Source organism: Rhodohalobacter sp. 8-1 (assembly GCF_038150125.1).
Taxonomy (GTDB): Bacteria; Bacteroidota; Rhodothermia; order Balneolales; family Balneolaceae; genus SW132.
This window is the reverse complement of the sequence record NZ_JBBVMF010000009.1, coordinates 115,344-173,014: the sequence shown is the minus strand read 5'-3', so window position 1 is coordinate 173,014 and position 57,671 is coordinate 115,344. Positions and strand designations below refer to the sequence as shown.

49 protein-coding genes and 1 pseudogene (2 of these 50 cut by a window edge) are annotated in these 57,671 nt (G+C 45.7%); 23 read left to right on the top strand and 27 right to left on the bottom strand.

Going from position 1 to position 57,671, the window contains the following annotated elements; genetic code table 11:
* Positions 1-390, top strand: the end of a protein-coding gene (locus AABW11_RS11415) for a S9 family peptidase (RefSeq protein ID WP_340105224.1). 1,920 nt of this gene lie to the left of the window's left edge; only the last 390 of its 2,310 coding nucleotides appear in the window; its start codon lies beyond the left edge, outside the window; it ends in the stop codon at positions 388-390.
* A 356-nt stretch (positions 391-746) separates the two neighbouring features.
* On the opposite strand, the gene carB is transcribed toward AABW11_RS11415, so the two are convergent.
* Together carB and carA are read right to left on the bottom strand one after the other, a co-directional pair.
* Complete coding sequence (gene carB, locus AABW11_RS11410; protein WP_340105223.1) at positions 747-3,575, bottom strand: carbamoyl-phosphate synthase large subunit; 2,829 nt, start codon at positions 3,573-3,575, stop codon at positions 747-749.
* 69 nt (positions 3,576-3,644) lie between these two features.
* A complete protein-coding gene (carA, locus tag AABW11_RS11405; RefSeq protein ID WP_340105222.1) occupies positions 3,645-4,850 on the bottom strand; it encodes a glutamine-hydrolyzing carbamoyl-phosphate synthase small subunit in 1,206 nt (401 codons plus the stop codon).
* A 649-nt stretch (positions 4,851-5,499) separates the two neighbouring features.
* Between carA and AABW11_RS11400 the strand changes: the two genes are divergently transcribed.
* Complete coding sequence (locus AABW11_RS11400; protein ID WP_340105221.1) at positions 5,500-8,094, top strand: M14 family metallopeptidase; 2,595 nt, start codon at positions 5,500-5,502, stop codon at positions 8,092-8,094.
* Between the two features lie 364 nt (positions 8,095-8,458).
* On the top strand, positions 8,459-8,695 hold the full coding sequence (locus AABW11_RS11395; RefSeq protein WP_340105220.1) for an SEC-C metal-binding domain-containing protein: 237 nt from the start codon (positions 8,459-8,461) through the stop codon (positions 8,693-8,695).
* 104 nt (positions 8,696-8,799) lie between these two features.
* On the opposite strand, the gene AABW11_RS11390 is transcribed toward AABW11_RS11395, so the two are convergent.
* The gene (locus AABW11_RS11390) at positions 8,800-9,795 is read right to left on the bottom strand and encodes a sugar phosphate nucleotidyltransferase (protein ID WP_340105219.1); all 996 of its coding nucleotides are present in this window, start codon (positions 9,793-9,795) and stop codon (positions 8,800-8,802) included.
* 110 nt (positions 9,796-9,905) lie between these two features.
* On the opposite strand from AABW11_RS11390, the gene AABW11_RS11385 reads away from it, so the two are divergent.
* Positions 9,906-11,603 carry a UDP-N-acetylmuramoyl-tripeptide--D-alanyl-D-alanine ligase gene (locus AABW11_RS11385; RefSeq protein ID WP_340105218.1) on the top strand — a complete coding sequence of 566 codons (1,698 nt, stop codon included), beginning with the start codon at positions 9,906-9,908 and terminating at the stop codon, positions 11,601-11,603.
* 101 nt (positions 11,604-11,704) lie between these two features.
* On the opposite strand, the gene AABW11_RS11380 is transcribed toward AABW11_RS11385, so the two are convergent.
* Both AABW11_RS11380 and AABW11_RS11375 read right to left on the bottom strand, forming a co-directional pair.
* Positions 11,705-13,027 (bottom strand): pyridoxal phosphate-dependent aminotransferase, encoded by a 1,323-nt coding sequence (locus AABW11_RS11380; RefSeq protein WP_340105217.1) that lies wholly within the window; start codon positions 13,025-13,027, stop codon positions 11,705-11,707.
* A gap of 612 nt (positions 13,028-13,639) precedes the next feature.
* Positions 13,640-14,878: a hypothetical protein gene (locus tag AABW11_RS11375; protein WP_340105216.1), complete on the bottom strand. Its 1,239-nt coding sequence runs from the start codon at positions 14,876-14,878 to the stop codon at positions 13,640-13,642.
* 527 nt (positions 14,879-15,405) lie between these two features.
* On the opposite strand from AABW11_RS11375, the gene hutH reads away from it, so the two are divergent.
* The 3 genes from hutH (at position 15,406) to AABW11_RS11360 (ending at position 19,173) form a co-directional block, all read left to right on the top strand.
* The gene (hutH, locus tag AABW11_RS11370) at positions 15,406-16,908 is read left to right on the top strand and encodes a histidine ammonia-lyase (protein WP_340105215.1); all 1,503 of its coding nucleotides are present in this window, start codon (positions 15,406-15,408) and stop codon (positions 16,906-16,908) included.
* A gap of 111 nt (positions 16,909-17,019) precedes the next feature.
* Positions 17,020-17,499 (top strand): DUF456 domain-containing protein, encoded by a 480-nt coding sequence (locus AABW11_RS11365; RefSeq protein ID WP_340105214.1) that lies wholly within the window; start codon positions 17,020-17,022, stop codon positions 17,497-17,499.
* Positions 17,500-18,111: 612 nt separating this feature from the next.
* Entirely contained in the window at positions 18,112-19,173 is a 1,062-nt protein-coding gene (locus tag AABW11_RS11360) for a calcium/sodium antiporter (RefSeq protein ID WP_340105213.1), read from the top strand.
* Positions 19,174-19,240: 67 nt separating this feature from the next.
* On the opposite strand, the gene secA is transcribed toward AABW11_RS11360, so the two are convergent.
* The gene (gene secA / locus AABW11_RS11355) at positions 19,241-22,636 is read right to left on the bottom strand and encodes a preprotein translocase subunit SecA (protein ID WP_445263766.1); all 3,396 of its coding nucleotides are present in this window, start codon (positions 22,634-22,636) and stop codon (positions 19,241-19,243) included.
* A gap of 267 nt (positions 22,637-22,903) precedes the next feature.
* On the opposite strand from secA, the gene rpmH reads away from it, so the two are divergent.
* From rpmH to AABW11_RS11315, 8 genes are all read left to right on the top strand, one after another.
* Positions 22,904-23,062 carry a 50S ribosomal protein L34 gene (gene rpmH, locus AABW11_RS11350; RefSeq protein WP_340105211.1) on the top strand — a complete coding sequence of 53 codons (159 nt, stop codon included), beginning with the start codon at positions 22,904-22,906 and terminating at the stop codon, positions 23,060-23,062.
* Positions 22,989-23,501 (top strand): ribonuclease P protein component, encoded by a 513-nt coding sequence (rnpA, locus tag AABW11_RS11345; protein WP_340105210.1) that lies wholly within the window; start codon positions 22,989-22,991, stop codon positions 23,499-23,501. The genes rpmH and rnpA overlap by 74 nt, the downstream gene beginning before the upstream one ends.
* A gap of 3 nt (positions 23,502-23,504) precedes the next feature.
* Positions 23,505-25,349, top strand: a complete 1,845-nt coding sequence (gene yidC, locus AABW11_RS11340; RefSeq protein ID WP_340105209.1) for a membrane protein insertase YidC — start codon at positions 23,505-23,507, stop codon at positions 25,347-25,349.
* Positions 25,350-25,427: 78 nt separating this feature from the next.
* Entirely contained in the window at positions 25,428-26,351 is a 924-nt protein-coding gene (locus tag AABW11_RS11335) for a type I restriction enzyme HsdR N-terminal domain-containing protein (RefSeq protein ID WP_340105208.1), read from the top strand.
* A 49-nt stretch (positions 26,352-26,400) separates the two neighbouring features.
* Positions 26,401-27,738, top strand: a complete 1,338-nt coding sequence (locus AABW11_RS11330; RefSeq protein ID WP_340105207.1) for an aminopeptidase P family protein — start codon at positions 26,401-26,403, stop codon at positions 27,736-27,738.
* Positions 27,739-28,420: 682 nt separating this feature from the next.
* Positions 28,421-29,113 (top strand): hypothetical protein, encoded by a 693-nt coding sequence (locus AABW11_RS11325; RefSeq protein ID WP_340105206.1) that lies wholly within the window; start codon positions 28,421-28,423, stop codon positions 29,111-29,113.
* A complete protein-coding gene (locus AABW11_RS11320) occupies positions 29,103-30,128 on the top strand; it encodes a sensor histidine kinase (protein WP_340105205.1) in 1,026 nt (341 codons plus the stop codon). The genes AABW11_RS11325 and AABW11_RS11320 overlap by 11 nt, the downstream gene beginning before the upstream one ends.
* Complete coding sequence (locus tag AABW11_RS11315) at positions 30,129-30,797, top strand: LytR/AlgR family response regulator transcription factor (RefSeq protein WP_340105204.1); 669 nt, start codon at positions 30,129-30,131, stop codon at positions 30,795-30,797. It abuts the gene before it with no gap.
* A gap of 43 nt (positions 30,798-30,840) precedes the next feature.
* Here AABW11_RS11315 and AABW11_RS11310 read toward each other — a convergent pair whose 3' ends face one another.
* From AABW11_RS11310 to AABW11_RS11250, 13 genes are all read right to left on the bottom strand, one after another.
* Positions 30,841-31,269, bottom strand: a complete 429-nt coding sequence (locus tag AABW11_RS11310; RefSeq protein ID WP_340105203.1) for a DUF4385 domain-containing protein — start codon at positions 31,267-31,269, stop codon at positions 30,841-30,843.
* A gap of 184 nt (positions 31,270-31,453) precedes the next feature.
* Positions 31,454-31,663 carry a YgaP family membrane protein gene (locus tag AABW11_RS11305; RefSeq protein ID WP_445263760.1) on the bottom strand — a complete coding sequence of 70 codons (210 nt, stop codon included), beginning with the start codon at positions 31,661-31,663 and terminating at the stop codon, positions 31,454-31,456.
* Between the two features lie 148 nt (positions 31,664-31,811).
* Positions 31,812-32,435, bottom strand: coding sequence for a Crp/Fnr family transcriptional regulator (locus AABW11_RS11300; RefSeq protein WP_340105202.1), 624 nt, complete (start codon positions 32,433-32,435; stop codon positions 31,812-31,814).
* 288 nt (positions 32,436-32,723) lie between these two features.
* Entirely contained in the window at positions 32,724-33,494 is a 771-nt protein-coding gene (locus AABW11_RS11295; protein ID WP_445263765.1) for a glycoside hydrolase family 16 protein, read from the bottom strand.
* A gap of 216 nt (positions 33,495-33,710) precedes the next feature.
* Positions 33,711-34,502 (bottom strand): tetratricopeptide repeat protein, encoded by a 792-nt coding sequence (locus AABW11_RS11290; RefSeq protein ID WP_340105200.1) that lies wholly within the window; start codon positions 34,500-34,502, stop codon positions 33,711-33,713.
* Positions 34,503-34,575: 73 nt separating this feature from the next.
* Positions 34,576-35,955, bottom strand: a complete 1,380-nt coding sequence (hemN, locus tag AABW11_RS11285) for an oxygen-independent coproporphyrinogen III oxidase (RefSeq protein ID WP_340105199.1) — start codon at positions 35,953-35,955, stop codon at positions 34,576-34,578.
* 15 nt (positions 35,956-35,970) lie between these two features.
* A complete protein-coding gene (locus AABW11_RS11280) occupies positions 35,971-36,432 on the bottom strand; it encodes an RrF2 family transcriptional regulator (protein WP_340105198.1) in 462 nt (153 codons plus the stop codon).
* A gap of 1,091 nt (positions 36,433-37,523) precedes the next feature.
* Complete coding sequence (locus tag AABW11_RS11275; protein ID WP_340105197.1) at positions 37,524-37,991, bottom strand: plastocyanin/azurin family copper-binding protein; 468 nt, start codon at positions 37,989-37,991, stop codon at positions 37,524-37,526.
* A 12-nt stretch (positions 37,992-38,003) separates the two neighbouring features.
* Positions 38,004-38,444, bottom strand: coding sequence for a cupredoxin domain-containing protein (locus AABW11_RS11270; RefSeq protein WP_340105196.1), 441 nt, complete (start codon positions 38,442-38,444; stop codon positions 38,004-38,006).
* The gene (locus AABW11_RS11265) at positions 38,441-39,103 is read right to left on the bottom strand and encodes an SCO family protein (protein WP_340105195.1); all 663 of its coding nucleotides are present in this window, start codon (positions 39,101-39,103) and stop codon (positions 38,441-38,443) included. The genes AABW11_RS11270 and AABW11_RS11265 overlap by 4 nt, the downstream gene beginning before the upstream one ends.
* Positions 39,081-39,887, bottom strand: a complete 807-nt coding sequence (locus AABW11_RS11260) for a formylglycine-generating enzyme family protein (RefSeq protein ID WP_340105194.1) — start codon at positions 39,885-39,887, stop codon at positions 39,081-39,083. The genes AABW11_RS11265 and AABW11_RS11260 overlap by 23 nt, the downstream gene beginning before the upstream one ends.
* 82 nt (positions 39,888-39,969) lie before the next feature.
* Entirely contained in the window at positions 39,970-41,103 is a 1,134-nt protein-coding gene (locus AABW11_RS11255) for a multicopper oxidase domain-containing protein (protein WP_340105193.1), read from the bottom strand.
* Between the two features lie 171 nt (positions 41,104-41,274).
* Entirely contained in the window at positions 41,275-42,537 is a 1,263-nt protein-coding gene (locus AABW11_RS11250) for an MgtC/SapB family protein (RefSeq protein ID WP_340105192.1), read from the bottom strand.
* A gap of 190 nt (positions 42,538-42,727) precedes the next feature.
* On the opposite strand from AABW11_RS11250, the gene AABW11_RS11245 reads away from it, so the two are divergent.
* The 3 genes from AABW11_RS11245 to AABW11_RS11235 all read left to right on the top strand — a co-directional run bounded on the left by AABW11_RS11245 (position 42,728) and on the right by AABW11_RS11235 (position 45,336).
* The gene (locus AABW11_RS11245; protein ID WP_340105191.1) at positions 42,728-43,585 is read left to right on the top strand and encodes an SDR family oxidoreductase; all 858 of its coding nucleotides are present in this window, start codon (positions 42,728-42,730) and stop codon (positions 43,583-43,585) included.
* A 106-nt stretch (positions 43,586-43,691) separates the two neighbouring features.
* Entirely contained in the window at positions 43,692-44,180 is a 489-nt protein-coding gene (locus AABW11_RS11240) for a VOC family protein (protein WP_340105190.1), read from the top strand.
* A gap of 169 nt (positions 44,181-44,349) precedes the next feature.
* On the top strand, positions 44,350-45,336 hold the full coding sequence (locus AABW11_RS11235) for an LLM class flavin-dependent oxidoreductase (protein WP_340105189.1): 987 nt from the start codon (positions 44,350-44,352) through the stop codon (positions 45,334-45,336).
* Positions 45,337-45,448: 112 nt separating this feature from the next.
* Here the strand turns inward: AABW11_RS11235 and AABW11_RS11230 are convergent, their stop codons facing one another.
* The 5 genes from AABW11_RS11230 to AABW11_RS11210 all read right to left on the bottom strand — a co-directional run bounded on the left by AABW11_RS11230 (position 45,449) and on the right by AABW11_RS11210 (position 47,309).
* Positions 45,449-45,682, bottom strand: coding sequence for a putative signal transducing protein (locus tag AABW11_RS11230; protein ID WP_340105188.1), 234 nt, complete (start codon positions 45,680-45,682; stop codon positions 45,449-45,451).
* A 126-nt stretch (positions 45,683-45,808) separates the two neighbouring features.
* Positions 45,809-46,225: a PIN domain-containing protein gene (locus tag AABW11_RS11225; protein ID WP_340105187.1), complete on the bottom strand. Its 417-nt coding sequence runs from the start codon at positions 46,223-46,225 to the stop codon at positions 45,809-45,811.
* Positions 46,222-46,467, bottom strand: coding sequence for a DUF6364 family protein (locus AABW11_RS11220; RefSeq protein ID WP_340105186.1), 246 nt, complete (start codon positions 46,465-46,467; stop codon positions 46,222-46,224). Before AABW11_RS11220 ends, AABW11_RS11225 begins: the two co-directional genes overlap by 4 nt.
* Positions 46,468-46,688: 221 nt before the next feature.
* A complete protein-coding gene (locus tag AABW11_RS11215; protein ID WP_340105185.1) occupies positions 46,689-47,000 on the bottom strand; it encodes a hypothetical protein in 312 nt (103 codons plus the stop codon).
* 30 nt (positions 47,001-47,030) lie between these two features.
* Positions 47,031-47,309 carry a hypothetical protein gene (locus AABW11_RS11210; protein ID WP_340105184.1) on the bottom strand — a complete coding sequence of 93 codons (279 nt, stop codon included), beginning with the start codon at positions 47,307-47,309 and terminating at the stop codon, positions 47,031-47,033.
* A 350-nt stretch (positions 47,310-47,659) separates the two neighbouring features.
* Between AABW11_RS11210 and AABW11_RS11205 the strand changes: the two genes are divergently transcribed.
* Positions 47,660-48,298, top strand: a complete 639-nt coding sequence (locus AABW11_RS11205) for a hypothetical protein (protein ID WP_340105183.1) — start codon at positions 47,660-47,662, stop codon at positions 48,296-48,298.
* A 649-nt stretch (positions 48,299-48,947) separates the two neighbouring features.
* On the top strand, positions 48,948-51,026 hold the full coding sequence (gene ftsH / locus AABW11_RS11200; RefSeq protein ID WP_340105182.1) for an ATP-dependent zinc metalloprotease FtsH: 2,079 nt from the start codon (positions 48,948-48,950) through the stop codon (positions 51,024-51,026).
* An 870-nt stretch (positions 51,027-51,896) separates the two neighbouring features.
* On the opposite strand, the pseudogene AABW11_RS11195 reads toward ftsH, so the two are convergent.
* Positions 51,897-53,081 (bottom strand): annotated as a pseudogene (locus tag AABW11_RS11195) (DUF2264 domain-containing protein).
* A gap of 191 nt (positions 53,082-53,272) precedes the next feature.
* On the opposite strand from AABW11_RS11195, the gene AABW11_RS11190 reads away from it, so the two are divergent.
* Positions 53,273-53,758 (top strand): hypothetical protein, encoded by a 486-nt coding sequence (locus AABW11_RS11190; protein ID WP_340105181.1) that lies wholly within the window; start codon positions 53,273-53,275, stop codon positions 53,756-53,758.
* 56 nt (positions 53,759-53,814) lie between these two features.
* Here AABW11_RS11190 and AABW11_RS11185 read toward each other — a convergent pair whose 3' ends face one another.
* Positions 53,815-54,456: a 2OG-Fe(II) oxygenase gene (locus AABW11_RS11185; protein WP_340105180.1), complete on the bottom strand. Its 642-nt coding sequence runs from the start codon at positions 54,454-54,456 to the stop codon at positions 53,815-53,817.
* Positions 54,457-54,740: 284 nt separating this feature from the next.
* A complete protein-coding gene (locus AABW11_RS11180) occupies positions 54,741-55,136 on the bottom strand; it encodes a (2Fe-2S) ferredoxin domain-containing protein (protein ID WP_445263764.1) in 396 nt (131 codons plus the stop codon).
* Positions 55,137-55,345: 209 nt separating this feature from the next.
* Here AABW11_RS11180 and AABW11_RS11175 point away from each other — a divergent pair, with 209 nt between their 5' ends.
* Together AABW11_RS11175 and AABW11_RS11170 are read left to right on the top strand one after the other, a co-directional pair.
* Positions 55,346-55,840 (top strand): hypothetical protein, encoded by a 495-nt coding sequence (locus tag AABW11_RS11175; RefSeq protein ID WP_340105176.1) that lies wholly within the window; start codon positions 55,346-55,348, stop codon positions 55,838-55,840.
* A gap of 240 nt (positions 55,841-56,080) precedes the next feature.
* On the top strand, positions 56,081-57,671 hold the 5' portion of the coding sequence (locus tag AABW11_RS11170) for a carbon starvation CstA family protein (RefSeq protein ID WP_340105175.1). The gene runs 137 nt beyond the window's last position; 1,591 of the gene's 1,728 nt are visible here — the first part of the coding sequence; its start codon is at positions 56,081-56,083; its stop codon lies off the right edge, out of view.

Below are 57,671 nucleotides of genomic sequence, written 5' to 3'. Positions count from 1 at the left end.
TGGTGGGGTGAAATTCACCATGGCGTTACAGCTGAAACCGACTCGGTGACCGTTGAAAACGAGGAAGGCGAAGAGGTAAAAAAGGAGAAAACGACATTTCGCTCCGAGATTCCCACAAACCAGGAACTGGCCGAAAACCTGCGTGGCCGGCTTCTGCTCGTGCATGGCGAGATGGATAACAACGTTCATCCTGCCAACACCTACCGTATGGCTGATGCCTTGGTCAGGGCCGGCAAACGGTTTGATATGATGATCTTTCCGGGTGCACGGCACGGATTCGGCCGCTACAGCGACTATTTTGAGCGCATGCTCTGGGACTACTTTGCCGAACATCTTCTTGATTATGAGATCGAAGATGTGAACTACGACATTCCAGACCACGTGGATTAGGATCCAGGGGCCAAACATGGCATGTCTGGAAAAGGCATTGAACTCAAATTCCCTGACTGAGTATCATGAGGATTGAAAGTTAATTACCAGTAAGAGACATGCCATGTTTTTTCTTTGCTCTGTCCCCGTCTGAAGATTGTCCCGAAGGGATCACTTTGTGGCTTTTTTCGTCTGACGGGTTGGTTATAAGCCGTTGGTTGATTAAGGTTATTCCCTAAACAGGGTTTCGAGACACATCCACTCGTCTGACGATTGGTTTTTCGTCTGATGGGTTGGTTATAAGCCGCATAACCAGAGATCTGTTCTCAGAACTCGTTTAAAACCATGTATCGCGGGTCAGCGACACCGCGGTACATTTACTTCGACAAATACAGATTCTTGAACTCATAGGGTTTTCTAAACCGCTCATCATCGAAGTTTTCCATGAAGTAGATGCTCTCGCCGGTGGATTTCATTTCGGGACCCAGCTCTTTCTTCACTTCCGGAAATTTATCAAACGGAAAGACCGGCTCTTTAATCGCCCAGTTCTTGAGTTTTGACTCCAGGTCAAATTCACTCAGCTTGGCACCGAGCATCACTTTTACTCCAATTTTTGCTTCGGGACGCTGTGTGGCTTTAGCCAGAAATGGAATCGTTCGGGTTGATCGCGGATTTGCCTCAAGCACGTACACTTTTTCTTCTTTTACCGCATACTGCACATTCAGGAATCCAACGATTCCCATCTCTTTTGCAATTTTAAGCTGGTATTCCTCTATCGTTTTGATGACCTCATCACTCAGCGAGTACGGTGGAAGAACGGCCGTGGAATCCCCGGAATGTACACCTGCAGGTTCAATATGCTGCATGATACCTGCTATGTGCAGCTGCTCACCATCATAAACCGAGTCTACATCCACCTCAATAGCTTTATCCAGATATTTATCGATCAGGAAATCGTTTTCGGGGTGGGTTTTCAGAATGTTGGCCACATATTGGCCAAGTTCATTTTCCCTCACAGCGATCCGCATGCCTTGTCCTCCAAGCACGTAACTTGGACGAATTAGTACCGGGTAGCCGATACGGCGCGCAATTTCGAGGGCGTCGGAATCATTCCTGGCGGTTCCATATTCCGGAAATGGAATATCAAGCCGCTTGAGGAATTCTGAAAACTCACCACGGTCTTCCGCAAAATCGATCATCTCAAATTCGGTTCCGAAGATCTTAATTCCCTTCTCCACAAATCGTTTTCCAAGCTTGAGTGCTGTTTGTCCGCCCACCTGAAGTATAACGCCTTCGGGCTGTTCATGCTCGAAAATATCAAGCACACGCTCCCAGAATACCGGTTCAAAGTAGAGTTTATCGGCGATGTCGAAGTCGGTGGAAACTGTTTCAGGGTTACAGTTTACCATGATCGCTTCGTACCCCATCTCCTGGGCAGCTTTCACAGCATGTACACAAGAGTAGTCGAATTCGATTCCCTGACCGATCCGGTTTGGGCCGCTTCCCAGGATCATCACTTTTTTACGGTCACTCACCTCGCTTTCGTTCTCCTGCTCGTAAGTGGAATAGTAATAAGGCGTTTCTGCCGGAAATTCCCCGGCGCAGGTATCCACCATTTTGAAAACGGGCTTCAGATCCAGTTCTATGCGTTTTTGCCTTACGTCATCTTCGGTCACTTTTTCACCGCTTTTACTCAAAAGCCAGGCAATTTGAGCATCCGAAAACCCAGCCCGTTTCACTTCAAAAAGCTCTTCGCGACTAATGCTCGAAAGCGACTGCCCTTCGACCCTGTTCTCGAGCGATACCATAAAGCGGATTTGCTGCAGAAACCAAGGATCTACTTTTGTGATGTCAGCAATTTCTTCTACCGATGCGCCCATTTTAAAAGCATTTCGAATCTGAAGGGTACGGTCCCAGTACGGTTTCAGCAGACGTTCCCGCACGTATTTTCGATCGGGTTCATCGTATCCATCAGCCCCGAGCCCTGATCGCCCGATTTCCAGCGACTGCCACGCTTTATTCAACGCCTCGGGGAATGTTCGCCCGATCGACATCACCTCGCCAACAGCCTTCATTTGCGTGGTGAGCTCCTCATCCACCGCAGAGAATTTGTCAAAATTGAATCTCGGAATCTTCACAACCACGTAATCAATGGATGGTTCAAAACAGGCGGATGACACCTGTGTGATTGGGTTCGGAAGCTCATCAAGCGAATATCCTACCGCAAGTTTCGTTGCTATCTTGGCAATAGGATAACCCGTCGCTTTCGATGCCAGCGCCGATGACCGGCTGACTCTCGGGTTGATTTCAATGGCCACCAGGCGATCGCTTCCCGGCTCCATGGCAAACTGTACATTACACCCGCCTGCAAAATCACCGATCGACCGCATCATTTTTATAGCAGAATCGCGCATTGTTTGATACTGCTTGTCCGTAAGGGTCTGCGTTGGCGCTACCGTTACGGAGTCGCCTGTATGAACGCCCATTGGATCGAGGTTTTCGATGGAGCAGATGATAACCACATTGTCATTTTTGTCGCGCAGGAGTTCAAGCTCGTACTCTTTCCAGCCAAAAATACTCTCTTCAATCAGCACCTGGTGAACGGGGCTCAGCTCCAGGCCGCGCAACACTTTTCGCTCAAGCTGATCTTCACTCCACACAATTCCGCCGCCGGACCCTCCCATTGTAAATGACGGGCGGATGACGATTGGCAGACCGCCCAGCTCTTCCACAATCTCTTTGGCGTCCAGAAGAGATTTGGCCGTCCGGCTTTTACACTGATCGATCCCAATCTTGTCCATCAGATCTTTAAACTGCTGGCGGTCTTCGGTGATATCAACCGCATCCATATTAACTCCAATAATCTGCACGCCATTGGCTTCCCAATATCCTTCATGCTGCAAATCCCCGGCAAGGTTAAGAGCCGTCTGGCCTCCCATCGTGGGCAGCACAGCATCCGGTTTTTCCTTCTCTACAATCTCTTTGATTGATTCTGGTGTGAGTGGTTTCAGGTAAATAGCATCCGCCATCATCGGATCAGTCATGATGGTGGCCGGATTTGAGTTTATCAGCACCACTTCGTACCCATCTTCCATCAGAGATTTACAGGCCTGGGTTCCGGAGTAATCAAATTCGCAGGCCTGGCCTATTACGATGGGGCCGGACCCGATAATCAAAATTTTATGTATGTCGTCGCGTCGTGGCATGTGGTATTATTGATAGATTAATGTTTAGTATTTGGCAAGGTACAGGGTACAAGGTTCAGGGTACAAGGTTCAGGGTTCAGGTTTGTAGGGTGCATCTTGTGACTTGTGCCCTGCACCGTGTGCCTTGCTCCCTGCTTCTTGTGCCTTGCTCCCTGCACCCTGCACCTTGCTCCCTGCACCCTGCTTTACCATCTCCATAAACTGATCAAACAGATATTGCGAATCGTGCGGACCTGGTGAGGCCTCAGGGTGATACTGCACCGACATCCCCGGAAAATTTTTAAACTTCAGCCCCTCAATGGTCTGGTCATTCAGGTTGATATGAGTGACCTCAACTTTCGAATCGTCCAGCTTTTCTTCGTCTACAGCAAATCCGTGATTCTGTGTTGTAATCTCAACCAAGCCTGTTTCATTATTCTTCACGGGCTGATTGGCACCGCGGTGACCGACGAACATTTTCTTCACCGCAATCCCTTCCGACATTGCCATTAGCTGATGGCCGAGGCAGATTCCGAAGATCGGTTTTTTTGTTGATTTAGCATGCTCAATTATCGGCAGCCCGTAATCGGCTGATGCATTGGGATCACCCGGGCCATTGCTGAAGAAGTAACCATCAGCATCCCAGTCTTTTACATCGTCAAGGTCGGCCTCGGCCGGAAATACACGAAGCGTGCACCCCCGTTTTACAAAATTATCGAGAATACTCTTTTTCACGCCGTAATCAAACACAGCCAGCTTGTAGGGTCCGTCGGATGATATGGTTTGCGCCTCTTTTCGGGTCACTTTTGTGGCGAGCTCCAGCCCTACCATTGACGGCCATTCTTTCGCTTTCCTGATCAGCATTTCTTCATCCAGTGTTTCTGAACTGATGACAGCATTCATCACGCCTTCATCACGAATGTGGTGCACCAGTTTACGGGTATCCACGCCCGAAATTCCAATAACATTATTGCGCTCTAGATACTCCTGCAGGCTTCCATCGGCCATGGGGTTGCTGAATTCCTCAGAGAATGAGCGGACTATGAGTCCTGAAATCATTACTGAGCGAGCCTCATCATCACGACTCATTGTCCCATAATTGCCGATGTGAGGATAAGTCATCATCATCATTTGTCCGTAGTAACTTGGGTCGGTAAAAATTTCCTGGTAACCTGCCATACTGGTGTTAAAACAGAGCTCGCCACCAGTGGTACCGATTTTTCCGATCGCTGTTCCATGCGCTATTGTTCCGTCAGAAAGGGCCAATATACAGGGTTTATGGTCTTTTGGTTTCATGAATACTTGAATTGGCTTTTTAGAGGGGAATACGAATTAAAGACCAAAAAAAATCCGACAACGGGATCCGCGTCGGACTGGGAGAGAATATTTAAAAGTAAATCGTTTATTTGGTCTTGCACCCGTATATCGATTTTGAAGTTTGAGAAAGTTACGCAGTGAACGCCTGATATGAAAATTCAATTTTAAATTTTTTCTAACCTATTCAAATTCCACATTGACCAGACTGACGACTTATCCCTCGATGTCATATCAATTACCATTTGTCGAATAAAGATCTGATGAGCATTTCCGAAGCTTTTCCGGGTTTCTGTGAGCATCAAAAAACCAACGCTTTCAGTTCCTGTGGGTGTACCGTTGTGGGGGCACCTTCCCCGGACAGGTTGCTTACGACATTTATATACGATACTACACCAGGCGTCGTTTTTTAACCGACCTTAAATTTATCACCTTCATTTTAAAACTCCTCAAATTTCTCATCATTAGTATGAGCAGACAAACTTTCACGTTAACAGATGGATATCTGCCGCATGGATGAGTCTGTCCAAAATATTCACAGATTTTTTCATTTGCAGTTGATAGTTTAGCGGACGACTTTAATTGAACTAGCTCCACTATGCATTTTTACCTAAACCAATACGCATTACCTATGAAGACTACGATTTCTACGGCTTTAACACTTCTCTTTTCTTTGATTTTGATGACAAATGTCCTGGCCCAGAGCGATATTTCTATCGATTACTATTTACCGGACGATATTTCTTATGATCAGTCAGTCCCAACCCCGGAAGAGATCATCGGTCATCAAATTGGCCAGTGGCACATCACGCATGACAAGCTTGTATATTATATGAGGGCACTTGCAGATGCCTCTGACCGGGTGACATATATGGAATACGCCAAGACGTACGAAGACCGGCCGCTGGTGATGCTCACAATCACATCACCGGATAACCACTCTTCGATCGACAGAATTAAGGAGAATCATCACCTGCTAAAAGATCCGTCACAATCGGAAACTCTGGATGTAAGTACGATGCCTGTCATCATTAACATGGGTTATAGCGTTCATGGCAATGAACCCAGTGGTTCGAACGCGGCGCCGCTTGTAGCGTATTACCTGGCGGCTGCACAAGGCGATGAAATTGAACAGATCCTCGACAATGCCGTGATACTGATCGACCCCAGCCTGAATCCCGACGGACTGCAGCGATTCTCTACCTGGGCGAATATGCACAAGAGCATCAAAGCCAGCGTAACTGATCCTGAAGACCGCGAGCACAACGAAGCATGGCCCGGCGGACGCACGAATCACTACTGGTTCGATCTTAATCGCGACTGGATGCCAGTTCAGCACCCATCAAGCCGCGGACGCATTTCCATGTTTCGCGAATGGCATCCCAACGTTCTGACCGACCATCATGAAATGGGCACTAACTCCACCTACTTTTTCCAGCCCGGAGTTCCGGAACGAACAAATCCAAACACTCCCCAGAGAAACCAGGATTTGACCATGGCAATTGCCGAGTACCATGCCGATGCGCTTGACGACCGGCAAGAGCTTTATTACTCGCGTGAAGGATTTGATGATTACTACTATGGAAAGGGATCAACTTATCCTGACGTTTTTGGTACAATTGGCATTTTATTTGAACAGGCGTCCTCAAGGGGGCATGCCCAGGAAAGTGTACATGGTGTGCTTACATTTCCCGAAACAATTTTGAACCAGGTTACCACATCATTCTCAACACTTGATGCGTCGATCGCACTTCGGGAAGATCTGCTCGATCACATGCGAACATTTTATCGGGAAGCACAGGATGAGGCGGCCAATTCCTCAATTAAAGCATACATTGTGGGCGATTCGCACGATAACGCACGAACCTGGCACCTCGCCGATCTTTTCTCTTTTCACGATATAGATATGTATACGCTGGCGGAAGATGCCGAATTTAACGGCCAGGGATTCAAACGCGGAGAAGCCCTTGTTATTCCTGCCGAACAGACACAGCACAAATTTATCAAGGCGATGTTCGAACGGAGAACAGAATTCACAGACAGCCTTTTTTATGATGTATCGACATGGACACTTCCCTATGCATTCAACCTTCCGTTTGCAGAGCTGAGTCAGCGTGAGTTTAGCAGCTCGCTGAGGGGGGATCAAATTGAGGACCCTCAGTTTCCACAGGGCCAGGTAATTGGCGGACGAAGCCAGTACGCGTATTTGTTTGAATGGGATGAGTACTACACGCCACGAACGCTTTATCGCTTGCAAGAGGCCGGGCTACGCACGAAAGTAGCAACAAAGCCTTTCCGGGCTGTAACTACCGGTGGCGTCCGCGATTTTGATTACGGGACAATCCTTGTATCGCTTGGCATTCAGGATATGAATGAACTGGATATTTATCGCCTGATGCAGCAGGCTGCCACGGAAGATGGCGTTACCGTTTACAGTGTTTCAAGCGGATTGAATCCGTCCGGCATCGACCTGGGAAGCCGAAGTTTTGAAGATCTCGACATGCCAAGCACGGCTATTATCGGCGGTGAGGGTGCAAGCAGCTATGATGTGGGTGAAATTCGCCACCTGTTCGATCAGCGGTTCCACATGCCAATTACCATTCTTGAAAAAGACGAGCTTGGCGGCGCAGACCTCAGCCGTTACAACACCCTGATTATGGTTGATGGCTATTACAGCGACCTGTCATCCGGTGTGACAGATGAACTGAAACGATGGGTTCGCAATGGCGGAACACTTATCCTGAACCAGAACGCCATCAGCTGGGGAAAAGGTGAAGGACTTGTAGATATTAATTTTGTAGAATCACCCGAAGACAGTGTTAAACAGCGCCGGTATGCCGATCTGTCCAATACCAGAGGAGCTCAGTACATTGGCGGATCCATTTTCCACGCCACGCTGGATCTCACACACCCGATTGCCTACGGCTACAATCGCGAAGAGATTACGGTATTCCGTAATTCAACGGATTTCATGGAGCTCGCTGACAATCCTTACGCTACACCGCTTCGATACACGAACGATCCTCTTGCCAGCGGATATATTTCTGAGGAAAATGCTGAACTGATCGATGGAACTGCATCCATTATTGTAGGCAGTTACGGCGGCGGCCGCGTAATCAGTTTTGCGGACAACCCCGCATTTCGCGCTTTTTGGTTTGGCACCAACAAGCTGCTGATGAATGGTGTCTTTTTTGGAAATACGATCAGCGGTGCTGCGTCTAATTAAAATCGCTGGGTTGATGAATTCTTTATTGGAGCAAGTCATCTGTTGCAGATTTCTTTTCAATAAAGGCTGTGAGAAAATAATGTATCAACTGTAAATTAAATTACATGATGTAGCCACGAAGTCTCGAAGACACTAAGCTTCACGAAGTGTTAATGGTTGAAAGTATTAAACTTAGTGTACCTTCGTGACCTTGTGCCTTCGTGGCTAAAATGACTAACCTATGGATTTAATTGGTAGTTCTTTCACACCTCCGGAAAAGGGGGAGTTTTACTACGATTGAATGATCGATCTCCGATTGTGAAAATAATGAATCACCAGGATTTTCGTATCTTTGAATATCCTGTAACATCAAACCCGAAAAGCCATGGCTGATAAACTTAATAGAAATGACCCATGTCATTGTGGAAGCGGCAAGAAGTATAAGAATTGCTGCATGGAGAAAGACAAGTCTCAGTTCTCATCAAAACTTGGAATGATCGGTGTTGCACTGGCCGTGATACTGGGTATCGCTATTGCTTTTTCCGCGATGTCAGGTGGCGACAGTCCGCAAAATTGTCCGCCCGGAACGTCTTGGTCATCAGCGCATCAGCACTGCCATTAACCGCGCAAGTCTACAGTTTAGCATTTATAAGACACAAAAAAAGCCCCGCGGCTTATCACTGCGGGGCTTTTTAATTGAGTTGGATATAAACGATCTCGTTGCCTTTACTGCTTCAGAATAGAGTGATCACCAATATGGATCTGACCTTCAGCTCCGTGTGCTTCTGCATGGTTGCCAATGGTTGACCGATCAAGCGTGCAGCCATCAAGTGATGCATTGCTCTGTATGATGGAGTTTTTGATCGTGCTGTTTTTAATAGTTGTACCTGCTTCCACACTGACGTTAGGGCCTATTTCACTGCCGCTGATTTCCACTCCCTCACCAAAATAGACAGGTTCATGAATAGTGGTGCCCTCATAATCGCCGTGACTGTGCTGCTCTTTTTCGAGAATTTCGCCCACAGTATCTAGCCAGGCCGGCAGTGTTCCGCAGTCCATCCATTCATCAACTGTTGCTTTTTTAAAGACAGTGCCATTTTTCAGCAGGCGGTCGAGTGCGTCAGTCAGCTGCAGTTCGTTTCCGTGTCCGCGAATGTCGTTATCAATCAGGTACTGAATCTCTTTCATCAAATTTTCGCCTTCCTTAAAATAGTAGACGCCGATAATGGCCAGGTTGGAGATCGGCTCGCTTGGCTTCTCAACAAAATCAGTAATCTTATCACCTTCGTGAACTGCCACACCAAACCGTGATGGATCCTCAACCTCTTTGAGCCAGATAACACTGTCGGCACCTTCAACGCTTACCGTTTCAGACGTGTCAAAGATAGTGTCGGCAAACACAATGATCACCTCTCCGCTAAGCTTATCGCCTGCACATGAGACAGCATGCGCGGTTCCCTCAGCCGATTCCTGAACACCGAAAGAGGCTTTTGCATCGTGGCGTTCACTCATGGCTGTTAGCCGATCTTTAATTTCTTGTCCAAAGTCTGGCCCCAGGATATACACGATTTCATCAATTGTTTTGTCGAGTGTACGCGCAAAAGTTTCAACAATTCTCTCTACAATCATTGTACCGGCAACAGGTAAAAGCGGCTTTGGAGTGGTATGAGAATGGGGACGCACGCGGGTACCTCTGCCTGCCATTGGTATAATTAATTTCATATCTTGAATGCTATTTGAATTTTTAAATGTTGTGTACATCAATATAACAGTTCACGGGACTATTTTCGAACTGGTTATTCGTTTTCAATCAATCAACCGGTATTTATAGTTTGGATTTATTTACACTTATTTTAAATGCTGCTATTGTCGTTATCTGCCTGCTTTTTATTCGCCACTCATTCACCAGAGCCCGGTACTTTTTGCAGATGCTTCAGCAGCATGGTTACAAGACACACGAGTACTGGCACTGGCTTGTCGATCATTTCTCATCGCGGGCCATCACAACAGAACATCTTCTGTATAACACAGTCATTCTCGCACTGATTCTTTTTCTATCTGAAAGCCTCACCTTCCTTGCCGGGCTGTTAACTATATTCGTTTTTACTCTTTTTTGGTTTGGGTCCGTTAAAAAATATGTACCTGATAAAGATAAAAAACCGTTCGTGCTTACGTCACGGGCACAGCGTCTCACAGCTATCCTCGCCATTTTGGTGTTACCACTCTATTATTATTTCGGGAAAATCATTTTCAACTCCCAAATTTTTTATTACGTCAACACCATTCAGGAACCGATTGGCCGTTTTCTAACAGCAGACCCCTACCTGCTTGGGTTTATTTTTTGCCTGATCGACATCTCCATTCCGTTTCTTATCTTCCCGGCTGCATGGCTGATGAAGCCTGTTGAAACCAGCATTCAGAGCGGGTTTAAGCGTCAGGCACGGAGAAAAATCGAGTCGATGCCACACCTCAAAGTTGTGGCAATCACCGGGAGCTATGGAAAGACGAGTACCAAGTTTGTGATTGATGCTTTCTTGAAAGAACGGCTGAACGTATGCGTGACACCGGGAAGTTTTAATACGCCGATGGGAATCTGCAAAGTGATTAACAACGACCTGCACTCAAACCACCAGGTACTTATTCTTGAAATGGGCGCGCGATATGAGGGAAACATCAAAGAACTGTGCGATATTGCGCAGCCAGATATTTCTGTGGTGACCAACGTTGGTATCTCTCATCTTGAAACGTTTGGCTCTAAAGAAGCAATTGCGCGTGAGAAATCAACCCTGGCCAGAGAGCTAAAACCAGGTGGGACGCTTGTCCTCAACGGCAGCGATCCTGTGGTTAGGGAGATGGGGGAAGGCCGCTCAGATATTCAGCGCATTTTAACGGGCGAAGAGAACCGTCAAGTTTGGGCGGAAGACAGATCAATTGATGAGAATGGTACCGCATTCACTCTTCATTGGCAAAAAGATGGCAAAACCGACTCTGTACATGTTCAAACCAAGCTTCTTGGAGATCATAATGTCCAAAACATTCTGCAGGCGGCAGCTGTAGCCCAACTGTTTGATATCAGGTTAAAAACAATAGCCGTAGCGGCATCACGCATTGAGCCTGTTGAACACAGGCTTGAGCTAAAAAAGCGAGGTGAACTTACTGTGATTGATGACGCATTTAACTCTAACCCCATTGGCGCAAAAAATGCTGTCGACCTCCTGGCTGAGTTTAAGACCGGGCGGCGTATTATCATCACACCGGGAATGATCGAGCTGGGCGAACTTGAAGAGCAGGAAAACAGGGCATTTGGCGAACACATAGCCCAATCAGGGATTGAGCTGGCAATTTTAGTGGGTGAACGTCAGACAGCGCCCATCAGACAAGGAATTGAAGAGACATCCTACCCGGGTAAACCGGATGTAAAAGTTGCTTCCACTCTGTTTGAAGCCAACGATATTCTTTCATCATATGCGCGGGCCGGCGATGTGGTCCTGTATGAAAACGATCTGCCTGATAGTTATAATGAGAGTTGAAACGAAGAACCTCAGCCTCAAGCAATTCTGCGTGCGATACGGCCCGTTCAGCCCTCTCAAAGAAGGTTGAGGTTGAGGGGAGTTGAAACGAAAAACTTTGACTATGCCTGAATGAGCGACTTCTTCCCATTAAATACAGACTCAAGCCCATGCATAAGCTGATCGAGCATGTGTTCAAACGTATCTAGATCTTGTTCAAGAAGCGTGATTCGTATGCCCGGAATGTGGCAGTTGAACCCGCTGAGTGGTACCGTACAGACGCCGGCACCGGCCAGAAGAAAATAAACAAGGTAAAGATCCGACGGACCGTCAAAATCAGCCGTCCAGCTTTTGAATAAATCTTGCTGCTTCTCGGGCAGCACATTATGATTCACATCAGACAAACTGAATGTCTCATTTGTGTGAAGCGTGGCATAAAATGCGCCCCGGGCACCCGCACAGAAAATACCATCCAGTGATTTCACGCGCTCTTTCAGAAGTCTGGCTTTCTTAGTGAGGTATTGCTTTCGTTCATCCAAAAAAGTCTCGTAGTCGGGGTGATCCAAAATACCCGGTAATACTTTTTGTGGAAGTGTAGTGCTGCAAACCTCCGTCATTTTACACTGATCAATTCTTGTGCAGAGATTATTAAACTGTTCATCGGCCCCGCGGTTGTAGTACTCAATCCATCCGCAACGGCTGCCGGGCCAGGGTATTTCTTTTGATATACCCTTCATCACAAGTGCGGGCACATCGCCAATTACCTCAGCCATGCGCACCATTTGCCCGTCATGAACCAGGTTTTCATAAATTTCATCCGCCACAATAAACAGATCGAACTCGCGGGCAATCTGCACCATTTCGAGCAGCACCTTTTTTGGATAGACCATCCCGGTGGGATTATCCGGATTGATAATCAGCAGGCAGCTGATTTCTTTGTGATTCTGTACAATCTCACGAACTGAATCCGTATCAGGCAGCCATCCGTTGCCGGGATTAAGCTCGTACGTTAGCGGGTTTTCACCGATCCGAAGTTTTTCCGCGCCGGTATGAGCCGGGTACGTTGGAGACGGCATCAAAACCCGCGTTTTGTTTGAAAGAAGGCTGTAAAAACGGGCTATTGCATCCCCCAGCCCATTGAAAAAAGTAATATCCTCTTTTGTGATCTGCTGTCCCCCATAGCTATTGGTACGATCAGCAAGAAACTGCCGCGTCTCCGGGAGACCCTTGGAATCACAGTATCCGTAGGTGCTGTTATCCTGAATTTGCTCCGCTACAATGTCTCTCATCCACTCCGGCAACTGCAGTCCCTTCTGAACGGGATCGCCGATATTTTCCCAGATGACAGGATAACCAAGAGCCTCTCGCTCGAATCCTTTCGATACAATTTGACGGATCCCGTAGCTTATTTCCGGCAGGCCTTCAGGCAGTAATGAATGTCGCATAGCGTAATGTAGATAGATTAAACTCTTTTCAAAGAGTATGGTTTATTCATCAGAAAAGAAATTAATAAGCAATAAATAAGGCATAACTAACACATTATGTAATTAGTTAATTATTCAATTACCATAAACTTAAATTTAATTGACCAATACTCTTTCTGCTTTATTCTTATCGGTGAATTGCCATAAACGTTAACTCTTAAGTGAGGCTTAAAGTACCCCACCGTCTAAAAATGATCCTGGATGACGATTATTGTAGCGTTTGCAGTATTTATTTCAAACCTGAGTTAGATTATTAATCTCATTGAATGTGGTCAAAAAGTCCCCTCCTTTCTTCCCATAAGGGATCCGCCAGCTGGCAGGAAGGGGTGTTTTTGCCTTGGCCATCCTTGGAATAACAGCATTTTTTGAGTCTAATTTGAGCTCTAAATCTAAAGCTACCACCCCCGACCCCTCCTTACACAGGAGGGGAGTATTCTTGCCACGATTTACAATCGAACTCAGGTTAAAATAAATCGCGCTCTGATACTGGATTTCGGAACATAGAAAAACCGCATGTAGTCAATACGGCTTTCGCTGTCACTGTCGATTAATCGCAGCCAGAAATGAATTTGATTACTCTTGGTAAATAATCGTTGTCCCTTCATACTGCTCTTGAAGATGTGCCGGGCGCGGGAATGTAATGACAAACGCGTCCGACATTTCATTTACAGCAGGGGGAAGAATTTGCTGCGCGGCTGAGAATTGCTGAAATGTCCCAATCAGTACTTCGTAGTACTGACGTCGCACGATAATAAACACATCCTCTTCCGGATTCTCAAGCCTGTTGCTTAACAGTTCCCGAAACCGGTTGCGTATACTAAGCGCATCATCATAATCCTGAGAGGCAAATACCTGTACGTAGTGCCCTGCGGGTACATCCCGTCTAAGTTCTCTGGTATCAGTTTCCTGAACCATTTGCTCCTGTTCAGACACACACATACACTCCTCAAGTGAATCGGCCCTGGCCTGGAGTGAATCGATAAGTGCAAACAAATTTGTAAACTTTTGATCGTTACTCATTTCCATCCGGTCCATCCGTGATTCGAGTGTATCGACACGCCCTGTAAGAGCGGCCAGATCTCGCTCCAGATCATCAATCCGCGCAATTTCACTCGCAAAATCTTCATACTCATTTTCAGTAAGTGACTTTTTCGGCGGAGCAAGGTTTAGCGGCTTTTTGCTCTTGCTTCCAAAGTGAATGCGAATTCCACCGGATGCCATGCCAATCTGATCATATGGATAGCCCCTGTTGGCGAGGTCCAGATGGTTTGATGAAAGCTTTATTTCATGCTGACCATACAGCTCAATCCTGTCAGATACACGAACGGCCAGGCCCAAGCCACCGATCAGACTTGCTTCGCTACGGCTAAAGCTGTCATCGGGCCCTTCTGCATCAAAAAAGTCCTGTTCAACGCCGAGGATGACGTAAGGATTTAGAGTGCCGGCCAGACCACTTCTTCGGTACAAACGGTTTAAGTTAAATGTGTTTTTTATTGATACGGTGTGCATTGTGGTTTCGAATCCCACACCCTCAAGGTAGGAATAGCGGTATCCCGCTTCCATTGACCAGAATGGTATCAGCGCATATCGAACGTCGGTTCCAAATGCGTAGGTGGGTTCGGAAACCACATTAAACCGGCTTGCGAATATTTGCTGCCCCTGATCCCGTTCCCCAAAAATATAACCACCATATAAAGAAGCGCTCCATCTGTTAAACTTCTCACTGTCTTCTGTACCTGAGGAGTTTTGTGCGACTAAATTTATAACTGATAATTGAAGCAATATAACGAGTAAAAGTAGTGCTTTATTCATATTAAATAGTCATAATTTTTTCAGATATAGTTACAACACATTCAACATTCACATTTGCATTTTTTATTTTTTTGAATGCTGATAATAAGGCACAAAAATACATAGATTTTATTGGAAATAATATTTTAGGATTGCCTGAATAAACTTTTCAAATATATAGATCCACTTTATTTTCAGTGTCAACATGAAACGTAATGACTTACCGTGATCTGTTGAATTAGTTCCATCTAACCTTTTTATTCCTCGAGACTGCCTTTCCTGAATTACCCTTGCTTCGGTATCAGGACTTCCATCAATAAAAAAAAGACAGATCATTGCTGAAATTATTCAGAAGCATATAATACATCTTAGAGTTTTAAAGTAAAATCCATAATACATACAAGGTCAATTCAATAAATTAGTTCTTTCTATTTTATTAATATTTTTTAGCGTGAATTATTTGGCAATCTTTAACTTCATCCCAGATGGGCCGTTACTAAAATCTAAAGTGTTTTTAATCCTGCACAACCAAACACAAGAGACACACCATGACTTCCATTGGCATTAAAGATCTGTATACAGACTTAAATGAGAGTATATCCGGGCTAAAGCAGAACAATTCTGCCGTTCGTAATGCGCGAGCTGTCGTAGAACAAGCGCTTAATGATGGGCGTACTGCCTATGGAATAAATACGGGGTTTGGCGCTATGGCACGCCAAAAAATTGGGCCCGATGCTTTAAAACAACTTCAGAGAAACCTCATTTTGTCGCACTCAGTTGGTACAGGCGACCCTATTCCCAAAGAGATATCCCGCCTGATGATGCAGCTGAAAGTCCACTCGTTGGGTATTGGCAACTCCGGCATATCTGAAACGACCTTTCAGCGATTGCTCTTCTTCCTCGATCACGACATGATTCCCGTAATACCTCAAAAGGGCAGCGTGGGAGCTTCCGGTGATCTCGCTCCGCTCGCCCATATGGCACTTCCACTCCTTGGCCTGGGTGATTTTTGGGATGAACACGGCAACAAAACTATGCCTGCAAAAGCGTGCCTTGAAAAACACAACCTTCAGCCAATCGACTTGCAGGCAAAAGACGGACTGTCACTTATTAACGGAACACAGCTAATGAGCGCCTATGGCGCTTATGTGCTTGAAAAATCACTCCATCTGCTAAAAATGGCCGACTTGATTGGTGCTATGAGCCTGGAAGCGTTACAAGGTAGTATCACGCCGTTTGATGAGCGCATTCACAAACTACGGCCCCATGATGGGCAGAAAGTATCCTCCGAAAATATCAGGACGCTTTTGGTTGAAAGTGAAATCCTGGAGTCTCACCGGCACTGCGGCAAGGTACAGGACCCATATTCACTTCGCTGCATTCCACAGGTGCATGGCGCTAGCCGTGATGCCATTGCCCACGCCATCCAAACAGTAGAAACCGAAATTAATTCAGTAACCGACAATCCACTTGTCTTTGAAAACGGGGATATTTTAAGTGGCGGTAATTTTCACGGTCAGCCTTTGGCCTTGGTTCTTGACTACTCAAAAATTGCTCTTGCCGAACTTGCAAGCATCTCTGAACGGCGTACCTACCTGCTGCTGGAAGGACACGACGGCCTGCCAAAGCTATTGATGGAGAAAACAGGCATTAATTCCGGTTTTATGATTCCTCAATACACATCGGCAGCCCTTGTGTCGGAAAACAAAGTACTGGCTCATCCCTCATCCGTGGATTCAATCCCAACAAGTATGGGACAGGAAGATCATGTGAGCATGGGGAGTATCAGCGCGCTTCATCTCTATCAGATTTACAAAAATGTTGAGCAGGTTCTGGCTATTGAACTATTTACCGCGTCACAGGCACTCGATTTCAGAAAGCCCCTGAAACCCGGAAAAGGCGTTGATATCGCGCACACATATGTTCGCAACACCATTCCCCACGCCACTGAGGACCACTATTTCAAAAATGACATCAGCAAAGCCGTGGATATCTTAACCGATCACTCTCTGATTGGGCAGGTAGAGCATGAGCTAAAAGAACTTCAGTAGTACATAAACTTTATGATTGCGATGTCGTATCATCTTCTGTTTCTGATTCTAACCGAATGCCAGATTTAAATTCAGGTAGTCTTTCAAACTTGATACAAAAAACCTTCACCCATGGACATCCTTATAATTATTATCGGCTCTGGGCTTATGCTAACCGGTATCATCGGAGCTTTTTTACCGGTTCTGCCCGGACCACCGATTAGCTATGCCGGCTTGCTTCTTCTTCAGTTTACAAGCCCGACGCCTTTCACAACAATGTTTCTTGTCTACTGGGCAATCATCGTTGTGATTGTGATGTCGCTTGAAAATTTTCTTCCGGCTGTGGGGTCAAACCGCATGGGCGGCAGCCGGTATGGCGTATGGGGCTGCATTATTGGCGGTGTCATCGGCCTATTTATCTTTCCGCCGTTTGGTATCATATTCGGCCCCATGGTTGGCGCCTTTATTGGTGAACTGGCATGGGGACAGACGTCCGACCGGGCTCTCAGAGCAGCTATCGGGTCGTTTATTGGCTTTTTTGTGGGAACCGTGATCAAGGTGGCCGTCAGCCTGGTTCTTGCTTTTTATTTTGTCAGGGCGGCATTTATGTAGATTGATAGACTGATTCCCGGTGTTACACATATATTTTTTTGATTCTACAGCAAAGTTTGTGGGTTAATGACAAAATTTGTGAACAGTCGCTTAGCCCATGTTCAAATTATTCCAATTTATAGGACGATTGCTTCTACAGATCCTTCCCTGCGCCATTAACTACAATGGCTTGATCAGGATGACACGCTCATTGGTTGGAACGTGGGCGGCGTGAGCATAGTAGTTCTTTCAATATTGCCTTGTCGTCACGCCGCCCTATTCCCCAACAGAATCATTGTCATTCTGAATAAATCGGTGATTTTCCGGTTTATGAAGAATCTGTAAACGCAATACAATTTGTCCTATCGAATGACACATATTATTGGTTTTACGTGTTGATTAATCCAGTGTATCTTGATGATACTGTATGAAAAGCTGTACATCGGGTATTAGTATGTGGCCAAAAACTTTCCGGTAGAACCATTTTTTTTACACCTCACATTTATGTGTTGCCACAGCTACCCATAATAGACTTTGATCGCAAATAAGACATTGGCATTTAACATGCCTATCTTCATGATTGCAAAAAGTCAGACCTCGTCCATTAACCAAAAGTAACCTTACAATTTCGCCGTGTTAATACCAACACTCTGGTTCATTATTGGCCTGATTGCCCTTATCTGGGGAGCAGAAATTTTAGTCCGGTCTTCGTCAAAACTGGCGGCATCGCTTGGCGTTTCAAAACTGGTGATTGGCCTTACCGTTGTAGCCTTTGGTACCAGCGCTCCGGAGCTTGCTGTTGGAATTGAAGCCGGCATCATGAATCAGCCGGACATCCTCATGGGAAACGTGATCGGCAGCAATTTAACAAATACACTTTTGATTCTCGGGCTTGCCTCGATCATTATTCCACTCCAGGTTCATAAAAACTTAATCCGGTTTGATCTCCCGGTGATGATAAGCGCAACGCTCATTCTCATTCTTCTCTCCCTGAACAACATTATTACATTTTGGGAAAGTGCCCTTCTCGTAGCCTGCCTGTTGGTCTATCTCTACGCCCTTGTAAGATTCAGCGGAAAGTCCCGCCTGGCGGAAGATGAACTCCTTGAGGCCGGCTCACCCTGGAAAAACGGCCTGCTCTCTGTAGCCGGATTAGTATTGCTGATTGCCGGCGCCCGATGGATGGTGGAATCTGCAACGATATTTGCAGTGATTGCCGGTGTAAGCGAACTGGTCATTGGCCTGACAATCGTGGCCATTGGAACATCTCTGCCGGAAATTGTCACCTCTATTCTTGCTGCCGTTCGCGGAGAAAAAGACCTTGCCGTCGGGAGCATTGTTGGCAGCAACATATTGAATATCCTATCTGTCATCGGTATTTCCGGCTTGTTTATCTCCGGTATTCCGGTTCAGGATACACTTCTTGAGGTTGAATATCTTGTTTTGTTAGCTGTATCTGTGCTCTGTTTTCCACTATTTTTTACCGGCCTGCAAATCAATCGAATCGAAGGCGGAATCCTTTTCAGCAGCTACATACTGTATCTTTTCTATCTTTATCTTAACTCAATCACAAGCTCTTACCTCGCCTCATTCGTGCAGTGGGTGCTTTATGGATTTGTGCCCCTCGTTGTTCTCTACCTGATTATATCTTTGACCATAGAGTTTAAAACAAAAAAAGCAGCAACGGAATCGTAATCCATTGCTGCTTTGAGAATTGTTTAGTGAAACGGATCTATTTTGAACCTATTAGCAGATCCGTTGATTATTTTTCTACCAGGATCCAGCCATCCTCGTTGACCATCTTCTCGGCGTATTTCCACTTCAGCTCTTTTGTTTCCCCCGTACCCATGTTCTGAACTTTCACGTAATCATTACGCCCGGGCTCATCTTCCACTGTGACAGGCTGGCGTTTTTCACCCGGAGCTGATCCGCGCTGTTGCTGGTTGCCATTTTGATCCTGTTGCTGTTTCGCGCCGCGGAATCCCATATTGGTTGAGTCCGCCTGCTGTGCACGAGCGCGCTCGAGATCAATTTTACTTTGCGACTTCTGGGCTTGTTGCATCTGCTCTGCCCGATCTTGCTGCATTTCGGGAATAGCTTTCCAAATTACGGAGATAGTTTCTTTATTGATTTCCGATATCAATGTTTTGAACATCTCAAACGCCTCGCGCTTATACTCCATCAGCGGATCTTTCTGAGCGAACGACCGCAGGCCAATTCCCTCTTTCACCGTATCAAGTTCACGCAGGTGCTCCATCCATTTATTATCGATGGTGCTTAAAATTGCGGTTCTTTCGAGAGAACGTGCAACTTCTCGTCCTTCGTTTTTGGCTGCTTTTTCAACATCAACGATAACCCGCATTCGCCGGATACCATCAGAAAAAATAACCTGAATCTTCGTTGGTTTCTTCTCCGAATCCGATTCCTGGATTTGGTTAACAATTCTGTAAAGCGGTTCAGCTACCAGGTGCTCTTTCTTACGATACACCTCATACGCCCGGTTCAGAATCATATCGATCATACCGTCTTCGCCCAGCGCGCCCCATTTGTCGCGATCCAGCTCAATATCTACTGCAAGCAATCTCAGAATATCATCGCGTAGCTGCTCATAGTGGCCTTCGAAATAATATTCGTGTACCACATCTACGATCATGTCTTCGATCATATCAAAGATATCACTCTGCAGCTGATCGCCAATAAGCGCGTGACGACGGCGTGAGTAAACCACCTTTCGCTGGTTATTCAGAACATCATCAAACTCAAGCTGACGCTTTCTGATGCTAAAGTTATTCTGTTCAACTTTCTTCTGGGCACGCTCAAGAGATTTGGAGATCCAGGGGTGCTGAATGACTTCTCCTTCATCAAAATTCAGTTTATCCATAATGTTGGCAATCCGGTCAGATCCGCCGAACAACTCCATCAACTCATCTTCGAGTGATACGAAGAATTGTGATTCTCCTGGATCTCCCTGACGACCTGCACGTCCGCGAAGCTGAAGGTCAATCCGGCGTGATTCGTGTCGTTCAGTACCAAGAATGGCCAACCCGCCTTTTTCTTTTACTTCGGGCGCCAGCTTAATATCTGTACCGCGACCCGCCATGTTTGTTGCAACTGTAACCGCTCCCGGACGGCCGGCTTCTGCTACAATTTCACTTTCACGCGCATGCTGCTTTGCGTTAAGAACATTGTGCGGAATTTTCTGGCTCTTAAGCATCCGGCTTATTTTCTCGGATTCATCAACACTGGTGGTACCCACAAGTACCGGCTGACCTTTTTCGTGATACTCCCTGATACGTTCGATGGTGGCGTTGAATTTCTCACGCTTCGTTTTGAAGATCAGGTCATCTTTATCATCGCGAATAATCGGCCTGTTTGTCGGAATAACTACAACATCCAGATCATAAATCTCATTAAACTCACCCTCTTCCGTTGCGGCTGTACCGGTCATGCCGGACAGCTTATGGTACATCCTGAAAAAGTTCTGAAGCGTAATTGTTGCGTAGGTCTGAGTAGCCGCCTCAACTTTTACGTTCTCCTTTGCTTCAATTGCCTGGTGAAGTCCATCAGAATATCGGCGTCCGCTAAGCACACGCCCGGTGTGTTCATCCACAATATTTACTTTCCCATCCTGAACGATATACTCGTCCTCGCGCTGGAAAAGCGTGTATGCTTTCAGAAGCTGATTGATGGTGTGAATTCGCTCACTCCGCTCTGCAAACAGCCGGTGAAGATCATTGAAACGTTTTTCACGTTCCTGCTGAACCTCCTGGCGGGCTTCCTCAATTTTCTTCTCTTTATACTCGTCGCTGAAGTCGGTTTTCTCTTCAATCTCAGAAACTTTCTCTTTTTCAAGATCTTTAATCTCTTCTTCAATTTCCGAGGTCTCAAGGCCAAGATCAGGTATCACGAAGAAATCTTTGTCTTCATCTCCTTTGGTCAGAAATTCCCGGCCCTTCTCGGTCATTTCAATATTCTTCATTTTCATATCTACCGCATAGAATAGATACTCATCTACAAACGGCATATTCTTGGCATTATCTGCCAGGTATATGTTCTCTGTTTTTTGTAAAAGCTTCTGATGCGATGGCTCCTGCATCATTTTTTTAAACTTCGGATTCTTGGGAAACCCACGGTAGGCGCGGAACAGAGCAAGTCCCGCATCTTCAGTATTATCCTCAGCCAGGTGCTGCTCGGCTTCGCTTACAAGCTGAGCGACCAGCGATTTCTGAGCATTCACAAGAGCTTCAACCCGGGGTTTCATCTCTTCATATTTTTGAGAGTCATTGCCCTGTGGCACTGGCCCCGAAATAATGAGTGGCGTACGGGCTTCATCAATCAGAATTGAGTCAACCTCATCAATAATAGCAAAGTGGTAGCCACGCTGCACAAGCTGTTCTTCTTCGGCCACCATGTTATCCCGAAGGTAATCGAACCCAAATTCGTTATTGGTTCCATATGTGATGTCGGCGCGATAGGCTTTCCGGCGGGGTTCAGAATTTGGGTCGTAACGGTCAACACAGTCAACGGTAAGGCCGTGAAAGTTGAAGATCGGCTCGTTCCATTCAGCATCTCGCCGTGCAAGGTAGGTGTTTACTGTTACAATATGCACGCCGCGACCGGCCAGTGCGTTCAGGTATGCGGGGAAAATGGCGGCGAGCGTTTTACCTTCACCGGTTTTCATTTCAGCGATAGAGCCCTGGTGCATCGCAATAGCGCCCACAAGCTGAACATCGTATGGAATCATTTCCCATTCAATTTCGCTGCCGGCTACCGTCCACGATTTACCCACAAAGCGGCGGCAGGTATCTTTCAGCACGGCAAACGCTTCGGGCATAATCCGGTCGAAAAGATCTTCAAGGATTACGAGCCACTCTTCTTCAAGTTCTTTCAGGTGATCAGAAAGCTCACGCCGCTCTTCGAGTGTAATAGACTCGTCGTTGGAATCCATCTTCTCTTTCACCTCGGCGATGCTCTGATCAACGTCCGCCGTTTCATCGGCGATCATTTGTCGGAAAGATTCTGTTTTTTGCTTGAGCTCATCATCGCTGAGAGCTTTCATCTCATCTTCGAAACTCTTGACTTCATCAACGATCGGCCAGATCTTCTTCAGATCGCGTTCGCTTTTTGTACCGAAAATGGATGTAAGAAATTTTGATATTTGGTCTAACATGAAGGGAATACTGCGATTAATATTAATTTTATAAATGTAAGGCTTCAACACTGCCTGTTCAACAGCATGCAGCAATCTTTTAGAGCAATAATTGTACCGATATACGTTTTTACGATCATCTAACGACAGAAAGGCTGTTAGATTGAGTGACATGTGCAGAAAAACAATAAAAACTTGGTTAGACTTTTAGTTAATTCTTCGTATTTTTCAAGTCTATCAAAAAATTAGATTTTTGAATTATTATAAGTTCAGGTTATGAAACGTACGTACCAGCCAAGTAAACGAAAGAGATCAAACAAACACGGATTCCGTAAGCGTATGAAATCCAAAAACGGCCGCAATGTGCTTAAGCGACGACGAGCAAAAGGCCGCCACAAGCTTACAGTTAGTGATTCGCACAAAGGAGCAAAATAGATCAGTGATCGGATCTAACCCCGATCAATCGTTGCCCCGCTCAAAAATTTTGCGGGGCAAACGTAACTTCCAGCGACTGTTCGAGCGTTCGACCGTTCTTAAAAGATCTCCCCTGTTATGCCGGTTCCGCGTTTACGAAAACCCGCAGGAGGGCTGTATGTTCGGGTTTATTGCTCCCAAAAAGCTGTTCCGCAGGGCTGTTGACCGCAACCGGGTAAAACGGTGGATTCGGGAGGCTTTCAGGCTCAATCAACACTTGCTTCCCAAAACTGTTCTGACGAATACCTTTGGGTTTCATGCTGTTTTTATTGCTATCTCGAACAATCTTTCCTACGCAACGATTGAATCTCAAATGATTTCCCTGCTGCAATCTATCACTGACAGTTTGACGGCTAATTCCGGGACCACATCAACACGAACACCGAAAGATACAGAATAGATTTTGGACAGAAATACCATTACCGGGCTATTATTGATTTTTGCTATTACAATAGCCTGGGCGTTTTACTCGATGCCAAGTGAAGAAGAGCTACAACAGCAACGTGCACAACAGGCTATTCAAGACAGTATAGCTGCAGCAGAAGCAAGGGAGAGAGGCGTCGGTGACCCCACGGAGCCTTCAGCCGGGCAACAATCTCAGGATACTCAAACACCATCCCGTACCCTCGGTCAGCAAGACCAGGACCCTGCTCTTGGAGCATTTGAAAACGCATCATACGGAGATACTACCCGCACCTTAGTTCGCACGCCTATTTACGAGGCCGAATTTACAAACCTCGGTGCAGGACCATCCAAATTCACACTCAGAGATTACGAACGTTGGGATCAGCAGCCCATGCAGATGATCCGCGATACAACCCGTTCTGCTTACAGCCTTGGGTTTCTATCGGCTGAGAATTACAATATTGAATCAAATAACATTCTTTTTGAGCCGCTCTATTCGAGTAGCCTTATTGAAATAGCCGAAGGTGAAAGCGAACAGCTCCGCTATCAGCTGCAGTTGGATGATGATTCCAGAATTATCTATACCTACACTTTTTATGGTGATCGTTACGAGTATGAGCTCGACATTGAGTTTCAGAACATGCTCGATTACATCAGCGATAGTAATGTAGATTTTGGGTGGGTCCCTTCTCTTAATATTTCCGAGAGAGACACGGCACAAGATCAGCTGAATTCTGCTGCTCATGTCTATACAGGCGGCGAGCTGGAAAAACTTCAGCTAACCGATGCCGGGTCCCAGGAACAGATATACAGCGGAACCATCGACTGGGTGTCTACCAAAACACGATTCTTTGCGCAATTTATTAAACCGCTTACAAACTCTAATGCGGCCCTGCTTCGGGGTGAAGTTACAGGAACTGTGGGCGAGTCGGGTGCTCTACATCACTACCAGTCATTTGTAACATCAAATATTGTGGCGGATAATGTTCTGGAATATGAATTTTATGTGGGCCCGCTGCGGTATCAATACACTAAAAACTTCGACGAACACGCCTACGATGTAGTTGAAATCGGCTATGCACTTATCCGATGGTTTGCCGACCCTCTGGTCCGCTACCTGATTATTCCATTCTTCACATTTGGCAGCATGCTCATCCCTAACTATGGGATATTGATTATTCTGTTTGGGATTATTATTAAAGTAGTGCTTTTCCCTCTCACTCAGAAGAGTTTTAAAAGCATGGCTGCGATGAAGGATCTGCAGCCACAAATGCAGGAATTGAAGGAGAAATACAAAGATGATCCGCAAAAACAGCAAAAAGAGACGATAGCGCTTTATAAAAAAGCAGGCGTAAATCCGCTTGGCGGCTGTCTGCCCATGCTGCTCCAGTTCCCGATTTTGATTACGCTGTTCTTCTTTTTCCAGAACTCGATGATCATCAGGCAGGAACCTTTTCTATGGGCAAGCGACCTTGCAGCACCCGATTATATTCTAAGCCTGCCATTTAGTATCCCGTTCCTGGGTGACCAGGTTGCTGGTTTTGTCCTTCTGATGACGGCCGCAATGTTTGTACAGACTAAATTAACAGGAAGTGTTGGCGGCATGGGCGGCGGTGCGTCTCCAAGTGGCGGCCCTAACATGAAAGCTTTTACGTATGTTCTGCCGTTTATCCTGCTGTTCGTATTTAACAACTTTGCAGCAGGCCTGAGCCTTTACTACCTCGTGTATAACGTGCTTTCAGCGGCACAGCAGGTGCTGATTAAGAAACAGACTGAAACACCCGCTGTTGAGACTAAGGGTAAAGGCAAGGGCGGCAAGAAAAAGAAGGGTAAAAAGAAATAATTAAACTGCTTTTCTGCTAAATTAGTCTAACTATGAGGGGATTCAATACAACTGGATCCCCTTTTTTATTGATTGAACATGAGATCACAAGCCACCGGACATTTTCCCCAGGTGAGGTTTTCAGACGCCCGCAAATGGCTTTATAACCCCATACTCAAAAAGAGATTTGCCAACCGGCCCGAAGAGCGGGTTCGCCTGCAGTACGTTGAATTCCTCCTCCATCAAACCACTGTTAGCCCTAACCGAATTGGTTTTGAAGCGCCTGTAAAGACTGAATCGGCCGAAAATACACTGAGGGCCGATCTTGTTATCTACGATCGGGACATGGCACCTTATGTACTCATTGAATGTAAGTCGGGCCGCATCAAGCTAAATGCAAAAACAGCTGAGCAGACTGCCCGTTACAACCGAACGCTGCAGGCTGATTTTCTGATGATCACCAACGGAACCGATGATTTCTGGTACCAGTGTGATGGCCAAAAAATCTCACCGCTTCAAAACCATCCATTTGATTTGAAACCGCAGGAAACTGAGCCGGTAAATCCTACTGATTATTGGATCAAGCGTGGATTTGTCGACACTTCACTTACCGAACCCATTACAGAAAGCGCCGGCAAGTTTCTTAACTCCGTTTTTGCCCCGCCAGAGCCAGCAGACATCACGTATCTGAATCTCCCTGAGGACATTTCGACCTTTTCCCTCGATCACTTTTACCGCATTTACAAGAGCGATACCGGCGACAGCCTGGCGCTTTCATTGATCGCTGATTCATCAAACCAAACAGTATTGTCAGCTGTGCTGAATCAGGACGGACAAAACAGAGGAGTACTTTGGGTTCCTCTTGCCAAGATATTTAGCACCGCGAGCCCGGAAGCAATACGCCTTACTCCCGGCGGAAGATCAGTTATTCAATTTCCTGAGGTTGCTCGTTCTCTTATGACAGCTCCATCGCGATCAAACATCAAAAAATTGGTAAATCACCTGATTAACCTTTTTGATTGATCTATTCATCTGCTAAATTAAAGTAAATCTTTTAAACAGACCCACACTTATGGCTGCAGAACTCCAGCGAAAAAAACTACTCTCATTATTCGAAGAAGAACAGGAAAATATTATCTACATGAAGGGTGCCGAGCTCATGTATCGCTATCAAACCGATTTTGAGTTCCCGTTCCGGCAGGAGAGCAATTTTTTGTACCTCACGGGGATTGATGAGCCCGATTATCATTTGATCCTGGATCTGAGAACGGAAACCTACTACCTGTTTGCGCCCAAGCGCGATGAACATTACGGAGTGTGGCACGGACGCATTAAATCAAAAAATGATATTCAAACACTCTATGAGCCTGATGAGCTGCATTACGACAATGAACTTTTAACTGTTCTGAAGAATCTCAATCCAAATGTGATCTACTGCCTTAATGAGGAGCAGGCGGAATTCTTGGAAGATCTCGATCGCAGTTTCAACGTGGATACTGAATCTTTGAATGACGCTATCACCTTCTGCCGATCCGTTAAGACAGAGGATGAACTCAATTTAATGCGTGAAGCAGCCCGCATCAATAATATCGCCCATCGCAAAGTGATGGAAGCCATCAAACCGGGAATGTATGAGTATGAGCTGAAAGCCATTTTTGACTACCACCAAATACAGCGCGGACTGCTCTTTCCAGCATATAACGGGATTCATGCGGCGGGCATAAACAGCGCCATTTTACACTACACGGAATGCAGCAGCAGGGTAAATAATGGTGAGCTGTACCTGATTGATGCAGGATACGAATATGAAGGGTATGCCTCGGATGTCACCCGAACCTATCCTGCCAACGGTCGATTTACGGATGAGCAGGCCGCCGTATACCAAACTGTCTTAAACGCTTTGAACAGCGTGATTAAGATGGTGAAACCTGGCATAAAAATGGAAGACCTGCATATGTCTGCCGCCGAAATTATCCTTGAGGGACTCAAGCGAATGGGACTGGTAAAAGGCTCCATCGAAGAGCTACTGGAAAACGATATTTTCGCACTCTTCTTCCCGCATGGACTGGGTCATTTTATTGGATTGGATACACACGATGTTGGCGGCTATCCGAAAGGCGTAGATCGTATCGACCGCCCTGGAATTCGGTTCCTGAGAGCACGGCGTGAACTTCAGGCGGGCATGGTTGTCACCGTCGAACCCGGCCTATACTTTATTCCTGCCCTGCTGAAAAAAGCAATAGACGACGATGAGAAATCAAAGTTCCTGAATGCAGATAAACTGGAATCTTATTTTGAATTTGGCGGTGTCCGGATTGAAGATAACATCATTGTCACGGAAGACGGCTTCGAAAACATGACGGACGTTCCGAAGGAGATCAAGGAGATAGAGAAAATTATTCGAGGCTAGGAGATGAGAGATAGCAGATAGTAGATGGCAGATAGTAGATGGCAGATGGTAGATGGTAGATGGTAGTTTGTCATCGGATAAGTCATCCTTGAATACTCTATTAATCCGTCATTACTCGATTTTTCGAAAAACTCACCCCGAAAGCGTTCGGGGCTATACCACATTTCATCACTGACACGACACTATTTACCCATTTATGACTAACTCATATCGTACGCTAAAAGCCGGGATGACGATGTGACGATCACTTCCAGAAAAACCATTGTCAGTGCAATTTCTGAACATCCGTTTATCCTGATAAAACCGGCCTCAAAATCACGAATCGATCGTGGTTTTAAACTCAAGGATATACCCTCAAAAGATCGACTTGAAGGTTCCGGGCCATTAGAAAACCGTGTGCACGCACCGGGTGAGACTGGCGGATGTGAGTAACGTTGACACACGGAGCTTAAAACTGGATTGCAGAGGCTTATTCCAGATCTGTATAGCCTCACTATGTCAATCGAGTAGTTTATAATTACTGAGCTTCTTGATCTATTCTGCCCTGAATAGCAGTCGTTAAGACTCAATTTGAGCTCATTTATAAGCGTTCAACGAGAAAAACGCCCCGTTTATCGAATATTTTTTCTTACCATTCGGCTACTCTGTTTCTTAGGCTTGAACCCAAACTAATTCCACTCTTATGAAACGAGTCATTCTGCTATCACTTACACTACTTGCGCTCACCGGATGTTTTTTGAAGTCTGTGAATCCGCTGGTCACAACAGATACCGCTATTGTTCTTGATGGCCTTCATAACACCTGGCAGTCTGACGATCAGCGATGGACGTTCATAAACAACCCGGTTTCACTCCCCCAGGTTGCAGTTCAGGGCTCAAGTTTTACGGGATCAATCGGCCTCGAAGCCGGTGGTGGATCCACTATCTTTGATGACGAAAATATCTATCTGGTCATTCTTGAAGACCTGCAGGACACGTCAGCAGATTCCACCCTGTTTATCGGCTACGTGGGTGATTTTGAAGGAGATTATTTCCTGGATTTATCACTGCTAAATATGGGTGCCAATAAAAACGCCTTCGAATCGGCCCACCTGCTTCCCGTCCACTCGTTTTCAAAAGTCTCCCTTGAAAAAGATGAACTTGCCATAGAATTCTTCAAGGACCAGTGGATCAAAGAGCAGATTATAGATAACAGGGTCCGTATCAAACATGAACGTGTTGAAGGTGGTCTTGAAGGTGGTCCTTTTGATGACGATGTCAGTATTCTAATCACTGCAGATACACCCGAGCTTCAGCAGTTTGTGTTGAAATACAAATCTGACGAAAGGGCCTTTGAAGATGCCATAGAGCTAAAAAAGGTAGTGAATGAAATTTGAGAAGAGCACACTCCTGAGCATCACTCAGAATGGACTGTTCTGGGTAGTTTCTTTTATCGTTTTACTCAGACTCTTTACCCGAACGGACGAGATAAGAAGTATCGACATCATTTATACAGCTCTGTTTCATCTTCCGCTTTTGGTTGGTGTAGTATGGAATCAAATAGCACTGAAGCATTTCCTGGAGAAGGGAAATCGCGTTTCGTACGCCTTTGCCTTTCTAATGGCCGTTATTTTTATCGTTCAGATTTACCCGCTAACATTCGACGGTCTCGCTCCCCTGCTCTTTCCTGATTATTACTTTATCACCGTCTATGAATGGCATGAAATAGGGGGAATCGGGCTCGTTTACGTCAGCCTCAGCCTGCTTTTGCACCTTGCATCGGGATGGTTCAAACAGCAGGAATCCATCGCGCAGCTGGCTCAGCTTAAAGAGGAGAAGACGGTAGCAGAACTCCAGGCACTCCGTGCCCGCATTAATCCACACTTCTTATTCAACAGCCTGAACACGATTTACGGTGAAACACTCAAGAAATCAGCCAAAGCGCCAAAACTCGTCCTCGAGCTTTCTGACTTGCTGCGCTATGTGGTAGATCATACAGATGAAGAACAGGTTCCCCTTAAGCGGGAATTGGAGTACGTAGAGAAATTCATACATCTCCAAAAGGTGCGGGTAAACAATCCCGAAAAGATAAGGTTTAGCATTGACACAGAAACCCGGGATCTCATGCTGCCTCCGCTGCTTCTTATTACATTCATCGAAAACTGTTTCAAACACGGGTCTGTTTCGGAAGAGACAGATTTTATTCATATTTCCATCAAAACAACCGGTAACAGGCTAACGCTAAATACCAGGAACAGTGTTGCAGAAAAGGCATTTACACCAGATCAAAAATCATCGCTTGGCCTTGAAAACGCAAGGCGCCGGCTGGAGCTCAGCCTCCCCGGTAACTATTCCCTTGAATACGGTAGCGAGAACAATGAATACCATCTTACACTCACAATGGAGCTTTAAATGATGACCTGTTTGATTATAGATGATGAACCTGTAGCGCGCGATATTCTCAGAACCTATATCAGCGATACCCCACAGCTCACTCTAACAGGTGAGTGCGAAAGCGCTGTAGCCGCACTATCGATTTTAAAAGAGCAGTCGGTCGACCTAATCTTTCTGGATATCAACATGCCCAAGCTCTCAGGGATCAGCTTTTTGAAAAGCCTGCCCGCTCCACCAAAAGTGATTCTTACAACAGCATATTCCGAGTATGCGCTCGAAAGCTATGAACTGGATGTTGTTGACTACCTGCTGAAGCCATTTTCGTTTGAGCGCTTTTTGAAAGCGGTGAACAAGGTACCTGAACCTTCAGGGAACGATGACGCTTACGTGGTGATCAAAGCTGATGGAAAAACGTACCGCATCAATGAAAAGGATATTCTGTTTGCCGAAAGCCAGGGTGACTATATCACGCTTCACACACGTGAGAAACGCCATACCTTTAATCAGACACTAAAGTCATTTTCAGATGAGCTCACTCCATCAGATTTTCTCCGGGTTCACAAATCCTACCTGATAGCGCTGCGTCAAATTGACTATGTGGAAGGAAATATGATTCACATTAACGGCCACGATATTCCACTGGGAAAGGTGTATAAAGATGAATTCAGGAACAGATTTATCGGGTAGCGCTCTTTGCGTATTTCATCAACCTGCAGCCCAAACCCAGGGTTCAGTAATAGTTATTCCTGTGCTCTTCCTTCAGCCGTAGGTATTTCTCGTTCTCCCTAGCCTCTTTCCACTTCTCCTGAAATATGTCCGATGACTTCTGCTTTTCCGGATCGGGGTTTTCCGGCCTCTCGTTTCCTTCGTCATCATACTTGCGGCCGCTGGCGTGCCTGGCATATCGCCTGGCCCGGGTCATCCCCATTCGCAGAAACTTTCGCGCCATATCAGCGCCCACGAAATCATCCTCCCTGAGGTAGTCGATAAACATATCGTAGATTTTCTCTGAAGACTCTTCGGCATCATCCGGAGTTTTAAATGTCCAGTGAGGCAGAATCTCCGACTTACAAGGCTCCACGGTGAGTACACCTTTCTCACCCGGCCCAATCCGGTATTTTTCGGGATGTTTTTTGTAGTTGATGTTTGGATCGTGCATAAACAACTCAATATTGATTAATCGTCCTGTTGTCTACAAATCCAAACAAATGCCATTACGCTCCTTAAGATTCATTCAATCGATCATATAGGAGATCCTAAAGAGTAACCCGTTCTGAAACTGACTCGATCACCTTTTATATTATCGTAAAAAGGCAACCATCTCACCAGCCAACAGATTTTCGCTACCCCTTTTCAACCTTGCAGGTTCGTAGACCAAAAGGCGCATAAAGTGGACAAAAGCTGATAAAACTGGTGGCAAGAAATACACCTGCCAGTACAAGAAGCACAATGCCCAGTGTTCCTGAGATTACATTAGTTGCGTATAAAACTGCGAATACGATTGCGAGGATAGTTCTGATTGAACGATCTGCTGTTCCCATGTTCTTTTTCATTGTTCTGCCCGTTTAGTCATTAAAATTTGCTCTGAGAGCTTCTGGTGCCGGTAAATGAAGCTATTTTCGTGGCCACAGTCAGCTTACTCAATGTTTCTTTTACTAAACTACAGTTCCAGTTCTTCCAATTCAGTGACCAAAGTCACAACTAAAGAATTTTTATCCCTTTTCTCTGCTGCTCCACTTTTCCCTCATTCTCCAGCTTCTTCATCACCCGGCTTACCACCTCTCTTGCAGTGCCGAGATCACCGGCAATTTGACGGTGCGACATCTTTAATAGATTGTTATTAAGCAGTTCAGACTTCTCTTTCAGGTAATCATAAAGACGCTTATCCATCCTGTTGAACATTACATCCTGAATGGTCTCTAGCAACTCTCCATACCTGAGGTCATACTGCTGGAAAAAGAGTGAGTTCAATTCCGGATACTCTTTTATCCAGGCAATAATCTTCTTAATGGGAATTAACAGCGCCCTGGTATCTTCTACGGTTTGAGCGTAAACGCTGCTTGGTTCGTTTTTTAATCCTGCAGCGAAAGACATAATGCAGCTCTCATTCGGCTTGATGTAATAGAGAAGCAGATCTCTCTCTTCGTACCTCTTGTAGACTTTAATTGCGCCATCAACTACAAGAGGCACCTCCGATACATACTTTCCTTCCCTCAATATTTCGGTGCCTGCCGGAACCTCTTTTACTATGGAATTCTTAACAATTTCCGTAATTAACGATGACGTGAGTTGTGGAAATACTTTTAAGAGGTAGTCTTCATTCATATCAGGAGGCTCTATTAAGAAACGATCCTTAATCGGGGTTTGCTTCACCGGATTCAGAAAATCCGGCATCTCATTTACAAATTCATATCATTAATAACTTGATTTCTATTAATAATCAATTTCATTTATTCGTTACCAAGTCTACCGCCAGCGGAGAGATTTCCCCAACTGGATCCCTTGGGAAGTATCCCCCTTTTTTCGCCACAGGCATCTATTATCGGGAAAGGGGGACTTTTGATGTCCTTATTTAAGAATCGAACTCATGTTAATAGTAAACGCATGCCGGCTTTATTTTCTTTGATAGACCCGCACATAGTCAACTTCAAACCGGTGTGGAAAGAGGGTGTTATCGATACCTTCGGTGCCGCCCCAATTACCGCCAATTGCCAGATTGAGTATTAGATAATGGGGTTTATCAAATGGCCAGACGTCATTGTCTGATGACTCTTTTTCAAATGTGAAATATTTTACGTCATCCACAAAGAAATCAATTCTATCATCGTACCACTCCACTGCATAAACGTGGAACTCTTCCCAAGGGCGTTCTAAAGTATAAGAACTACCTTTGTCCGTCCCTATTGTGTGATTATACGCTTCGGTATGTACATATCCATGAACTTTGTCAGGATCATATCCCACATATTCCATTATGTCGATCTCACCCGATTCCGGCCATCCTACTTCGCTGATATTAGCTCCTAACGTCCATATCGCGGCCCATGTCCCCCTGCCGGTCGGAACTTTCGCACGCGCTTCGAACCGCCCGTACGTCCAGGTTTCTTTACCTCTTGTTACCAGCCTGGCTGACGTATAATCGAATCCTTCCCAGTCTTCTTTTATTGCTGTTATAACCAGTCTTCCGTCTTCAACCCTTGCATTTTCAAGCCGGGATTCCGTGTAGTACTGTTTTTCGTTATTTGCAATATACCCAACATCATATCCCCACTTGGTCGAATCCGGTAATCCCTTATAATCGAACTCGTCGCTCCAAACCAACTCCCGGGATACCCCTTCTAAATCCTGACCTTCCACATTCTCGGTGGTTGTAATACAGGTCATCATCAAAAAAACCAATGTGGTAAGTAGCAGCGTGTCTTTGTCAAGCATACATATGATATTATTAAGAGTGTATTGTTATCGTTTTACATAAAGCGTTCGCTTAAAATAAACAAAGCGAGTTAGCCACCAGTGATGTCAAATAACTGGTATCTGTATGACAGTATTTATAATACTCAATATGAATTATAATGTCTCGAACTCTCAAAACCGAACTGTTCAGCCATCAATCTCATCCAGCATCTCCTTCGCCTCATTAATATACGCCGGATCATCTTTCATTTGAGACTCCATATTCATTATTTCTCTAAGAACGGGAATGGCTTCCTCCGGACGGTCTACTTTCATATAATGTTTTGCAAGGTCAAGGTGAAACAGAATGTTATCTTCGTCCATCGAAATTGCTTTTTTCAGGTACTCTTCGGCTTTTTCATTGCTGGCATCTGGAATACCTCCCGTAAACAGTCCGGCAGCTGCTTTAACCGCAGCGCTCATATTGGCTACATCTGAGTGCCATACGCCATACAGGTGCCAAACCGGGGCAAAATCGGGAATTCGCTCAGCCGCTTTTTCTATGTTTTCTTTCACTTTTCGCGATGCCCTTACCCTGTCGGCCGGTCCCATTACTTCTGTCATTCGGCCGGTTGCCACAGCCATCGCATAATATGCATATCCGTTATCGGGATGATTTTCAACGGCCCGTTGAGCCAGATCTACTGCCGTTTCAAAATGAGGTCTCATCTCATCATCACCCTCTTTCCGATAGCCGATTTTAGCGTGCAGAACCGAGGCATTCCAAAGCGCAGTTACATTATCGGGGTCATCCTTCAAAACCTGTTTGTACAAATCAAGGCTTTGCTGCTCCTCACCTGACATATGCAGCTCATCGGCCTTTTCAAGCTGGTTCTCTATGCTTTGAATTGATTCATCAGTTGATTGGGCCACGCTATTCTCAGCAGCGGTTTGAAACGTGAGTACGAGAGACAGTAGTATGAAATGAAGATTCCTCATGATGATCCGGTTTATATTTCACCTGATCAAGAATTTATCCTGATACCAGGTATATTCTAAAGCCTATAACGCATCACACCGTTTTTGAGTACAACGGACGATCAGATTTCCTGGTAATATAACCATCAAATACCATGGCAACGTTTCTCAAAAACAGGCGGCCGGCCTCTGTCACATTAAAGCCCTCCTGATGCTTAACCAATAAACCATCAGCTTCAAGCGCGTCTAAATTTTCAATCTCGCTTCTGAATTTATCTTTGAACTCCACGGCTGAATCTGCATAAAAATCATTATACCGGATTTCTCCCCGACACATAATTCTCATAATAACATCCCGTCTCAGCCGATCTTCACTGGTCAGTTCAAGAACTTTTTTAATGGGTAAGTGGCCTTCATCAAGTGCATCATAATATTCGCCAATGTCTTTGTTGTTCTGCACGTACAAGCTATCCCCCATTGAAATTCCTGACATACCCAATGCAATCATCTCAAGTTCGGCATGTGTGCTGTATCCCTGGAAATTTCGATGAAGAGTTCCTTCATCGAGTGCCTGGCTGAGCTCATCATTTTCTAAAGCAAAATGATCCATGCCGATATACCGATAGCCGTAATCGGACAGACGCTCGATGGCGGTCATTAACATAGTCAGTTTTTCATCGGGTGATGGAAACTCTGACTCATTCAAGAGTTTTTGAGCCGGCATGATCCCAGGCATATGAGCGTAGCTGTAGATTGCCAGACGATTAGGTGCCAGCGCTACAACATCATCAATTGTTTGCTTAAAGGTAGCAATGGATTGACATGGCAGCCCGTAAATCAAGTCAAAATTTATATCCGGTATGCCCCGCTCCCGAAGAAGATTCGTTACTTTTTTTGTCTGTTCAAACGGCTGTATTCGATGAATGGCCTGCTGCACTTCGTCATTTGTATCCTGAACGCCAAGCGAGGCCCGGTTGACACTCATTTTGGAAAGGGCAATGATATGCTCATCAGTACAGCGACGCGGATCGATTTCCACACTAAACTCTGCATCCGGATGCACTTTGAAATTTTTGTGTATGAGATCACTGAGTCGTTCAAGCTGCAAAGGTGTCAGAAAAGTTGGTGTTCCGCCCCCAAAATGGATTTGTTTAAGAACTGGCTCTGCACCATTTGCCTTTTTAATTAATGCCGCCTCCTTTTCGAGATAGTCAAGATAAACGTCACCCCGATTGCTGTCTCGAGTGATGATTTTTGTGCAACCGCAATACCAGCAAAGTGAAAAGCAGAATGGAATATGGACATAAAGGGAAAGCGGTTTACCAGATGCCCTGCCCTCAGCAAGCCGACTTTCGGTATGCTGCCTGTCAAACGATTCGCTGAACTGTACTGCTGTTGGATATGACGTATACCGAGGACCCGGCACGTTATATTTTTGAATTAGATGAAACAGATCTTTACTGTCTGAATGCATAATTACCTCCCTATGTTAATCTCTCAATAACGATTCAAAATCTCCATCTTCAGTCAGCCTGAGATTTTCAGCTTTTCCTTTTTCGGCCAAATCTTCCAGGGTTGTACGCTGAAGCATATCCCGAATTTTATCTCGGGTTTTTGCCCATTGATCGTGCAGCGGGCATGGATTCTTCAAGCCGCACCCCGGAAGGCCAAGAGCACATTCCGTTAATAATTTCGGGCCGTCAATAGCTAAAACTACGTCCACAAGTGCGATTTTGTCTCCCGGCTTTGTAAGTCTTACGCCACCATTCGGCCCCTTAAATGATTCCAACATGCCGTCGGCCGTAAGCTGTTGCAAAATTTTTGTTAGAAAGTGGAAGGAGATTTCTAGCTTGTCACTTAACTTTTTTATGGGAGTAAATTCGTTACGGTCTTTCATTGCCAGGTAAAGAGCGGCCCGCAAACCGTACACGCATGATTTTGATAACAGCATATTCAATAATATAAATTAGAGAGTCTTTTGTCTTAAAATAACATTTTAAACGGACGTGTGCACCCGGAAAGTGTATGAAATTTCAGGATGCGGTCAAGACAACCTTGGTCCTTAATGCCTCTTGGATATCGACATTTCATTAATCGTGCCGATAAAGAGCAGATATCACTATATATGTATCGTTTCGTTCGGATTAATGCGCCTATAAAAAAAGAACTCACCGCTTTCGCTCCGATCTCTTATTACCAATCACAGATCTAAATAACTCGTCTGGCTCATTTGACGCCCCTCCCCCTTTTCACCAGCTGGCAAATTACTCCCCCCGAAGGAAGATTTAATACTTATAACTACAAAATGGTGTTGCCCGGTTTTTGGGCAACATTAGGGGCTACCAATGACAGTTTTTAAAAAGCACTGTTTTAGGCTAAAATCGATGTTTTATTTTAATATGCACGTGAATTATCCCCTGCCAATGTACATCCGGTTATGCGTGGGCGCCTGCGCGTAACAAAACAATAAGTCCCGGCAGGGACGGCAGCTCAGTAGCCCCATACCCGAAGGATCACTACGTGACAAGCGCCGTGGTTTTGTCCCAAAGGGATGCCGCTGGCGCCGGCGCGCAGTGTGGGGTTAGGTAGCGCAGATAACAGTGGCACCCCGAGGCGAGTGATTCCGCAAAATAAATGGATCCGTCGAAGGGGAACGAAAGATCTAATCCGTGTATTCCTCGGTATCTGAGTACGTACTTTTGAGATTAATAATTACCCGGTTCGCCACACACATCTCCATTCACGAAATACATAGTACTCTTGCATAGGAAACCTAATACTGTCACTTTTCAAATGGTATTGCCCTTTTTTGGGGCAAGATTAGCGGCTACCGATGACAGATTTTAAAAGTGCTTTTCTGGCTTAAATCGACTGTTAATCTTAGTAAGTACATGTCTTATAGTTTGTCCACGCACAACTGGTTTCGCGCCTGCGTGAAATTAAAACCCCCGGCTGGTGCAACCCAAATCATAGTTTTTCGAATCGGTGTTTTAATCCGGAACACAGCATCACCTGCATTCAGGTAAAGGTCAATTGTGTATTCTACTTTACGCGGAGAATACCAACCATTCCCCCTTGATAATGTCCGGGAAATGTGCATATATAATCGTAGTCACCTGTTTCTTCCGGAACTGTAAATTCAACGGTTGATGTCTCTCCGCCGCCTATCATTTCGGTGTAGGCGATCAGCTGATCCTCATAGTCAGGCGCGATATATTCATTATCTCTTGCGCCCATAGATGCAATTGCAAATGCATCCGTGTCCATGCCTTTTGGAAGGATGGCAATGTTATGAGACATCGCCTGGGGCGGCATATTGCTTACTACTTTAAATACGAGCCGGATGGTCTCGCCCGGACTAGCCTCAATCAGCGTCTTATCGTATTTCAGATTGTCCATGCCCGTAACCTCAATTGTCCGGACATCATCCTGCAGACCAGTAGAGAATACCGGCAGCGCAAAGGTTAATGTGATAAGTGAAAGTGTTATAATTTTGATAAGTAATTTCATTGGTTCAAATATTTAGTTCTTATAATTTGTTGATGTATTGTTTGAATTAGTGTTGTTAGATATAATCTTCCCTACATGGCCCATGCGTTCATGAGGCATGCAAAAGTAGTTGTATTCGCCTGAATAAGTGATGTTCAAATACCATGTGTCGCCGGCCGTTAAAATGCCTGAGTCGAAAGACGGAGCGTCCTTTGGAATTCTAAGATCCCGTCTGTTATCCGGATGGTAGGCCGTCACCGTGTGCATGCCTTCTTTCACCTCAAAACGAACCGTTTCCCCGGGCTTTACCCTTATTGATTTGGGTTCAAAGCGGGAATCCTCTGCGGTACCGAGTACGTGTACCGTTAGGGTATCAGGCTTGATATCAACCGGCTGCTCATATCCTAAACCTGGCAATGGAAGTACGGTAATGAACAGCAGGAAAAGGATGATATGAATAGCTTCATCTTTCATTGCAGGTCAGGCTTAATAAGCTCTTTAATTTCTGAGGCTGCCTGATCGAGCCCTCCGGTGATCCCTTCTGTTCTCACAGCAATTTTACCCTCTTCATCCAGAACCGTAATCAGATTTGAATGCTCATAGTGTCCGTCACTTCGCTGGCGATACTGAACACCGAGCAGCATGGCAAGCTCCCGGACATCCGTATGGCGAGCTGTCACAAAATTCCAGCCGGGAATATCCAGCTGTTCATATTCCGCGTAGGTTTTGAGTGCCTCCGGCGTATCGTTTTCGGTGTCAAAACTAACGGCCAATACCTGCAACTGATCTCGAATCCTATTATCAAGCATGCTGTAAAGCTTCCATGTTCTTTGCATAAGCACGGGACAAGTTCCCGTGCACTGGCCGTAGAACATTACAAGCATAAGCGGCCGGCCTGAATAATCGGCCAGCCGGATTGTTTCTCCATCCTGGTTCGTCCATTTTGCGGGCATATGGTAGAGAGACTCTGCGTTATACGACTGCTCAGCCTTAAGGTCAGAATGACTTTCCCCTTCTGTCATTGAGTGCTGGCTTGATGCAAGCATCGGCAGACATATAAGCCCGATTGTTAATGCAATATATTTCAATTTTTTCATGGTTGCTCCTTCCTTAGTCTGTAGATTGATTCTCATTCACCGGTTCATTTCCATTCTGGACGGTATCATATGCGCACCTGAAACCCAGCATACCGGTGGCACTGATGGGCTTAAAACTCATGCGGGTGATATACCGAATTGACATAGCGTACCCATACAGGGTACTGCTTCCCTGCATCCGGCCCACGGTGCCGCAATCGAGAGACAGGTCGTCTGCAACGGGCGGCTTAAAATCTTCAACCCACTCCATAATCAAGCCAAACATGTCTTTTACTCCATACTTGTTTTCAATTCCACTGCTGCCAACCGGTTTGACTTGATTAGCGTTAACAGCCGAGTACCACCCGATCAGCTCGGAGCTAAACCGATCAGCATCATCCGAAGATTCAAATTCCATCGCCTGTGCCGCGTACTCCCATTCATTAAGTGTTGGCAGCCGGCCGCCTTTCCAGCCACAATAGGCGTTTGCAGCATACCAGGAAACGCTTGTTACCGGTTGCGTGGCCTTTTTATCGCCGTAGTCTAAGTCGTTTTTCCAGTTTTTCAGGTAGCTCTTTCCAGCATAAATAGCCGGAATGTCAGATGATCGCCATCGGGGTTGATCCGTCAGAAAGTTCCTGTAATCTTCGTATGTAACCGCCGTCTCATCTATAAAAAATGACTCTACCCGGACGGGCTCGCCAACCACTTCAGGGAGTACCGAATGAAAGTAACCTGCCGGTATCTCAACCTTTTTCGACTGTGCCCCGGCTGAAACTGTAATTAGCACTGTCAGCACAACAATCGGCAATAAGAGATACGATAGGGTTGAAAGTTTCATTTTTTTGGAATTAAAATGTGATGTATGATCAAAAAGAAATTGATGCCATCGACCAGGATGGCATCAATTGGAATAGCTTAGTTTATCGTTTACGCGGTCCGGCTTTCAGTGTACCGGTGGCTCCTTTTTCAGCATCTGCAAACTCGTGGTCTATCAAGATGTATTTGCCTTCCTCAGGTACAATAAAGTCGACTGTGGCAGAGCCTGACGCTCCGAGCAGCACTGTCTGCATGCCGCGCATTTCATTATAAGGATGACCTTCCAGCCATACGCGATCAAAAATGGCGCCAATCACATGAAAACTTGACGTTCCGCTTGGCCCGTTATTTGAGAAATGAATTCTCACACGCTCACCGGCATTCGCTTCAAGCGGTTGATCATGAAGAATAGTTTGGTGGCCATTAAATACGACGTGTGAAGGGTTTCGGCTTTGAGCTGCTTCAAAATCATACTGATAAAGTTCGCTGGGACCTTTTTTGAGATAGTATTCAGACTGCACAACTACGTATTCGCGATCTACTTCATAGTCGGTCGGGTACCCTTCTTTTGGCGAAACAACAACCACCCCGTGCTGACCCATTGCCGTGTGCATGAGCACACTCGGGGTTCCACAGTGGTAGATGTAGGTTCCGGCGTAGTTTGCCACCCAGTCGAACTGGATTGTTTCACCTGGAGCAATGGTTCGCCATTTGTCATCTTTCGCAACGGTTCCCGCGTGGAAGTCCATAGAGTGAGGCATTGGCATCACACCCGGTTTGGCGTTCATATAGTTATTGTCGGCCACCTGCTGCATAAACGGACTTGCCTCACTACCCGGTTCTGTGATGGTTACTTCTTCATCTGACCGGTTTTTCATCGTAAATGTAATCCGGTCGCCTTCGCGTACATGCAGTGTTGGTCCCGGAACTGTTCCGCCGAACGTCCACGCCCTGTAGCTTACGCCATTGGCAACTTCTATTTCCTGCACCATGGCATCCAGGCGAACTTCATGATGCTTGTTTCCTTCATATTCGAGAGGAGCAAGATTGGGAAGCAGGGTTAAGTGGTCACCCACAACCGGCGGTCCATCATAGTCTTCTGTGTAGACTACGGCCTCAGGCATACCGAATGTCATTCCGTCCATCATGTATTCCTGTGCCTGAACGGTAGACTGGCCCACGCCCAGTAACACAATAAGTGTCATTAACAGAGCAGATATTTGATATAGTGATTTCATAATGATTGGTTTAGTTTTGTTAAAATATAAAAGACTCTTTTGTCTTAATATGAGTTGCATTACAGCATCTCCACGTTTGAGAGTTAAGTTAAAGGTGAAATATGAATTTAAGATAAAGAACTCTTAAATATATCACATTACACACCAACTACTTATAACCGGCTGATTTTATTAGACGATCAGGTATAAACCTGCCAAAATACCCGGGATAACTGCTGCTGTCAAAAACAAGATTAGTTTTAAACTATCCTTCCAGCCGGCAATTACCGCAAAAATGAACCCTTTAACAACTGTGTTCGTGGCTGAGGCCAATACGATTCCCAGCGAGGCCACCTCGGCACTCAGATCATTCTGAGCCATTTTTGAAAGTGAAACTGTAATAGCGTCAACATCCATCAAACCGGATGCTACAGAGAGCAAGTAGATGCCTTCATCACCGAACCATTCCTTCACCGCTTCAGAAAGCAGAAGAATCAGGGCCAGCAGTACTCCGAACCGGAGAGCAAGTCCAAGCTGAAAGGGATTTGTAATATCAATTTGTTGGTCTGCCTCTTTTCCTTGCCCTCCCCTGATCAAAAACCAATAGCCGCCAATGAGTATACCTGCAAACATGAGGCCAAGAGGTATCCATAAATGCTGAAGCAACTCTCTATTGACAACAAATACTTCTATAGCTACACGAATAAACATGATAGATGATGCTATCATGATACCGCCCATAAAAAATAGTTTCTTTTTGCTAAGCTTTGCAAATTGAGCCATGCTAAAAGTAACAGCTGTTGATGAGGCCAGCCCGCCGGTGACAGCCGTTAAAAACGTCCCTTTCTTCTTTCCTGTAAACTTAATAGCAAAATATCCTACGAATGATATTCCACTGATGAGGACTACCATCCACCATATCCAGTAGGGGTTCAGAGCATTATAAGGGCCGTATCCCTGGTCAGGCAGGAATGGCAGGAGCGCCACCGAAATAATCAGAAGCTTTATACCGGCATAAAGCTCTTTTTCTTCTATAACTCTGAGCCATCGATGCAAGACCGGCTTATATCCCAAGAGAAATACCACTACGATTGTCACTGCAATGGCAATAACCGGCTGACCAATCACGGCCCAGGCGGCAAGAGCAAACGTAAGCATCATAGAGAAAGCTGTAGTGGTGCCGATGTCCTGGTTACTTCTCACATCGAGAATATGAGCAGCAATAATCAGGGCCGAGACAGAGAGGAAAGCAACTGCAAGTATCCAGTCCCCGAGGAATTCTGCCATCATTGCCCATACGCCCCCGAGCAGCCCGATAATACTGAAGGTGCGAATTCCTGCTATTCGCTCACCTTCATCTTCCTCACGTTCACTCCAGCCCCTCTCGATCCCTACCAGCAAGCCAATGGCAAGCGCCACCAACAGTTTTAATTCGATTTGAGATGAATAATCCATTTGATGATACTTGTTGATCGACAATTGTTTACGCTTTTTAAAGAAAGCAAATAACCCGCAAGAGATGAAACTAAATATATGTTCATTATTAAACTAATTAAGCCCAACTTTTGTATAGAAAATAAAGACATTGCATCAATTAGGCATTACTCTAAATATGCCGATGAACCTTTCAAAAACCAATAATGATATGATTTTAATTACAGGAGCGAACGGAGAACTGGGATCAGCAACAATCGATCACCTAATGGAGAATAACCCCGAGCAGAAAGTTGCCGGGCTTGTGAGAAGCGAGGAGAAAGGGAGCGAAATCGCTAAAAAAGGAGTTGAGCTGCGAATAGGTGATTATCTCGCTAAACCTACCCTCGACCGTGCCATGGAAGGGGTTGATACGTTGCTTCTGATTTCATCAAGCAGTTTCGAACAGAGAATTAAACAGCATGAAAATGTTATTGAAGCTGCAAAAAAAGCCGGAGTGAAGCACATTGTCTACACCAGCATGCTTCAGGCACATAAAGAACTCAGCCCGCTGACGGCTGACCATCATGCTACAGAAAAAACTATTAATGACACCGGGATATCTTACACGATCAACCGGCATACGTTTTACACTGAGTTTTTCCCGATGTTCTTGGGACAGGCGATGGAAACAGGGACATGGACTTTTCCTTCCAACGGCGAAAAAGTGAATTTTGCATACCGCACGGAGATGGCTGAAGCATTGGCTAATATTTTGGTCAGCCCGGATGACCACAAAAACCAGGTGTATGAAATCACATCGCTGGAAGCCCATACGCTGAAAGAATATGCAGAAAAGCTGAGCCTGGCATCAGGAAAGAAGATCACCTATAAAGATGTGTCGCTTGATGAATTCGTTGAAGGGCTGGAAGCCGCCGGGCTCCCCGATGATGTGGTTGCGATGAGTAAACTGTCGGCCATTACAGTAGCAAACGGCGCGCTTGCACACACATCAGACGACCTCAAGGAACTCCTTGGCCGCGATCCCAAACGTACTTACGAGTTTATCCGGGAGTTTGCGGGGGAATAATCAGTATTTCAGTGGTACAGTTTAACAGTGTGTCAGTTATCGGTAATCGGTAATCGGTAATCGGTAAAAATTGTTTGATATTTTATCTAACAAACAAGCAATGGGAATGGATAAGTATAATATACCGGCTCAGACACGGATCGGGCATGTACACCTGAAGGTGTCTGATCTGGAGCGGTCGCTTTCGTTTTACCGGGATCTTATTGGGTTTGAGGTGACCACCATGTATGGTGACCAGGCTGTTTTTCTGAGTGCCGGTGATTACCATCACCATATTGGCCTCAATACCTGGCAAAGCAAAGGAGCTCCACCTGCCCCTGAACGAAGTGCCGGACTCTTTCACACTGCTATTCTCTATCCCACTCGCCGCGATCTGGCCGCCATTGTGAAACGGTTAATGGATAACGACTACCCAATTTCCGGGGCGAGCGATCATGGTGTATCGGAAGCGATATATCTTGATGATCCGGATGGCAACGGCGTTGAACTTTACCGCGACCGCCCCAAAGAGGAGTGGACATATCGAGAGGACGGCTCCATCCACATGGTGACTGAACCGCTGGATATTGATGGCTTATTAGGTGAACTTTCGTAATGATTGATAAATCGTGTTTCAATTTTTTCCAGAATAAGTCTCCCCTAATAAGGGGAGATTGCCCCAAGGGGTGCCTTCGGCGAGAGGGGTGTCCATAGGAATTTCTACAATCTGATAAACACCCCCGATTAAACAGTTTAACGATTCAACAATTCAACACCCTCAACATATGATTCCCTTTTCCGTCTTAGATCTTGCCGTTGTCACCGAAGGAACCACGCTTGCACAAACTATCAAAAACAGCCGAATACTTGCCAAAGAGACTGAGAAAATGGGTTACAAGCGATTCTGGATGGCTGAGCATCACAACATGGAAAACATTGCCAGTTCGGCTACATCCATTTTACTCGGGCATGTTGCGGATGCCACATCATCCATCCGGGTGGGTAGCGGCGGCATCATGCTGCCTAACCACTCGCCCCTGATTATTGCCGAGCAGTTTGGCACGCTGGCAACCATCTATCCCGGCCGGGTTGATTTGGGACTGGGCCGCGCACCGGGAACCGATCAAACCACGGCAAACGCCATCCGGTCAGACCGGATGCGGGAAGTTCAGCGGTTTCCCGAAAATGTGAAGCAACTGCAGCGCTATCTCTCCTCAGACAACAAAAACAGCAGCGTCCGGGCTATTCCTGGTGAGGGCACAAACATTCCTATCTGGATTCTCGGCTCAAGCACGGATAGCGCATTTCTTGCGGCTGAACTGGGACTGCCCTACGCGTTTGCCAGTCATTTTGCGCCTCAGCAGCTATTGCCGGCGATTCGGATCTACCGGGAGCGATTCAAACCATCCAAACAGTTGAGCGAACCCTATGTGATGCCGTGCATAAACGTCATCGCCGCAGACACAGATGCCGAAGCTAACTACCTCTCCACATCCATGCTGCAGATGTTTATGGGCGTGGTCACCGGGGATCGTAAACCTATGCCGCCGCCCGTAGATGACATGAGCAGTATCTGGTCACCGCAACAACAGATGATGGTTCAGCAGATGCTGGCGTGTTCTTTTATTGGAAGCAGGGAAACAGTAAGGGCAGATCTTGATGAGTTCATCAGCCGAACCAGCGCCGATGAATTGATGATCGCCTCCTACATCTACGATTTCGATCAGCGGCTAAAATCACACCGGCTGATTGCTGAAACGGTTGAGGTTTGAGACAATTTGATAGCGAGGATTATCCGCAAATATGCGCAGGTTAGTAAAACTTTATTTGCTTTTGCTAATCTACACCACTGTAAGAGCTTTATTATTTACACCTTAACCAAAATTATTCATTATTGGATTGAGTCTTATTATCAGATAAAATTTCATCAGCACGTTCCAAGTCTTTTTCTGAGACATGGATTTTGACGCCGCCGGTAGCTGCACCCAAAAAACTGAAGCTTCCCATATTTGCATCGCTTAAATATGCATCTACTCCCTCATTTTGTAGTTTATTTAAATCCATTTCAGCTTGGTGTGGAAAAGAATAAGTTCTGAAGACTATAAATGAATATTTCATAATACCTCCTTTTGATTAGTAAATACGTTGATATTAGGCTGAAATCACACCGGATGATTGCGGAAGCGGTTGAGGTTTGAAATGAGCCTTATGCTAAATTCACCGAATACCTGAGAAAAAATTTCATCACAATAAATCCATCAGGTTTAATAGTTCATCGGGGCTGTATACAGGAAGCTCACTTTTCTTAAAATCCTTTTGATTCCTGGTAAGAATTAAATCCAGATTTGCTTGCACGGCCGATTGATGAATAACTGCATCTTCATAGTCTGTAAAGCCACTTTCTCTTGCTCCTTCCAAAACAGCTCTTGTAATCGTAGCGATGTGAAATATCTGAAGAATATCACCCACGTGATTACCAGCACGCTCTCTATTGAGTGATTTTGAAAGTAAGTAATGAATCGCCGTAACTATTGAGCCACATAACCAGCCTTCTATTTTTCCCCACTCGGCTAATGCAACTAATTTCGAAGATGTCTCAAAAAAAGGATCACGTTTCAAAAAAACATCTAATAAGATATTGGCATCAAAAAGAACTTTCATTTAAGGTATTTATCCTCTAAATGAGTTTTATAATCCTCTTCGCGGACGTCACTGTTTTTCATTATCCCAACTAATGAAGCAGTGACAGGGGGCAAATCGTTTTTAGGCTCTGTTGATTCCGTATCAACAATGGCAAAAAAGTCGGCGACCATTTGGGAAACCGAGGTACCTTTTTGTTCTGCTCTCTTTTTTGCCCGCTTAATTAATGACTCTTCTAACCGGAGGGTGAGTTTGTTCTTCATAGTATATACGTATGGATTTTTAATTAAAAAACGTCAATGATAATTTTAATGCAATAATCAGCTTTAAGTATGTATTGCATCGGGGATAAAACGTCTGATACGGCTCATAATTACGAGAATCCCGTGATATATCTGTTGATGTTAAACTTAAGCCCTACTGACACAAATTCTATTTAATGCATCAATCAATAAGAGTGCAGTATTTCAATAATTGATTCCGCTCAAAAATAGACCGACAGCCCAAATCTGACTCCGTCGCTACCGAGCTGAATTGTAGTACTATTTCTCTCAGTTATGCTTTCGTTTCCATTTACATCCGCTGTGTTCTTTTCACGTATGTGACCAATGCTAACTGATCCACGATATTCGGCGTGCATGCTCATACACGATTGGAAAAACCACTCCACACCGACATACCCAATCCCTTTTATTCCGTAATATAAATTCCTTCGGGTATCATCTCTGACTCTTAATTTCTGAACATTTCTATCAATCCCGAAATTAATACCTGAACTATAACCATAGAAGAACATAATCCCTGAGTCTGGATCCGTATACCTCATTCAAGTGTAATCAACACCAATATTAACGTCCAGATCAGAAACTTCAAGGTCGTCATCGTTTTCAGGAAAATCACTCCACAGGTATCGATTGCTAAAGTTTAACCCGATTCGCCTCGCACGATCATCAGATTCCTGTTGCTTGAAAGAAAACGTTGCCCCGGGAAAAGACTCCAGGCTAAAGTTATCTGATATTTGAAACAGCAGAGCTTTGGATCCCGGCTGTAGTGGATTCGGCTCTGAATCTGATTTATTCTGAGCCTGTAAAATTGAAACTGGCAATAAGATTATAAATAAAACTATGGCAGTTAATGCTTGATGAATGTCATGATTGTGGAGGGTTTTTAAATGTGCAGGTTATTTTGATTTACAGGCAATTAACGCTATATCTGCATAGTCAAAATAGCATATGAATATTATTTAAATGACGTTTAGAGTAAGATTGGAAGATTAGGGAATTGATCCCTTAAATCTAACTATTCTCAGTTCATGGTGGTATTCAAATAGCGGTTGTGATCAACCAAATAAATAGTAACATTGGTGAACAAGAAATTTGTATTACCCGTCAAGCCGCATTCGTAATCTTTTCTGGATTGACGGATGCTTAGAATCCATTACAAACAGGAGATTTTATGAAAGTATACGTTTCAATATTAATTACAGCATTTTTAATCGGGCTGATGTCAGCAGAACCCGCAGCTGCTCAATCCGAGACCGACGCTGACATTCCCACAGCCGACCGGCAAATCACCGCAGCCGTTAGCGCCGCACCTCAGCCGATGCGTGAGGATGCCGCCGTGCTTGGATATGATTCATCCGGCGAACTTGTCACTCTGCGCCAAGGCACAAATGAACTGACCTGCCTGGCAGATGCACCCGGCGACGATCGTTTTCATGTAGCCTGCTACCATAACGACCTCGAGCCGTTCATGCAGCGCGGACGTGAACTCAGTTCAGATGGGCATTCCACAAGCGAAGTTCGGGAAATTCGTCAACAGGAAATTGAGAATGGCACGCTACCTCTTCCCCAAAAACCGATGTCGCTCTACTCGCTTACCGGAGATTCAGAAGCATGGGATTATGAAACCAACACATTATTATCAGCACGCCCGCTCTACGTGGTGTATGTGCCATATGCTACAGTTGAATCGACCGGTATTGCTCCGTCCCCCGTTAGTGAAGGTGCCCCGTGGCTGATGGATCCCGGCAAACCGTGGGCTCACATTATGGTAGGCACCGGCCGCACGGTGGGTGAAGCGGCGGAGCAGTAAGTACTTTTCGCTCAGTCCGGTTCAGGATCTGGAAAGTTGCACATCATCAATAATAGATGTCGTCAGGTACACTGCCAACTTATAGCCCAGGTGGCCAATTCTACATCTATCTTAACCTAATCCTGACGGCATTGGGTTAATAAGCTTTAAGGAGTACCTTCAAAAAATGGGGCTCAACCTGAAGTCTCTGGACCGCGCAGAAGTCTAGTGGCCGGTGATAATTTTATAACTATGAAATAACAATTTTAACTCGGAATAGTAGCGTTAAATACGCAAGAATATTATTATAATCGTGGGTTTTTAACTCGGGGTCTTGTAGGTTCACGACACCAAAAGTGCCATAGGCATACCCCCGCTCGTTCGGCATCCGGGTTTAGAAAATTCAGAACTCAGTGTCAGCCTCAATCTTTCCCCTCCCCTTCTACACATATTTTTTTATTTCCGGATTATACTAAATAAACCATTCACGGTACCATCACCAAATACTTCGTAAAAAAAGGATTTTTTTGGGCTCAACCCCTGTTTAGTAGTTTCAAATACAGAAACGTTCATCGGTATCTTATCCTGTTAATTTTTTGATGGATATAAAGTACATTTTACCGATACTTCTTTAATATTGACTTCCATTTGTTAATCTAATCCGGAGACATTGACTGATCAATCAAATAAAAAGAACAAGAGCAGGGACGAATCGTCCTCAAATGGCGATCAAGCGGGCATCAAGAGTCCCAAAAACAACAGGCCGACGGGCGGCACAAGCCTGATCTTCTGGTTCTATCTTATAGCCGGCATGATCCTGTTATATATGCTTATGAACAACTCGGGAAATGGCATCTTCGGAACTGTTCCCGAGATCGAATATACCGAGTTCAAATCCGAGCTGGAGCAAGATAACGTGCAGAGCATTCACGTACAGGGAGAGAGAATCGAAGGGACATTAAAAGAGCCGCAGCCGCTTGAAATATCTGAAAAAGATACGGTCTCCTTTGAAAACTTTATTACTTATTTACCATCCTTTGGAGATGAGGAGCTTTTTGCGATGCTGGAAGAACGAAACGTCACGGTATCGGCCGAGCCGGAGTCTGACAGTAACTGGTGGTATATTCTCGCCTTCATTCTCCCGGTTGTTATTTTTGGGTTTATCGCCTATATGTTTTACCAGCGATTTAAAGCACAGGGCCAGGGATTCTTCAATATTGGCAAGAGTAAAGCCAAGTTGCAGGAAGAACAGGGAGAAGATCGAACCACCTTTGATGATGTGGCCGGTACAGAGGGCGCCAAAAAGGAGCTCAGTGAAATTATTGATTTCCTCAAAAATCCCGAACGCTATGAAGAACTTGGAGCTGAACTGCCAAAAGGAATTCTGCTGCTGGGTCCTCCCGGAACGGGTAAAACGTTACTGGCCCGGGCCGTGGCGGGAGAAGCAGACGTCCCGTTTTTCACGATTACGGGTTCCGATTTTATGGAAATGTTTGTAGGTGTGGGCGCTAAGCGCGTGCGTGAGATGTTTAAAAACGCCAAGGAAAAATCACCGAGCATCATTTTTGTTGATGAACTTGACTCCATTGGCCGAAAACGAGGGGCCGGCTTAGGCGGCGGCCATGATGAGCGCGAGCAGACTCTCAACCAGCTGCTTTCGGAACTGGATGGCTTCGAACCCAATGAAAATGTGGTTGTAATGGGAGCCACTAACCGTCCCGACATTCTTGACAAAGCACTACTTCGTCCCGGACGCTTCGACAGACAAATCAGCATTGACCTGCCTACGCAGGGAGCCCGGGTTGAGATCCTGAAGATACATGCCCGCAACAAAACAATCGGGGATGATGTAGACTTTGAAAAAGTTGCGCGCGGCACGCCGGGATTTAGCGGTGCCGACCTGGAGAATCTTCTCAATGAGGCTTCCTTCAATGCCGGACGTGACGAACGACGAACTATTAAAATGGAGGATATCGAAAAGGCGCGGGATAAGGTGATGATGGGACTCAAAAAAGAGGGCGTGCGCATAAGTGACAGAGAGAAAAAAATGCTCGCTTATCACGAAGCAGGTCACGCTATTGTTGCAGCATCACTAACACATACTGATCCCCTTCACAAGGTCACCATCATTCCGCGGGGAAAAGCAATGGGCATCACACAGCAGCTGCCGGAAAAAGAGAAATACATTTATGAGAAGGATTACCTGCTCGACCGCCTTGCGGTGCTGATGGGCGGCCGTGCTGCAGAACAGCTGATTTTTGATACATCAACCAGCGGAGCACAAAACGACCTGCAGCAGGTTACAAAACTGGCTCGAAAAATGGTAAAAGACTGGGGCATGAGCGATAAGTTTGGCCACCTTGCGTTTGGCAGCGGAGACGAGGAAGTGTTTATAGGTCGTGAGATGGGACACAAGCCGGAGTACAGCGATCCTACGGCACGAGATATTGACCAGCAGGTAAACGCTATTTCCAGGGAAGCCTATGAACGCGCCGAAAACACATTGAAGGACAACAAAGACGCATTTGACAAACTGGCTGACCTCCTGCTTGAACACGAAGAGGTTTCCGGTGATGTGGTTACATCCCTGATTAAGGGCGAAAGTGTTTCAATCGGTGACGAGAAAAGCGATGAGGATGAGGAGAAAGACAAGAAGAAAGATGATGAGAGTAATGAATCGAAAGATGACAAGGATAATGAAAGCGGTGATACTGAAGAAAACAGCGCCGGAGATAAGGAGAATAAATGAGTTCATGGCTAAATTGAATACACACAATCAACTCACATAAAAAATGTGTTAGATTCAGGACCTCATTTTCTAACTAAACTAACTCGAGATCAGTTAAACACGGCTTTGTCTAAAAGGAATGCATTCCTGGGCGACTAATTTTGTCCAACAGCCTGGCAACACTATTTTGAAGGCGACAAGGTACGTTCCCTCATTCAGGAATAGTATGCGATTTGCGGTGGAGAGCGGTGGAGAGTAGTATGCGGTCTTCCGGCTAAATTTAACGCTCAAAACGCATATACTCAGCCCATGATAAATCCACGGATTAGATCATTTGACCCCCTTTCGACTGAATTGGTTTCTTCTGCGAAACCAACTGGCTCGGGGCCTCTGGACTGCCTGCTCTTGCTAACCCCGCACTGCGCGCCGAAAACACCACGGCGCTTGTACGGGGCTAATGAGCTGTCGCCCCTGTCGGGGCTTTTTGTTTCGCACAGGCGCGAAACCGTTTATAAATTTTCAAATGTTTAGATTTGTGCTCAAAAAAATAACATCGTTGTCTAAAGCCTAAAGCAACACTTTTTACAAACTGTCATCGGTAGCAACTAATCTTGCCTAAAAGCCGTGCAACACTATTTCAAAGGTGACAGGATTATAGTCCCCTCTCGAGAGGGGATTTAGGGGTGTGTTCGTAAAGGCAATAAGCATTGATTAAAGCCCAATAACATCACTTTTATCAATCTGTCATTGGTAGCCCCTAATTTTGCCTAAAAGCAAGGCAACACCATTTAAGAAGTGACAGTACGAGTGGAGGTATCATAAATAAAGCCGAGCTTTTGAATCCCTGAAATATGCTCAAGTACGATACTTTTTACAAACTGTCACTGGTAGCTAAGGATTTCCCCAGATCTTCATAGACGTCCACGGCACATCTTCATCTGTCCAGAATGGATCGTTTGATGGCAGGCCAAGCGGTAAAAAGATAGTAGCTGCAAGATAGAGACTGCCGGTATTATTATAGAAATCCGCGAGTTCAGGCTGATGACCGTTAAGACCAATTTGGAGCCAGCCCTCTTCCGTATAGTTTTCGGGATTTTCAAGGTTTCGGATGATAACGGCTGTTAGAGCCTCACGAACCTGGGCGGGCTCCAGTGTTTCGGGCAGTTCACGCTGCAAAGCCATATCTGCGAGATGATGAAACGCGCCGGTCCGGTATACAATAGATCGCCCCTGCACCGGAAAACTGCCGTCAATTGATATACTCCGTTCCTGAATCTCCGCATATCGTTGTGTGATACCTCTCAGATCGTCTTTATACCAGTCGTAATTAAGGTTTTCATCCGCAATGGCATCCATTATATTTGTGAGATAGGGCTGAATCACGTAGCTGTTATAGTAATCCATGGCAAACTCTTCACCATCGGTAAACATACCGTCACCGGCATACCAATGCTCCATAAATGTGCGCATCCCATACTCGATACGAACCGGATCATACGGCATATCATATTTTGCAAAAAATGCCTCAATCATGCCGGTAAACAGAATCCAGTTGGAGTAAACGGGGACCGTTTGGCGGGTTAACACCAGGACGTCCCGTACCTGTTGCTTCGTCTTCTCATCAAGCGATTCCCAGAGCCATGGGCTGCGAATGAGTCCCAGTGCAAAAAATGATGCATCAACCAGCGGCTGCCCACCCTCCCAAACCATAAAATCGTTACTTTCGGGATTTACGGCATGCCCTACACCTTGAATCACTCACTGGCGATACTCATTACGCAGTTCCCTTTCTCGTGCAGATCCGCCTTCAGTATTCAGCCATGGCGCAATGCCGCTAAGCGTACGGGCAAACGCCTCAAGGTAAGCCACCTCCGTTCGGTGCTCCTGGTTATCGGAATACTCAGGAAGCTCCACGGGCATTGCCTCTTTTAATTCCTCATTTGCCAGGTTTTGCATCACCGGCCGCGCCATTTCGTCCATGTAATTGAGCCAGAGATCGCGGCGGTCTTCGGAGGATTGGGCGGCTAGTATTACAGGAATGATCAACAGAAAGATAATTAGAAACGATTTCTTCATCTCAGGAGCATTTGGTTTGAATAAAAAATTTATCGGATAACTTACGATTGAGAGTCCTGCTCTCAAAGTAAGATCAACCGGATAATTTTTTTATGTTCCAAAAAAAGAATCAGTGAATTTTTTTTGTATTTTTGAACAACGCTAATTCAACTGGCACATCTGTTTAACGATTACAATTTGAGAGGCTCAAAATGACTTCAAAAACATTCATTCGAACCGTCGTTGCAGGATTTTTTGCCACATTTACAATGACAATCATCTCTTTTCTTCAGGGTGGATTTGGCTTGCCCGTGATTGACGTTGGGCATATCCTCAAAGAAACTTTTAACAATGTTCATGTGGGCGAGCCCTACTCTATACTCTGGGGAAACCTGGCATATAATATTGTTGGAATTATCCTGGCGCTTATCTGGGTAGCTTTTCTGCATGAACGCATTCCCGGTAACTGGTTTTTAAAAGGCATTATCTACGGAATCATCATTTCAATTGTGGCGGGGGCTTTCGTCTCTCCTCTTGCCATGCTTGCCGGGGGAGACAGCGTTGGGCTATTCTATTATGATACCTGGATACCCTTCCGGATTCTCATCGCCGGACTCACAATGCATATCGGCTATGGACTGGTTCTGCTTCTCTGCCTGAAGGTGGCTGGCGTAAACGGTATGGTACATCGCGTATAGATGGCCAGCTGGCGACTTACTTTCAGTTTGATGCCATTTGTATGACGCGAATCAAATCAAAAAAGATAGCCTACTGATTTGGGTTGACGAAGCAGCCAGCCTGTCAGGCTGTAACGTGGTACGTGAGTCGTCAGCACTTCATGCTCAACACAATCACTTTTGAACAGCAGCAATCGACGGGCAATCGGCTCAACCAGGATATCGCCATCTTCCCTGTAGATTTTTAATTCCCCGCCATCCCCCGGCTTCCAGCTCTCGTTTAGATAAAGCAGCACCGTTATCTGCCGGTTCGATCGCTCCTGGAACTGATCAAGATGCCGGTTATAGTGTGATCCAGCCGGATATTTTGCGATATGAAACTCCGAATCGGTCAGGCTCAGGTAGCAGTATCTCCTCAGCTTTTGATTCAGCTCATCCATCAGCTCAAAGAATGTTGACAGCTCATTATCTTTGTTTCGATCCAGCCAGTGGATAAAATCACCTCTAACAGATGATTTGACCTGGAATTCGCCCGACGCACCAATTCCTGCTTTTTGAAGTTTATCATCAGCTTCCATCTTTCGAAAAAATCCCCTGATTGACCTGTACAGAGCTTCAGTTATGAAATCATCAATTATTACAAAATCCTGTTCGGCCAGGGCATCCATCCACACAATCCAAACATCATCAGGCCGCACATCGTTACTCATTTTATTCATTTGCTTCTCCTGTTTTTAAAGCAGAATCAAGATACTGAGTTTTCAATTTTGTTGGAATAGCCGGGAATTTCTGCCTGTAAAATTCCTCTAACCGGAGCTCGGTTAATAATTGATTTAAAAGTTCAGAATAAAAGTCTTTCGCCAGCTGGCGGAGAGAATCAGAGGGGTGTCCACCCGATTTTGTTGCAATTCTGTGCCAGAATCTGATAAACATCCCCCCTAATTCCCCTTTGCTAAGGGGGACTCTTTCATGCCAAAATTTTATGATCTAACTCAGGTTTCTATTATGAAACAGTATCAATATCTGAGTCGCCAAGGGGGTTTTCCGCAAACGCATACTCTTCCACCGGCTCGCCGCCAATCAAATGCTCCTGGATAATCCTCTCCAGCACATCCGGCGTGCATGAGTGATACCATGTCCCCTCGGGGTAGACCACAGCTATCGGCCCGCGCTTACACACGCGCAGACAGTTTGCCTTCGTCCGAAACACTCCCTTTTCCCCATTCAGCCCGAGCTCTTTCAGCCTCTTTTTAAGAAATTTCCAGGATTCTATCCCTTTTTCATACTTGCAGCATTTTGGCTTTGTCGGATCCGCGCACAAAAAGATGTGGCGATTCACCGATTCGATGTGAAGTTTTTTTACTTTTTTACGGAGTCGTTTTTCACTTTTCTTATTCATCACACTTGTCGTCTGCCATTCGATTTGTAGGTATTGAATGTACATCTTTACTGTTTTTATCCATAATAGATCAGAGTTTTATCTATTCTTTACTCGGTTTCTTATATTCGTTTAGTGCATTCATAGTCAGCCTTGATTTGCTAACCCCGTCGCAGGATGTTTCGTACCTGGCGCCGGATTCCTGAACTCTAACGTTTATCCAAAGAAATATGTATCAACAGTTCCAGGTAAATATTCAGTATAAAACGCGTGAGCGCCGTATTCTCAATGCGATACTCGCCCTGGCCACAGGTGTTTTAACTCTTATCTATCCCAATTTTCTTTACCTGTTTGCCGGCGGCTACCTTATCGCACTCGGGCTGATGTTTCTCTATTTCAAAACGCCGGCTGTCATTGCCGCCTTTCCGATTGTAACGGGTATCATCATCTTTCTTTTTCTTGAGATTATTCCGATCACCATGGCGGTGTTCCTGGGATTTTTTGGGCTAATTCTTTTGATGAGCTTCGGATTTGTCTTTATGGGAATTCTCACGCTCATCATCGCTGCCCTCATTGTGGCAAACCCCGATTCTATTGCCTATCTCATTGCCGCCTTTCTACTGCTGTTTGGCATAACCAACCTGATCAAGCTCTTTCAGCAACCTTCCGGCGGCGACCGCCAGAAACGCAAACCAAAGGATCCCAACGAGATTATTATTGAGTAATCGTTGCTGCTTAATTCATTTTGACCAGATCTGACTGGATGCATTTTTTTTGATTTAATGAATCGCATAAAAGAAAAGGCGGCCTCGAAAACTTCAGGTCTGAACTGAATGCTCTCCTTCGCCATACCATCAGCCAAAATTACAACGAGGCTGATAACACCCGCCTGCTTGCGACTTACCGGCATATTTCCGTACTTCGGTTTGATTCGCCATCTCCATTAACCCAGAAAATCAACTGCATTGTCTTCAAGCCTGGTAGCCGCCATATCACTAATTTTATTCGCCATCGGTTATCGCTATTACTCAAAATTTTTGGCTGAAAAAATTTACCGGCTCAATCCGGACTATATGACACCGGCCCACGAGTTTCAAGATGGCGTGGATTACGTACCAGCCAACAAGTTTGTGCTATTAGGCCATCATTTCACATCTATTGCGGGTGCGGCACCCATCGTTGGGCCTGCCATTGCGGTTTACTGGGGCTGGCTTCCAGCCATGCTTTGGGTGGTTTTCGGAACTCTGTTTGCAGCGGGCGTTCACGACTTCGGAACGATGGTGCTGTCGGTACGGAACAAAGGTCAGTCGGTTGGAACGCTTGCGGATAAGCTGGTTGGCCACCGCGCTAAACTTCTTTTCCTGTTTATCATTCTCATTTTGGTGCTGATGGTCAATGCCGTATTTGCATGGGTGATCTCCAGCCTGTTTATCAGTTTTCCGGCCACCGTTCTCTCCGTTTTTATTCAAATCCCGCTTGCGATCTGGATCGGATTCCGGGCCTACAGAAAAACCGGTGGAATGGTTATTCCGGCAATTGTCGTACTTGTCGTGATGTACGCCACGGCCATAGTTGCCAGCTATGTGCCCATTCTTCAAATCGATATTGTGGCCTGGCTGGGCGGTGAAAACGCGGCAGGCCTTGCCGGACTTTCATCTACGGGAACAGCGTTTCTGGTCTGGATTATCATCCTGATGGTATATGTCTATTTCGCCTCCACACTACCGGTTTGGATGCTCCTGCAGCCGCGCGATCTGATCAATGCCTATCAACTTATTTTTGGCCTGATTTTGCTCTACCTGGCGCTTTTTATCACCAGCCCGGAAATTACCGCGCCGGCCACCAATCCCAATACCGGCGATGTGAGCTGGTTTCCGCTTCTGTTTATCACGATCGCCTGCGGTGCCATCTCCGGTTTTCATGGGCTGGTCTCATCAGGAACCACGGCCAAACAGCTCAACAATGAAACCGATGCCCGGTTTGTCGGCTATCTCGGCGCAATTGGTGAGGGATCACTTGCGCTCATTACCATTGTAGCGATTGTCACCTACTTCAATACCACCGGGGAGTTTCTTGATGTCTATCATTCGTTTGAAGCCGCGGGTTCCAGCGGCCTTGGCATTTTTGTAGAGGGCGCTGCCGCCCTGGCCACCGGTTTGATGATTCCCATTCAGGCCGCCGAAACTATCATTGCCGTTATTGTGATCAGTTTCGCCGCCACCACGCTCGACACGTCTGTGCGGCTGATGCGCTACATTATCAATGAACTCGGTGAGGAGTACATGGTAAAAACGCTTACTAAACTTCATCCATCAACTGCGATTGCGGTAGGCGCGAGTGCGGCCCTTGTGTTGATACCCGAAGGGCCGCGCGGGCTTGGTTCAGGCGGATACCTGCTCTGGCCTCTGTTTGGCACATCCAATCAACTTTTGGCCGGTATCAGTCTATTACTGATTACCATCTGGCTGCACCGGAAAGGCCGCCCCATCATCTACACGCTTATCCCTATGATTTTCCTGCTGTTTATGACGCTCTGGGCCATGACCGAGCAGGTGG

Excerpts from the sequence above, each read along its gene's own strand:
- carB (WP_340105223.1), bottom strand. The coding sequence starts at position 3,575 with ATGCCACGACGCGACGACATACATAAAATTTTGATTATCGGGTCCGGC.
- carA (WP_340105222.1), bottom strand. The coding sequence starts at position 4,850 with ATGAAACCAAAAGACCATAAACCCTGTATATTGGCCCTTTCTGACGGA.
- AABW11_RS11400 (WP_340105221.1), top strand. The coding sequence starts at position 5,500 with ATGAAGACTACGATTTCTACGGCTTTAACACTTCTCTTTTCTTTGATT.
- AABW11_RS11395 (WP_340105220.1), top strand. The coding sequence starts at position 8,459 with ATGGCTGATAAACTTAATAGAAATGACCCATGTCATTGTGGAAGCGGC.
- AABW11_RS11390 (WP_340105219.1), bottom strand. The coding sequence starts at position 9,795 with ATGAAATTAATTATACCAATGGCAGGCAGAGGTACCCGCGTGCGTCCC.
- AABW11_RS11380 (WP_340105217.1), bottom strand. The coding sequence starts at position 13,027 with ATGCGACATTCATTACTGCCTGAAGGCCTGCCGGAAATAAGCTACGGG.
- AABW11_RS11375 (WP_340105216.1), bottom strand. The coding sequence starts at position 14,878 with ATGAATAAAGCACTACTTTTACTCGTTATATTGCTTCAATTATCAGTT.
- hutH (WP_340105215.1), top strand. The coding sequence starts at position 15,406 with ATGACTTCCATTGGCATTAAAGATCTGTATACAGACTTAAATGAGAGT.
- AABW11_RS11365 (WP_340105214.1), top strand. The coding sequence starts at position 17,020 with ATGGACATCCTTATAATTATTATCGGCTCTGGGCTTATGCTAACCGGT.
- rpmH (WP_340105211.1), top strand. The coding sequence starts at position 22,904 with ATGAAACGTACGTACCAGCCAAGTAAACGAAAGAGATCAAACAAACAC.
- rnpA (WP_340105210.1), top strand. The coding sequence starts at position 22,989 with ATGTGCTTAAGCGACGACGAGCAAAAGGCCGCCACAAGCTTACAGTTA.
- AABW11_RS11335 (WP_340105208.1), top strand. The coding sequence starts at position 25,428 with ATGAGATCACAAGCCACCGGACATTTTCCCCAGGTGAGGTTTTCAGAC.
- AABW11_RS11330 (WP_340105207.1), top strand. The coding sequence starts at position 26,401 with ATGGCTGCAGAACTCCAGCGAAAAAAACTACTCTCATTATTCGAAGAA.
- AABW11_RS11325 (WP_340105206.1), top strand. The coding sequence starts at position 28,421 with ATGAAACGAGTCATTCTGCTATCACTTACACTACTTGCGCTCACCGGA.
- AABW11_RS11320 (WP_340105205.1), top strand. The coding sequence starts at position 29,103 with ATGAAATTTGAGAAGAGCACACTCCTGAGCATCACTCAGAATGGACTG.
- AABW11_RS11315 (WP_340105204.1), top strand. The coding sequence starts at position 30,129 with ATGATGACCTGTTTGATTATAGATGATGAACCTGTAGCGCGCGATATT.
- AABW11_RS11310 (WP_340105203.1), bottom strand. The coding sequence starts at position 31,269 with ATGCACGATCCAAACATCAACTACAAAAAACATCCCGAAAAATACCGG.
- AABW11_RS11305 (WP_445263760.1), bottom strand. The coding sequence starts at position 31,663 with ATGAAAAAGAACATGGGAACAGCAGATCGTTCAATCAGAACTATCCTC.
- AABW11_RS11300 (WP_340105202.1), bottom strand. The coding sequence starts at position 32,435 with ATGAATGAAGACTACCTCTTAAAAGTATTTCCACAACTCACGTCATCG.
- AABW11_RS11295 (WP_445263765.1), bottom strand. The coding sequence starts at position 33,494 with ATGACCTGTATTACAACCACCGAGAATGTGGAAGGTCAGGATTTAGAA.
- AABW11_RS11290 (WP_340105200.1), bottom strand. The coding sequence starts at position 34,502 with ATGAGGAATCTTCATTTCATACTACTGTCTCTCGTACTCACGTTTCAA.
- hemN (WP_340105199.1), bottom strand. The coding sequence starts at position 35,955 with ATGCATTCAGACAGTAAAGATCTGTTTCATCTAATTCAAAAATATAAC.
- AABW11_RS11280 (WP_340105198.1), bottom strand. The coding sequence starts at position 36,432 with ATGCTGTTATCAAAATCATGCGTGTACGGTTTGCGGGCCGCTCTTTAC.
- AABW11_RS11275 (WP_340105197.1), bottom strand. The coding sequence starts at position 37,991 with ATGAAATTACTTATCAAAATTATAACACTTTCACTTATCACATTAACC.
- AABW11_RS11270 (WP_340105196.1), bottom strand. The coding sequence starts at position 38,444 with ATGAAAGATGAAGCTATTCATATCATCCTTTTCCTGCTGTTCATTACC.
- AABW11_RS11265 (WP_340105195.1), bottom strand. The coding sequence starts at position 39,103 with ATGAGAATCAATCTACAGACTAAGGAAGGAGCAACCATGAAAAAATTG.
- AABW11_RS11260 (WP_340105194.1), bottom strand. The coding sequence starts at position 39,887 with ATGAAACTTTCAACCCTATCGTATCTCTTATTGCCGATTGTTGTGCTG.
- AABW11_RS11255 (WP_340105193.1), bottom strand. The coding sequence starts at position 41,103 with ATGAAATCACTATATCAAATATCTGCTCTGTTAATGACACTTATTGTG.
- AABW11_RS11250 (WP_340105192.1), bottom strand. The coding sequence starts at position 42,537 with ATGGATTATTCATCTCAAATCGAATTAAAACTGTTGGTGGCGCTTGCC.
- AABW11_RS11245 (WP_340105191.1), top strand. The coding sequence starts at position 42,728 with ATGATTTTAATTACAGGAGCGAACGGAGAACTGGGATCAGCAACAATC.
- AABW11_RS11240 (WP_340105190.1), top strand. The coding sequence starts at position 43,692 with ATGGATAAGTATAATATACCGGCTCAGACACGGATCGGGCATGTACAC.
- AABW11_RS11235 (WP_340105189.1), top strand. The coding sequence starts at position 44,350 with ATGATTCCCTTTTCCGTCTTAGATCTTGCCGTTGTCACCGAAGGAACC.
- AABW11_RS11230 (WP_340105188.1), bottom strand. The coding sequence starts at position 45,682 with ATGAAATATTCATTTATAGTCTTCAGAACTTATTCTTTTCCACACCAA.
- AABW11_RS11225 (WP_340105187.1), bottom strand. The coding sequence starts at position 46,225 with ATGAAAGTTCTTTTTGATGCCAATATCTTATTAGATGTTTTTTTGAAA.
- AABW11_RS11220 (WP_340105186.1), bottom strand. The coding sequence starts at position 46,467 with ATGAAGAACAAACTCACCCTCCGGTTAGAAGAGTCATTAATTAAGCGG.
- AABW11_RS11215 (WP_340105185.1), bottom strand. The coding sequence starts at position 47,000 with ATGTTCTTCTATGGTTATAGTTCAGGTATTAATTTCGGGATTGATAGA.
- AABW11_RS11205 (WP_340105183.1), top strand. The coding sequence starts at position 47,660 with ATGAAAGTATACGTTTCAATATTAATTACAGCATTTTTAATCGGGCTG.
- AABW11_RS11190 (WP_340105181.1), top strand. The coding sequence starts at position 53,273 with ATGACTTCAAAAACATTCATTCGAACCGTCGTTGCAGGATTTTTTGCC.
- AABW11_RS11185 (WP_340105180.1), bottom strand. The coding sequence starts at position 54,456 with ATGAATAAAATGAGTAACGATGTGCGGCCTGATGATGTTTGGATTGTG.
- AABW11_RS11180 (WP_445263764.1), bottom strand. The coding sequence starts at position 55,136 with ATGAATAAGAAAAGTGAAAAACGACTCCGTAAAAAAGTAAAAAAACTT.
- AABW11_RS11175 (WP_340105176.1), top strand. The coding sequence starts at position 55,346 with ATGTATCAACAGTTCCAGGTAAATATTCAGTATAAAACGCGTGAGCGC.